At 68.3% G+C, this 40,782-nt stretch carries 39 protein-coding genes (1 of these 39 running past the window's edge); 9 read left to right on the top strand and 30 right to left on the bottom strand.

Annotated features, from left to right (window positions below; translation table 11 throughout):
• Positions 1-159, bottom strand: a 159-nt coding sequence (locus D3H34_RS34910) for an ESPR domain-containing protein (RefSeq protein ID WP_205736709.1), incomplete at its 3' end; no start/stop codon positions are given.
• Between the two features lie 186 nt (positions 160-345).
• On the opposite strand from D3H34_RS34910, the gene D3H34_RS10635 reads away from it, so the two are divergent.
• A complete protein-coding gene (locus D3H34_RS10635) occupies positions 346-936 on the top strand; it encodes a GbsR/MarR family transcriptional regulator (RefSeq protein WP_119553414.1) in 591 nt (196 codons plus the stop codon).
• Between the two features lie 46 nt (positions 937-982).
• Here D3H34_RS10635 and cydX read toward each other — a convergent pair whose 3' ends face one another.
• The 12 genes from cydX to D3H34_RS10575 form a co-directional block, all read right to left on the bottom strand.
• A complete protein-coding gene (gene cydX / locus D3H34_RS10630) occupies positions 983-1,132 on the bottom strand; it encodes a cytochrome bd-I oxidase subunit CydX (RefSeq protein WP_095744810.1) in 150 nt (49 codons plus the stop codon).
• Positions 1,133-1,150: 18 nt separating this feature from the next.
• The gene (cydB, locus tag D3H34_RS10625) at positions 1,151-2,305 is read right to left on the bottom strand and encodes a cytochrome d ubiquinol oxidase subunit II (RefSeq protein ID WP_119553413.1); all 1,155 of its coding nucleotides are present in this window, start codon (positions 2,303-2,305) and stop codon (positions 1,151-1,153) included.
• Positions 2,302-3,918, bottom strand: coding sequence for a cytochrome ubiquinol oxidase subunit I (locus D3H34_RS10620; protein WP_119553412.1), 1,617 nt, complete (start codon positions 3,916-3,918; stop codon positions 2,302-2,304). Before D3H34_RS10620 ends, cydB begins: the two co-directional genes overlap by 4 nt.
• Positions 3,919-3,983: 65 nt before the next feature.
• The gene (gene cydC, locus D3H34_RS10615) at positions 3,984-5,705 is read right to left on the bottom strand and encodes a thiol reductant ABC exporter subunit CydC (protein WP_119553411.1); all 1,722 of its coding nucleotides are present in this window, start codon (positions 5,703-5,705) and stop codon (positions 3,984-3,986) included.
• On the bottom strand, positions 5,702-7,399 hold the full coding sequence (cydD, locus tag D3H34_RS10610) for a thiol reductant ABC exporter subunit CydD (protein WP_119553410.1): 1,698 nt from the start codon (positions 7,397-7,399) through the stop codon (positions 5,702-5,704). Before cydD ends, cydC begins: the two co-directional genes overlap by 4 nt.
• A 156-nt stretch (positions 7,400-7,555) precedes the next feature.
• On the bottom strand, positions 7,556-8,656 hold the full coding sequence (locus D3H34_RS10605; protein WP_119553428.1) for an acyltransferase family protein: 1,101 nt from the start codon (positions 8,654-8,656) through the stop codon (positions 7,556-7,558).
• 74 nt (positions 8,657-8,730) lie between these two features.
• The gene (locus D3H34_RS10600; RefSeq protein WP_119553409.1) at positions 8,731-9,693 is read right to left on the bottom strand and encodes an NAD(P)H-dependent flavin oxidoreductase; all 963 of its coding nucleotides are present in this window, start codon (positions 9,691-9,693) and stop codon (positions 8,731-8,733) included.
• 91 nt (positions 9,694-9,784) lie between these two features.
• Positions 9,785-11,575 carry an acyl-CoA dehydrogenase gene (locus tag D3H34_RS10595; protein ID WP_119553408.1) on the bottom strand — a complete coding sequence of 597 codons (1,791 nt, stop codon included), beginning with the start codon at positions 11,573-11,575 and terminating at the stop codon, positions 9,785-9,787.
• 86 nt (positions 11,576-11,661) lie between these two features.
• The gene (locus tag D3H34_RS10590; protein WP_119553407.1) at positions 11,662-12,594 is read right to left on the bottom strand and encodes an electron transfer flavoprotein subunit alpha/FixB family protein; all 933 of its coding nucleotides are present in this window, start codon (positions 12,592-12,594) and stop codon (positions 11,662-11,664) included.
• A gap of 2 nt (positions 12,595-12,596) precedes the next feature.
• The gene (locus D3H34_RS10585; protein ID WP_119553406.1) at positions 12,597-13,346 is read right to left on the bottom strand and encodes an electron transfer flavoprotein subunit beta/FixA family protein; all 750 of its coding nucleotides are present in this window, start codon (positions 13,344-13,346) and stop codon (positions 12,597-12,599) included.
• 136 nt (positions 13,347-13,482) lie between these two features.
• On the bottom strand, positions 13,483-14,772 hold the full coding sequence (locus D3H34_RS10580) for a mechanosensitive ion channel family protein (protein ID WP_119553405.1): 1,290 nt from the start codon (positions 14,770-14,772) through the stop codon (positions 13,483-13,485).
• Between the two features lie 39 nt (positions 14,773-14,811).
• Entirely contained in the window at positions 14,812-15,765 is a 954-nt protein-coding gene (locus D3H34_RS10575; protein WP_119553404.1) for a histone deacetylase family protein, read from the bottom strand.
• Between the two features lie 89 nt (positions 15,766-15,854).
• Between D3H34_RS10575 and D3H34_RS10570 the strand changes: the two genes are divergently transcribed.
• The 5 genes from D3H34_RS10570 to D3H34_RS10550 all read left to right on the top strand — a co-directional run bounded on the left by D3H34_RS10570 (position 15,855) and on the right by D3H34_RS10550 (position 21,728).
• Positions 15,855-16,775, top strand: a complete 921-nt coding sequence (locus tag D3H34_RS10570) for an AAA family ATPase (RefSeq protein WP_119553403.1) — start codon at positions 15,855-15,857, stop codon at positions 16,773-16,775.
• A 139-nt stretch (positions 16,776-16,914) separates the two neighbouring features.
• Positions 16,915-17,889 carry a DUF58 domain-containing protein gene (locus D3H34_RS10565; RefSeq protein WP_119553402.1) on the top strand — a complete coding sequence of 325 codons (975 nt, stop codon included), beginning with the start codon at positions 16,915-16,917 and terminating at the stop codon, positions 17,887-17,889.
• 13 nt (positions 17,890-17,902) lie between these two features.
• Complete coding sequence (locus D3H34_RS10560) at positions 17,903-19,924, top strand: transglutaminase TgpA family protein (protein WP_119553401.1); 2,022 nt, start codon at positions 17,903-17,905, stop codon at positions 19,922-19,924.
• Positions 19,925-19,978: 54 nt separating this feature from the next.
• On the top strand, positions 19,979-21,085 hold the full coding sequence (mltB, locus tag D3H34_RS10555) for a lytic murein transglycosylase B (RefSeq protein ID WP_286185613.1): 1,107 nt from the start codon (positions 19,979-19,981) through the stop codon (positions 21,083-21,085).
• A gap of 22 nt (positions 21,086-21,107) precedes the next feature.
• The gene (locus D3H34_RS10550) at positions 21,108-21,728 is read left to right on the top strand and encodes an HD domain-containing protein (RefSeq protein ID WP_119553426.1); all 621 of its coding nucleotides are present in this window, start codon (positions 21,108-21,110) and stop codon (positions 21,726-21,728) included.
• Positions 21,729-21,737: 9 nt separating this feature from the next.
• Here the strand turns inward: D3H34_RS10550 and D3H34_RS10545 are convergent, their stop codons facing one another.
• The 16 genes from D3H34_RS10545 to glpD form a co-directional block, all read right to left on the bottom strand.
• Positions 21,738-22,241, bottom strand: a complete 504-nt coding sequence (locus D3H34_RS10545; RefSeq protein WP_119553400.1) for a hypothetical protein — start codon at positions 22,239-22,241, stop codon at positions 21,738-21,740.
• On the bottom strand, positions 22,238-23,317 hold the full coding sequence (locus D3H34_RS10540; RefSeq protein ID WP_119553399.1) for a beta-ketoacyl synthase N-terminal-like domain-containing protein: 1,080 nt from the start codon (positions 23,315-23,317) through the stop codon (positions 22,238-22,240). The genes D3H34_RS10545 and D3H34_RS10540 overlap by 4 nt, the downstream gene beginning before the upstream one ends.
• The gene (locus D3H34_RS10535) at positions 23,314-23,589 is read right to left on the bottom strand and encodes an acyl carrier protein (protein ID WP_119553398.1); all 276 of its coding nucleotides are present in this window, start codon (positions 23,587-23,589) and stop codon (positions 23,314-23,316) included. The genes D3H34_RS10540 and D3H34_RS10535 overlap by 4 nt, the downstream gene beginning before the upstream one ends.
• The gene (locus D3H34_RS10530) at positions 23,586-24,743 is read right to left on the bottom strand and encodes an ABC transporter permease (protein WP_119553397.1); all 1,158 of its coding nucleotides are present in this window, start codon (positions 24,741-24,743) and stop codon (positions 23,586-23,588) included. The genes D3H34_RS10535 and D3H34_RS10530 overlap by 4 nt, the downstream gene beginning before the upstream one ends.
• Positions 24,744-24,752: 9 nt before the next feature.
• Positions 24,753-25,661 (bottom strand): ABC transporter ATP-binding protein, encoded by a 909-nt coding sequence (locus D3H34_RS10525; protein WP_119553396.1) that lies wholly within the window; start codon positions 25,659-25,661, stop codon positions 24,753-24,755.
• Positions 25,661-26,641 (bottom strand): BtrH-related acyltransferase DarH, encoded by a 981-nt coding sequence (darH, locus tag D3H34_RS10520; RefSeq protein WP_119553395.1) that lies wholly within the window; start codon positions 26,639-26,641, stop codon positions 25,661-25,663. The genes D3H34_RS10525 and darH overlap by 1 nt, the downstream gene beginning before the upstream one ends.
• Entirely contained in the window at positions 26,638-27,033 is a 396-nt protein-coding gene (locus D3H34_RS10515) for a DarG family dialkylresorcinol biosynthesis protein (protein WP_119553394.1), read from the bottom strand. The genes darH and D3H34_RS10515 overlap by 4 nt, the downstream gene beginning before the upstream one ends.
• Before the next feature lie 2 nt (positions 27,034-27,035).
• Positions 27,036-28,172 (bottom strand): beta-ketoacyl-ACP synthase III, encoded by a 1,137-nt coding sequence (locus D3H34_RS10510; RefSeq protein WP_119553393.1) that lies wholly within the window; start codon positions 28,170-28,172, stop codon positions 27,036-27,038.
• Positions 28,162-29,178, bottom strand: a complete 1,017-nt coding sequence (locus D3H34_RS10505; protein WP_286185611.1) for a dialkylrecorsinol condensing enzyme — start codon at positions 29,176-29,178, stop codon at positions 28,162-28,164. The genes D3H34_RS10510 and D3H34_RS10505 overlap by 11 nt, the downstream gene beginning before the upstream one ends.
• Positions 29,179-29,348: 170 nt before the next feature.
• Positions 29,349-31,079 carry an ABC transporter substrate-binding protein gene (locus D3H34_RS10500; protein ID WP_119553392.1) on the bottom strand — a complete coding sequence of 577 codons (1,731 nt, stop codon included), beginning with the start codon at positions 31,077-31,079 and terminating at the stop codon, positions 29,349-29,351.
• A 90-nt stretch (positions 31,080-31,169) separates the two neighbouring features.
• Positions 31,170-31,478 (bottom strand): DUF2160 domain-containing protein, encoded by a 309-nt coding sequence (locus D3H34_RS10495; protein WP_119553391.1) that lies wholly within the window; start codon positions 31,476-31,478, stop codon positions 31,170-31,172.
• Between the two features lie 15 nt (positions 31,479-31,493).
• On the bottom strand, positions 31,494-32,306 hold the full coding sequence (locus tag D3H34_RS10490; RefSeq protein ID WP_062476734.1) for a carbohydrate ABC transporter permease: 813 nt from the start codon (positions 32,304-32,306) through the stop codon (positions 31,494-31,496).
• Complete coding sequence (locus D3H34_RS10485; protein ID WP_119553390.1) at positions 32,303-33,193, bottom strand: carbohydrate ABC transporter permease; 891 nt, start codon at positions 33,191-33,193, stop codon at positions 32,303-32,305. The genes D3H34_RS10490 and D3H34_RS10485 overlap by 4 nt, the downstream gene beginning before the upstream one ends.
• Positions 33,190-34,260 (bottom strand): ABC transporter ATP-binding protein, encoded by a 1,071-nt coding sequence (locus D3H34_RS10480; RefSeq protein WP_119553389.1) that lies wholly within the window; start codon positions 34,258-34,260, stop codon positions 33,190-33,192. The genes D3H34_RS10485 and D3H34_RS10480 overlap by 4 nt, the downstream gene beginning before the upstream one ends.
• Position 34,261: 1 nt before the next feature.
• Positions 34,262-35,335, bottom strand: coding sequence for an ABC transporter ATP-binding protein (locus D3H34_RS10475; protein ID WP_119553388.1), 1,074 nt, complete (start codon positions 35,333-35,335; stop codon positions 34,262-34,264).
• A gap of 61 nt (positions 35,336-35,396) precedes the next feature.
• Positions 35,397-37,061 carry a glycerol-3-phosphate dehydrogenase gene (glpD, locus tag D3H34_RS10470; protein ID WP_119553387.1) on the bottom strand — a complete coding sequence of 555 codons (1,665 nt, stop codon included), beginning with the start codon at positions 37,059-37,061 and terminating at the stop codon, positions 35,397-35,399.
• Between the two features lie 122 nt (positions 37,062-37,183).
• Here glpD and D3H34_RS10465 point away from each other — a divergent pair, with 122 nt between their 5' ends.
• Together D3H34_RS10465 and glpK are read left to right on the top strand one after the other, a co-directional pair.
• Positions 37,184-37,954, top strand: a complete 771-nt coding sequence (locus tag D3H34_RS10465) for a DeoR/GlpR family DNA-binding transcription regulator (RefSeq protein WP_119553386.1) — start codon at positions 37,184-37,186, stop codon at positions 37,952-37,954.
• 18 nt (positions 37,955-37,972) lie between these two features.
• A complete protein-coding gene (gene glpK, locus D3H34_RS10460; RefSeq protein ID WP_119553385.1) occupies positions 37,973-39,469 on the top strand; it encodes a glycerol kinase GlpK in 1,497 nt (498 codons plus the stop codon).
• A 120-nt stretch (positions 39,470-39,589) separates the two neighbouring features.
• Here glpK and D3H34_RS10455 read toward each other — a convergent pair whose 3' ends face one another.
• Positions 39,590-40,054 (bottom strand): SH3 domain-containing protein, encoded by a 465-nt coding sequence (locus D3H34_RS10455; protein WP_119553384.1) that lies wholly within the window; start codon positions 40,052-40,054, stop codon positions 39,590-39,592.
• Positions 40,055-40,264: 210 nt separating this feature from the next.
• Between D3H34_RS10455 and D3H34_RS10450 the strand changes: the two genes are divergently transcribed.
• Positions 40,265-40,782, top strand: the start of a protein-coding gene (locus D3H34_RS10450; protein ID WP_167481172.1) for a phosphoethanolamine transferase. It continues 1,141 nt past the right edge of the window; only the first 518 of its 1,659 coding nucleotides appear in the window; it begins with the start codon at positions 40,265-40,267; its stop codon lies beyond the right edge, outside the window.

The following is a 40,782-nucleotide window of genomic DNA, read 5'->3' as shown; positions in this document are numbered from 1 at the left end:
AGCCAGCACGGCAGCGCCGCTCACAGTCAAACCCGCTGCCAGGAGGACCGTACGCACCGTCGAGCCCGCACCCGACTTGCCCGAAGCCCGCGCGGTTTCAGGTGCGGCCACCCAGGCCCCCAACGACGAGTTCCAGAGGCTGCGATGTGCTTTGTTCATGGGGAGAAAACCTTGAAAAGAGAGGCCGGATGCACCAGAAATGGGCAAATAGTCAGGAAACGTTTATTTTGTAAATAAATTGTTTCAATCTCATCACCAGAACTGGTTATTCGTGCGGGGATCTCCGCCTTGCTGGCTTTTCGGAAACTTCCGTACGTCCAGCAATCCGGCGCGACAATCCGCCGCATGGCCACCTCCTCCGACCTCCCTCCCCTCAACCGCCAGTTCGTCGCCCACTTCGGTGAAATGGGCAGCAAATGGGGCATCAACCGCACCGTCGGGCAGATCTACGCGCTGATCTTTTTGTCCGAGCGCGCGCTCAATGCCGACGAGATCGCCGAGATGCTGGAGTTCTCGCGCTCCAACGTGAGCATGGGCCTGAAGGAATTGCAGGCTTGGCGCCTTGTGCACCTGCGCCACCACGCGGGCGACCGGCGCGAGTACTTCGAGGCGCCGAAGGATGTGTGGGAAATCTTCCGCGTGCTGGCCGAGGAGCGCCGCCGCCGCGAGATCGAGCCCACGCTCTCGATGCTGCGCAACGCGCTGCTCGAGTCACCCACCAGCGATGCCGAGCGCCACGCGCAGGCCCGCATGCGCGAGATGCACGACCTGATCGACCGGCTGATGAAGTGGTTCGACGACGTGCAGCGCCTGGCGCCCGAGACTGCGATGCAGCTCATGGGCATGGGCGCGACGGTGACGAAGGTGCTGACGCTGAAAGACCGCCTCACGGGCGGTGCGTCCAAGAAAAGCAAAAGCCCCGCGGGCGAAGACTGATCCGCGCCGCGAGGCCGAGGGGGCATCGGTTTAAGGGGCTACACCCTTAAAGCCGCTCCTGCCCTTGCGGGGCCTCCGGTGTTCCGAGCTTTTCCTTGCGGATGGCCTCGTCGTCCATCAGCTCGTACCACATGGCGTTGAGCACGGCGAAGGCGGCTGCCAGCGGCAGGCCGAGGATCCAGGCGAAGTACCACATATCTTTTTCCTTCCCGGTTCAGTAGGCGTGTCCGCTCTCGTCGCGGATGGCTTGTTCGTCGACCTTGCCCCACAGCACGTGGTAGACCCAGGTGGTGTAGGCCACGATGATCGGAATGAAGAAGGCCGTGACCACCAGCATGATGAACAGCGTCAGGTGGCTCGACGACGAATCCCACACCGTGAGACTGGCGCGCGGATCGATCGACGAAGGCAGGATGAACGGGAACATCGAGGCTCCCACGCTCAGGATGACGCCGGCGATGCCCAGCGCCGCCGTGAGCAGCGCGAGCACCGGCCGACGCAGCACCAGCCCGAGCAGCGCGCCCAGCGTGCCGACGAAGCCTGCCGCCGGCGCGGCCATGGTCCAGGGGTGCGCCGTGTAGTTGCCCATCCAGGCACCAGCGTGCAGTTCGACGGTCTTCAGCATCGGGTTCGACGGGCCCACCGTGTCGACCACGCTGCTGATGCGGAAGCCCCCGATGCCCATCGCCAGCCACACGCCGGCCAGTGCATAGAACACGAGCGTGAGCACCGCCGCGACCATGCCGTAGCTGCGCGCGCGCTCGGCCACCGGGCCTTCTGTCTTGAGCAGCAGCCACGCTGCGCCGTGCATCACCAGCATCGCCACCGACACCAGCCCGCACAGGATGGCGAAGGGGTTCAGCAGGCCGAAGAAGCTGCCGTCGTAGAAGATGTGCATGTCGGCGTTGAAGCGGAACGGCACGCCCTGCAGCACGTTGCCCACGGCCACGCCGCTGATCAGCGCGGGCACGAAGCCGCTGAAGAACAGCACGCCGTCCCAGCGCGCACGCCACCGCGGGTCTTCGCGCTTGCTGCGGAACTTGAAGGCCACCGGCCGCAGGATCAGCGCCGACAGGATCACGAACATCGCCAGGTAAAAGCCCGAGAACGACACGGCGTACAGCTGCGGCCATGCCGCGAACACGGCGCCGCCGCCCAGGATCAGCCAGACCTGGTTGCCTTCCCACACCGGGCCCACGCTGTTGATGACCACGCGCCGCTCGATGTCGGTGCGCGCCGCGAACGGCAGCAGCATGCCGGCGCCGAGGTCGAAGCCGTCGGTCACCGCGAAGCCGACCAGCAGCACGCCGATCAGCAGCCACCAGATGAAGCGCAGGGTGTCGTAGTCGAGGAGTGTGTGGAGGATCATGCGGCGCTCCCGGTCGAGGAAGAGGAAGGCACGGCGGCGCGCGCCGGCGGGATGTGCGAGCGGCTGTCGCCTTCGGAGGGCGCGTGCTCCGCCTCGGGCCCCTTGCGGATGGTCTTGAGCATCAGCTTCACCTCGATGATGAGCAGCGTGGTGTAGATGGCGATGAAGCCCGCGAGCGTGATCAGCAGCGTCTTCACCCCGAGGTTCGACACGGCCACCGCCGTCGGCAGCACGCCTTCGATCACCCAGGGCTGGCGGCCGAACTCCGCCACCATCCAGCCGGACTCGATGGCGATCCACGGCAACGGAATCGCCCACACCGCGACCTTGAGCAACCAGCGGTGGCGGTCGAGCGCGCGGCGCGCCGACAGCACGAAGAAGGTGCCGGTCAGCAGGATCAGCAGCATGCCGATGCCCACCATCACGCGGAACAGCCAGAACAGCGGCGCCACCTGCGGCACGGTGTCCCATGCGGCCTTGGCGATCTGCTCGTCGGTGGCCTGGCGCGGATCGTCCACGTAGCGCTTGAGCAGCAGCGCATAGCCCATGTTGATGCCGTTCTCTTCGAAGTCGCCGCGCACGCCCTGCGTGACCTTGTCGGTGCCGCCGGCCTCGCGGATCTTCTGCAGCGCGTCGTAGGCCTTGATGCCTTCGCGGATGCGGGCCTCGGCGCGCTTCACGAGTTCGTCGATGCCGGGCATCACGGTGTTGAGCGAGCGCGTGCCGATGAGGCCCATCACCGCCGGGATGTGGATCGCGTAGTGTGTTTCGCGCGCCTGCTGGTCGGGGAAGCCGATCACGGTGAAGGCGGCGGGCGCGGGCTGCGTCTCCCACATGCCTTCGATGGCGGCCAGCTTCATCTTCTGGTGTTCGCCCGAGAGATAACCGCTCTCGTCGCCGAGCACCGCCACCGACAGCGCAGCGGCCAGGCCGAACGACGCCGCCACGGTCATCGAGCGCTTGGCCAGCTCGATGTGACGGCCCTTGAGCAGGTACCAGGCCGACACACCGAGCACGAACACCGCCGCGCACACATAGCCGGCCGACACGGTGTGCACGAACTTGGCCTGTGCCACCGGATTGGTCAGCACGGCTGCGAAGTCGGTCACCTCCATGCGCATGGTCGCCGGGTTGAATGCGGCGCCCACGGGGTTCTGCATCCAGCCGTTGGCAATGAGAATCCACAGCGCCGAGAAGTTGGAGCCGATGGCCACGGCCCAGGTGGCGATCAGGTGGCCCACCTTCGAGAGCTTGTCCCAGCCGAAGAAGAACAGGCCGACGAAGGTCGCTTCCATGAAGAAGGCCATGAGCCCTTCGATGGCCAGCGGCGCGCCGAAGATGTCGCCGACGTAGTGGCTGTAGTAGCTCCAGTTCATGCCGAACTGGAACTCCATCACGATGCCGGTGGCCACGCCCATCGCGAAGTTGATACCGAACAGCACACCCCAGAACTTGGTCATGTCGCGCCAGATGACGCGCCCGGTCATCACGTAGACCGTCTCCATGATGGCAAGGATGATCGACAGTCCGAGCGTCAACGGCACGAACAGGAAGTGATACAGCGCCGTGACGGCAAACTGCAGGCGCGAGAGCGCGACGATGTCAAGGTCCATAGGGGCTTCCTTTGTGTGTTCTCTGTTCGGTCGTTGCTCGGTCGGTCAATCGATCAATTCATCTGTCAATCGGGGCGCAGGCCGCGCAGCGCTGCCTCGAACGCGCCAGCGTCGGTACTGCGACGCAGGTCGGCGACGATGCGGCCCTGCGCCATGCACACGAGACGATCGGCCAGCGCGGCTTCGCGGCGCAGGTGCGTGGCAATCAGCAGCGTGCGCGAGCCGGCTTGTTGCGCGAGGCGCTGCAGCACGTCGTGCGCGGTGGCAGCGTCGAGCGCTTCGGTCGGTTCGTCGAGCAGCCACAGCGGCACCGGACGCAGCAGCAACCGCGCGAGCGCGAGCCGGCGCGACTGTCCGCCCGAGAGGCCGAGGCCGCCTTCGCCAAGTTGCGTGTCGAGACCGGTGGCCAGCGCGCGCACGTCGGCGTCGAGGCCGGCGGCGTGCAGCACAGCCCACAGGCGCTCGTCGCTCGCCTGCGGATCAGCCAGGCGCAGGTTGTCCCGCAGGCTGTCCTGGAAAAGTTCGGTGCGCTGGGTCAGCAGGCAGGCGGCTTGTGCCTGCGCCTGACCGGCGCGCGGCGTGAGGTCGCCGGCGATCACGGAGAGCAGCGTGGACTTGCCCGCGCCGCTGGCGCCGACCAAGGCGACGCGCTCACCGGCCTTCAGATGCAGCGATACCCCGCTGAGCACTTCGACGGGGCTGCCCGGGTGCATGACGGTGAGCTGGTCGACCTGCACCGCCGACGTATGGGCTGCTCGGGACGGCCGCGTGCCCTCTTCTTCCACCGCCGGATCCAGGCGCGGCGCCAGCCGGCGCACCGCCAGCCAGGTGCGTCCCGCATCGAGTGCGCCGCGCCGCAGTGCTGCGAACGGCTCGGTGGCAGTCAGCGCAATCAGCAAGGCGAGCGCAGCCCCGGGCGCGCCGATGACGCCCTCGGCTACGAGCGCGCCGACAGCCAGCAACACGCCAACTAGCGTCAGGGTCCCAGCGCTGCCGTACGCGAAACCGGCAGCGGCTTCGAGCTTGTTCAGCGCGAGGTCGGCTTGCGCAAGGTGCGCGTCGGCATTCATCAGTGCCGCACGCTGGGCATCGAGGCGGCCAGCCATGGCAAGGTCAGCCTGGCCTGCGACCAGATCGACGGCCCGCGCGCGCAGCGCCTCGACGGCATGGGCGCGTTGCCGCGCCGGCTGCCGCGCACGCCGCGCGATGACAAACGCCAGCCCCCAGCCAATGGCGCAGAGCCAGAGCGCGATCGCCACGCCCATCCCCACGTGCATGAACCCAAGCACCACGCCGGCCAGCAGCGCAGCGCCCAACGCCGCGGCAGCAGGCACGAAAAGGCGCAGGTAGAGCGACTCGAGCGCATCGATGTCGGCCGTGAGACGGAACAGCAGCCGCGCCGGCCGCATCAGCAAATCGCGCGCGGCCTCGGGTCGCGCCCAGCCGCGGAACAACCGCACGCGCAACTCGGCCAGCACGGCGAAGGTGGCGTCGTGCGTGACGAGCCGTTCGCCGTAGCGCGAAGCCGTGCGTCCGAGCGCCAGCAGGCGGATGCCGGCCGACGGCATGAAGACATCGAAGGTGAAAGCCGTGGCCGCATGCTGGCCGGCCAGCGCCGTCGCGGTGATGAACCAGCCCGACAGGCCCAGCAACGCCATGCCCGCGAGCACCGTCACGGCGGCCAGCAGGCAGCCCAGCAGCAGCGCGCGCGGCTGGGTCGCGAGGAAAGGCCGCAGCACGAGGCGAAGGTCGCGCCAGCGAGGCGAGCGGTGTGCGTTGCGGCTCATGCGGCCTTCTCCACCGGCGCCTCGGTGCCGAGGCTCACGGAGCGGTCCATGCGGGCGGCCAGCACCGGATCGTGGGTCGAGACGATCAAGGTCCGGCCGCGCGCGAGCCCCATCAGCGCGTCGGCCACGCGCGCAGCGGTGACGGTGTCCAGGTGCGCCGTGGGTTCGTCGGCCAGGATCAGGTCGGCATGCGGATGCACCGCGACGCGCGCCAGCGCCAGCCGCACTGCCTCGCCGCCCGAAAGGCCGCTGCCGCCCTCGCCCAGCGCGGTGCCGGGATGGGCCTGCGCCACATCGTCGAGCGCCGCGAAACGCATCGCCTCGGCGACCTCGGGGGCGCCGATGTCGGTGCGGCCCAGCGCCACGTTGGCTTCGACCGAACCGGCGAAGACGTGGGGCTTCTGCCCCATCCATGCCATGCGCTGGCGCAGCGCGGTGGCCGTGTGCTCGGTGAGCGGCACGCCGCCGATGGCGATCTCGCCGCGCGTGGCCGGCATCAGCCCTGCGAGCAGCGAGAGCAGCGCGGTCTTGCCCGCACCGCTGGGGCCTGTCAGCGCGACATGCTCGCCGGCGCCGATGCGCAGCTCGTACCCGTCGAAGAGCGCCGTCGACTCGCCCGGCCAGGAGAAATGCAGCCCGTGAACCGTTACGGCAGGCGCGGCGCCCGCGCCGGCGGCACCCGTGGCCGCGCGCGTGACGGCGGCACCCGCACCGGGCAACGGCAGCGCGCCGCGTTGCAGATCGTCGAGCGCCTGCAGCGCCGCCTCACCCGCCGCGCGGTCATGCCAGACCGCCGACAGTTCGCGCAGCGGCTCGAAGAACGCCGGCGCCAACAACAACACGAACAGGCCCTCGCCCAGGCTCAGTTGCTGGCCCCACGCGCCGAACCCGAGCGAGCCCAGCAGATGGAAGCCGACGTAGACCGCCACCAGCGCCACGCCCAGCGCGGAGAACAGCTCCAGCACCGCAGACGACAGGAACGCAATGCGCAACACCGCCATCGTGCGCTGGCGCAGCGACTGCGCGGAGGCGCCGAGCCGGCCGGCCGTGGCGTCGATCGCGTCGAGCGCGCGGAGGGTAGCAAGGCCGCGCAGGCGATCGAGCAGGAAGGCGTTCATGCCGCCCATCTCGACCATCTGCGCCTCGCTGGCCGCCTTGGCGCGCCAACCGACGATGGCCATGAAGATCGGGATCAGCGGCGCCGCCACCAGCAGCACGAGCGCCGCGGCCCACGAGAACCAGGCCACCGCCGCGAGAAGAAACAGCGGCACCACCGTCGCGCGCCAGCGTGCAGGCTGGTAACGCACGAGGTATGGCACCAGCGCCTCGGCCTGCTCGGCGAGCACGCTGGCCGCGAGGCCGGAAGGCGCACGTTCGCGGTCCAGCGGCGAACCACCCGCCAGTGCCATCGCGGTCTGCGCGCGCAACGCCGTCAGCTGAGCCCGTGCACGGCCGAAGGTGCGGCGCACGCCCCAGGCCTCGCAGCCTGCACGCAGCAGGCCAAGCAACAGGATGCCCACAGCCGGCCACAGCACGGCCGCCATGCCTCCGCCGCCTGCCAGCCCCTGGACCGCCATCGCCAGCAAGGCGGCCTGCGGCAACCACACGAGCGCCGCGACACCTTGCACCACGCCGCCGATATCGGGCGACGTGAAAGCCTTCAACGGTGATCGTGGCGGCGATGGTTCTGTCATTCCTTGATTTTGTGTATTTTCAGTATTTACTGAAAGATTCACAATCATACACATCATGGGCAGTTCGCGCAGACTGCCCGCTCTGAAGCCCGAAGGCAACAGGTTTGCAAAGGAATGGGGATGAAAAGGTCCGCACCCGAGCGGGTGCGGAGCGCTTCAGTGCGACACGATGAGGCCGCTGACCAGCAATGCGGCAAAAAGTGTGCAAACGCCGCGCCACGAGGCCGGCCGGGCTTCGACCCCGCGATACAGCAGCATCGCTGCACCCACTGACAGGCCGAAGGTCGCCACCATGCAGAGCAGATCGACCCAGGGCTCGTGCGGTCCCAGGCCCGCCACCAGCGCGTTCACGGCGAGCAGCACCGGGAAATGGATCAGGAACAGCGAATACGAAATACGCCCCAGCCGCTGCAACGGCACGGCCACCGAAGGCCAGTTCGCAGGCGACAGCCACTGCCGGCGCTGCGCCACCGCGATCAGCAGCGCGGTCACCAGCGCGATGGCGATGCGGCTGCGCCAGTCGATGACGAGCGCGCCCACCCCCACCAGCGCCAGCAGCGCGATGGCGGCGTTCCAGGTGCTGGCGCGCGTGGCACGGCCGATCCAGAACACCAGCATGCCGAGCCCGTAGGCGCCGAAGAAATAGAACGCCGTCTCGTCCAGCCGCGCCTGCCGGTTGAACAGCGCGAGCGACGCCACGGCTACGACGAACACCAGCCCCACCGGCGCCCAACGCGCAGCCGGGGCCAGGGCCGACTGCCGCAACACAGCAGGCAGCCCGACCAGCGCCAGCGCCAGCGCGAACAGCTGGAAGTCGATGGCCACGTACCAGACGCCAGTCGACAGCGACTCGTAGTTCAGCAGATCCTGCAGCAGCAGGCCGTGCGCCAGCAGTTGACCCAGGCTCGGCGTGGCCGGCACCACCTCTTCACCGAGCCACGGCCGCACCACGTCGGCCACCAGCACGCACACCGTGAGCGCCGCGAGGTACGGCATGACCAGCCGGGCGTAGCGCTGCAGGATGCGCGACATGGGCCGGTCCACGCGCAGCACGCCATCGGGCGCGAGGCTCGCCGTCGCAAGAAAACCGGCGATCACGAGGAACACCTGCACCGCGAGCCGGCCGTCGTCCGCCAGCCAGCCGAAGAAGTCGGGCGCGAGCACCTGCGCGCCGGCCGGCATCGGTCCGTAGCGCGCGAGGTGGTGCCCGACGATCAGCGCACAGGCCAGGCCCTTAACCACGTCGAGCAGCGGCATGCGTCCTTGCCGCGCGGGCACGCTCGCCCCGCCGCCGCTGGCCGCGACGGTCGATACGGGTGCGTGCGAACCGTTCAAAGTGCCAATCGCTGTCGTGCTTCCTGGTATTCGCGCTTGAGCTTCTCGATGAAGTCGGCCGCGCTCGCCACTTCGGTGATCGCGCCGATGCCCTGGCCCGAGCCCCAGATGTCTTTCCAGGCCTTGGCCTTGCTGCCTTCACCGCCGCCGAAGTTCATGGTCGTCACGTCGCCTTCGGGCAGGTTGGCCGGGTCCATGCCGGCCTTGACGATGCTGGGCGCCAGGTAGTTGCCATGCACACCGGTGAACAGGCTCGAATAGACGATGTCGTCCGAGTTGCCGTCCACGATGGCCTGCTTGTATTCGTCGCTCGCACGCGCCTCTTCGGTCGCGATGAAGGCGGTGCCGATGTAGGCGAAGTCCGCGCCCATGGCCTGCGCCGCGAGCACCGCGCCGCCGGACGCAATGGAACCCGACAGCGCGATCGGGCCGTCGAACCACTGGCGGATTTCCTGCACCAGCGCGAACGGGCTCTTCACGCCGGCATGGCCGCCGGCGCCAGCCGCCACGGCGATGATGCCGTCGGCGCCCTTCTCGATCGCCTTCTGCGCGAAATTGTTGTTGATGATGTCGTGCAGCGTCACGCCACCGTAGCTGTGCACCGCGTCGTTCACGTCGGTGCGCGCGCCCAGCGAGGTGATCACGATCGGCACCTTGTACTTCACGACCATCTCCATGTCGTGCTCGAGTCGGTCATTGCTCTTGTGCACGATCTGGTTGATGGCGAACGGCGCGGCCGGCTTGTCCGGGTTGACCTTGTTGTAAGCCGCCAGTTCTTCCGTGATCTCGATCAGCCACTCTTCCAGCTGCGCGGCCGGGCGAGCGTTGAGTGCCGGCATCGAGCCGACCACGCCGGCCTTGCATTGCGCGATCACGAGCTTCGGGTTGCTGATGATGAACAGCGGCGAGCCGATGATCGGCAGCGGCAGGTTCGCGAGGACAGAAGGCAGCTTGGACATGTCGTCTCCGGAAATGGACTCGGTTTGGGTTCGGTCTTATAAGGGGGAGGAGCCGCTGGCGCCCGTCAGATGGGCGACAGCGGCAGGTGCGTCAGAACGCTTCGAGCGCCAGCGCCGTGACGCTCTCGGCGCCGTCGACGATGCTGTCGCGGATGCCCGGCACCTTGTTCAGGATGTGCTCGGCGTAGAAGCGCGCGGTGGCGATCTTGGCCTGCATGAAGGCCACGTCAACGTTATGCGAGGCTTGGTCCTGCGCCACGATCAGCGAACGCGCGAGCTGCCAGCCGGCCACGAGATTGCCCGCGAGCATCAGGTACGGCACGCTGCCCGAGAACACGGCATTGGGCGAGGCCTTGGTCTGGCCGGCGACGAAGTCGACCACGTCGATGAAGGCCAGGCGTGCGGCCTTCAGACGCTTGAGCACGGCGGCCGCGGCGGCGCTGTCGCTCTTGGCGAGCTCGGCCTCGGTCTTCTCGATCTGCGCCGCGACAGCCTTGGCGGTCTGGCCGCCGTCGCGCGCGGTCTTGCGGCCCACGAGGTCGTTGGCCTGGATCGCGGTCGTGCCTTCGTAGATCGTGAGGATCTTCGCGTCGCGGTAGTACTGCGCCGCGCCGGTCTCCTCGATGAAGCCCATGCCGCCATGCACCTGCACGCCCAGCGAGGTCACTTCGAGGCTCATCTCGGTGCTGTAGCCCTTCACGAGCGGCACCATGAATTCATAGAAGGCCTGGTTCTGCTTGCGCGCGTCGGCATCGGGATGGTGGTGCGCGGCGTCGTAGGCGGCAGCGGCCACCGAGGCCATCGCGCGGCAGCCCTCGGTGTAGGCGCGCATGGTCATCAGCATGCGCTTCACATCCGGATGATGAATGATCGGCGCGCTGGCGTTGATCGAGCCATCGACCGGGCGGCTCTGCACACGGTCTTTCGCGTAGGCCACGGCGTGCTGGTAAGCGCGCTCGGCAATCGCGATGCCCTGCATGCCCACGGCGTAGCGGGCCGAGTTCATCATGATGAACATGTACTCGAGGCCGCGGTTCTCCTGGCCGACGAGGTAGCCGATGGCGCCGCCGTGGTCGCCGTACTGCAGCACAGCGGTCGGCGAGGCCTTGATGCCCATCTTGTGCTCGATGCTCACGCAGTGCACGTCATTGCGCGCGCCCAGCGAACCGTCGGCGTTGACCATGAACTTCGGCACCACGAACAGGCTGATGCCCTTCACACCTTCGGGCGCACCGGCCACGCGGGCCAGCACGAGATGGACGATGTTCTCGGCCATGTCGTGCTCACCATAGGTGATGAATATCTTGGTGCCGAACACCTTGTAGGTGCCGTCGGGCTGCGGCTCGGCGCGGCTGCGCACCATGGCCAGGTCGCTGCCGGCCTGCGGCTCGGTGAGGTTCATCGTGCCGGTCCACTGGCCGCTCACGAGCCTCTCGAGGTAGACGGCCTTGAGCTCGTCGGAGCCGGCGGTGAGCAGCGCCTCGATGGCGCCGTCGCTCAGCAGCGGGCACAGCGCGAAGCTCATGTTGGCCGAGTTGAGCATCTCGCCGCACGCCGCGCCGATGGTCTTGGGCAGGCCCTGGCCGCCGAAGTCCGCCGGATGCTGCAGGCCCTGCCAGCCACCCGACACGTACTGCGCGAAGGCGTCCTTGAAGCCCGGCGAGGTGGTGACCTCGCCGCCCTTGAACGACGAGGGATCGCGGTCGCCCGTGACGTTCAGCGGTGCGATCACGTCCTGATTGAAGCGCGCGCACTCTTCGAGCACGGCTTGCGCGGTTTCGAGACCGGCGTCTTCAAAGCCGGGCAGCTTGGCGATCTCGCCGATGTTGGCCAGGTGCTCGATATCGAACAGCATGTCCTTGAGGGGGGCGGTGTAGCTCATGTCTTCTCTCCAGGGGCCGCGGCGGATGCGGCAGATGTAAAAAAGGCATCGCGAACGATGCCTTCTGGCTCAATGCGCTGAAGCGATCAGAGCGCCTTCACGAGTTCCGGCACAGCCGTGAACAGGTCGGCCACGAGGCCGTAGTCGGCCACCGAGAAGATCGGTGCTTCTTCGTCCTTGTTGATCGCGACGATGACCTTCGAGTCCTTCATGCCGGCCAAGTGCTGGATCGCGCCCGAGATGCCTGCTGCGATGTACAGCTGCGGCGCCACGATCTTGCCCGTCTGGCCCACTTGCCAGTCGTTCGGCGCGTAGCCCGCGTCCACTGCGGCGCGGCTGGCGCCCAGGCCGGCGTTGAGCTTGTCGGCCAGCGGCGTCATCACTTCGGTGAACTTCTCGGCGCTGCCCAGCGCACGGCCACCCGAGACGATGATCTTGGCGGCCGTCAGTTCGGGACGGTCGCTCTTCGTGACTTCACGGCCCACGAAGCTGCTCTTGCCGCTGTCGGCCACGCCGGCTGCGGTTTCAACGGCGGCGCTGCCACCGGTGGCGGCTGCGGCGTCGAAGCCGGTCGTGCGCACGGTGATCACCTTGGTGGCATCGGTGCTCTGCACGGTGGCAATCGCGTTGCCGGCGTAGATCGGGCGCTCGAAGGTGTCCGGGCTGTCGACCTTGGTGATGTCGGAGATCTGCGCCACGTCCAGCTTGGCGGCCACGCGCGGGGCGACGTTCTTGCCGTTGGCAGTCGAGGGGAACAGGATGTGGCTGTAGTTGCCGGCGATCGCCAACACTTGGGCGGCGACGTTCTCGGCGAGGTTCTCAGCCAGCGAGGCGCTGTCGGCAGCGATCACCTTGGACACGCCGGCGATCTGCGCGGCGGCCTTGGCAGCCTCTGCTGCATTGGCACCGGCCACGAGCACGTGGACGTCGCCACCGCAAGCCAGCGCTGCGGTCACGGTGTTGAGGGTGGCCGGCTTGATGCTGGCGTGGTCGTGTTCGGCAATAACAAGTGCGGTCATGTTCAGATCACCTTCGCTTCGTTCTTCAGTTTGTCCACCAGCGTTGCAACGTCGGGCACCTTGATGCCAGCACCGCGCTTGGGCGGTTCTGCGACCTTCAGGGTCTTCAGGCGCGGCGCGACGTCCACGCCCAGCTCGTCGGGCTTGACCGTGTCCAGCTGCTTCTTCTTGGCCTTCATGATGTTGGGCAGCGTCACGTAGCGCGGCTCGTTCAGGCGCAGGTCGGTCGTGATGACTGCGGGCAGCGTGAGCGTCAGCGTTTCCATGCCGCCGTCGACTTCACGGGCCACGGTGACCTTGTCGGCCGCCAGGTCGACCTTCGAGGCGAAGGTGGCTTGGGGCAGGTCGGCCAGTGCGGCCAGCATCTGGCCGGTCTGGTTGGCGTCGTCGTCGATGGCTTGCTTGCCCAGGATGACCAGCTGGGGCTGTTCCTTGTCGACCAGGGCCTTGAGCAGCTTGGCCACGGCCAGGGGCTGCAGTTCGGCGTCGGTCTCGACGAGGATGCCGCGATCGGCACCGATGGCCATCGCGGTGCGCAGGGTTTCCTGGCACTTGGCATCACCGCACGACACCGCGATCACTTCCGTGACCACGCCCTTTTCCTTCAGGCGAACCGCTTCTTCGACAGCGATTTCGTCGAAGGGGTTCATGCTCATCTTGACGTTGGCAATGTCCACCCCGGTGCCGTCGCTCTTGACGCGCACCTTCACGTTGTAATCGACGACCCGTTTGACAGGCACAAGAACCTTCATTGACTTGACTCCATTGGATTGCAAAAAGGGGGGCTTCGAGAGCAGCCGGCCATTTTAGGACGCCGGCCTTGGCTGCTTCTCCATTCTTCCTGTCGGCCTTGCAGGTCGAAAAAAGAACGATCGTGCTTTTCCGTGATTATAAAACAGCAGGCGGCGTTGCGGCCACGCCCGCCGGCAAAGATTCCACTCGCAGCACCCGCTGCGGATAGGGAATGTCAATGCGGGCGGCGCGCAGGCCCTCGAGGATGGCGATGTTGATGGCGGAGCGCACGTTGTCCTTGCCCTTGTCAGGGTCGGCGACCCAGAAGTTCAGGATGAATTCCAGCCCATCGGGCGCGAAGGTGACGAGGTAGGCCACGGGCGCCGGGTCGGTCATGACGCGCGGCTGGGCCGTGGCGGCACCGCACAGGATCGACTGCACCTGCGCCACGTCGCTCTCGTAGCCGACCACGATGCTGGTCGTGATGTTGAATTTGCGGTCGGCCAGCGAGAGGTTTTCCACCCGGCCGGTGATGAGCGATTCGTTCGGCACGATGGCCTCGCGCCCGTTGCCCGCGCGGATGAGCGTGTAGCGCGTCTTGATGTCGGTGATGCGGCCCTCGAAGGTGTCGACCTTCACGTTGTCGCCGATGCGGATCGAACGCTCCAGCAGGATCACGAAGCCGCTCACATAGTTGGCCGCCAGCTTCTGCAGGCCGAAGCCCAGACCCACGCCGAGCGCGCCGCCCAGCACCGACAGCGCCGTGAGGTCGACCCCCACCGCCGACAGTGCGAACAGCAGGCCGATCAGCAGCAGGAAGGCGCGCACCGCGTTCGACGCCACCTTGCGCATCGACAGGTCGCTCACCGCCTCGCGCAGGATGCGCTTCTCGATGGTGCTGGAAATCCACAGCGCGACCATCAGCACCAGTCCGGCCGAGAGCGCGCCCTGGATGATGGTCTGCAGGCTCACGCGGGTCTTGCCGAAGGCCAGTGTGATGTCGTCGAGCTCGGCCAGCACCGGCGGCAGCAGGCCGACGATCCACAGCACGGCGGCGATCCACGCCCCCCATGAGATCGTGCGCTCGATCAGCCGCACCAGGCTGGAGGTCGGGAACACGGCTCGCAGCACCCGCGCGAACAGCCGGATGACCGCCAGCGACAGGAAGACCGGCACGGCGATGCGTAGCACCAGCACCACGGGCAGGAGCTCGAGCGCCGCGCGGCGCGCCAGGTCGGTGAACACCAGCGCGAGCAGCGGGAACAGCAGCCCGTCGAAGATGCGCTCGCCGAACCAGATGGAGTCCTTGGGCTGGTCGCGCCCGAACCATTTGCACACGGCCCACGCCACGGCCACGCAGGCCACGAGCACGGCCAGCTCGATGCCCAGGCCGCGCGCGTCGACCTGGTTCAGGCGTTGGAGGAAGTCGTTGAAATTGAAATTCATCAATGAAGGAAACAGGGCGCCGCGTGGACGCCCGCTGGGTTACAGGTCCGCCAGCACCCGGATGTGGGCTTCCACGCTGCGCGCCAAGGCATCCAGGTGATAGCCGCCCTCGAGCAGCGAGACGATGCGCCCGCGCGCATGGCGCTTGGCGACATCGCGCACGCGGCCGGTGATCCAGGCGAAGTCGTTTTCGTTGAGGCCGAGCTGGCCCAGCTCGTCCTCGCGGTGGGCGTCGAACCCGGCGCTGATGAAGACCATCTGCGGCTTGAAGGCCTCGAGCCGCGGCATCCAGATCGCCTCGACCAGCTCGCGCACGTCCATGCCCTTGGTGTAGGCAGGGATCGGCAGGTTGAGCATGTTCGAGGCCGGGTGCTCGGTGCCGCTGTACGGATAGAAGGGATGCTGGAAGAACCCGACCATCAGCACGCGCGGGTCGTTCGACAAAATGTTCTCGGTGCCGTTGCCGTGGTGCACGTCGAAATCGACGATGGCCACGCGGTCCAGGCCATGCGCCTCGATGGCATGCCGCGCGGCAATGGCCACGTTGTTGAAGAAGCAGAAGCCCATGGCCTGCTCGCGGCAGGCATGGTGGCCCGGCGGGCGCACCGGGCAGAAGGCGTTCTCGACCTCCCCGGCCATCACGGCATCGGTCGCGGCGACGGCGGCGCCCGCGGCGCGGCGCGCGGCCAGCAGGGTGAAGCGGGTGAGCACGGTGTCGGGGTCGACCTGGGCATGGTCGGGGCCACCGGCGGGTGCGTCGGCCACGAGGCGCTGCTGCAGCTCCTCCAGGTGTTCGACATGCGCGTGGCTGTGGGCCCGGGTGATCTGCTCCAGCGTGGCCAGGGGAACCTCGCCCCGCGCCAGCGCGTCGCCGACGCCGGTCAGGAGCAACCGGTCTTCGATGGCATCCAGCCGCTCGGGGCATTCGGGATGCCCGTTGCCCATGTCGTGCTTCCAGAAGTCGCGATGCGTGAAGTAGCCTGTCTTGCCCATCTCTCGCCGTGTCTCGTGTCGTCGCGTCTAGACCTCACGCGGCATGGGGCCGCAAGGTCTTACGGTATCGTTTGCATATGGATACAAATATGGACGTTGCTGCGAAGCTAGCCAGTTTGCTGAATCAGCTTAACACGGTGATTGTTGGCAAAGATGCGCAAGTGCGCGATTGCGTGGCCTGCCTGCTGGCGGGCGGGCACCTGCTGATCGAGGACGTGCCGGGGGTCGGCAAGACCACCCTGGCTCATGCGCTCTCGCACACTTTCGGGTTGCAGTTCTCGCGCGTGCAGTTCACGGCCGACCTGATGCCGGGCGACCTGTCGGGCGTGGCGATCTACGACCGGGGCCAGCAGGCCTTCGTGTTCCACCCCGGGCCGATCTTTGCGCAGGTGCTGCTGGCCGACGAGATCAACCGCGCCAGCCCCAAGACCCAGAGCGCGCTGCTCGAGGCGATGGAAGAAAAGCAGGTCACGGTCGAAGGCGAGACCCGCCCCCTGCCCTCGCCCTTCTTCGTGATCGCCACGCAGAACCCGCAGGACCAGCTCGGCACCTTTGCGCTGCCCGAGTCTCAGCTCGACCGGTTCCTGATGCGCATCTCGCTCGGCTACCCCGACCGCGCCGCCGAGCGCCAACTGCTCGCGGGCGCCGACCGCCGAGAGATGCTCGCCGGCCTGCCCGCCCTGCTGACCGCCGGCGAACTCACCGCCTTGCAGCAGCGCGTGCAGCAAGTGCATGCGGCCGAGCCGCTGCTGAACTACCTGCAGGACCTGATCGCCGCGACCCGCTCGGGCCGCTGGTTCCTGCAGGGCCTGTCGCCGCGCGCGGGCATCGCCGTGCTGCGCGCCGCCAAGGCGCAGGCGCTGCTGGCCAACCGGAACTACGTGGCGCCCGACGACGTGCAGGCCGTGCTGCCGCAGACGATCGCGCACCGTCTCACACCCGTGGGCGACGCCGGCCGCGGCGCCGTCGAGCAAGTTCGCGCCATGATCGCCGCGGTGCCCCTGCCGTAGACATGAACCACCCCCAGGCTTCGCGCACTTCGTGTCGCTTCTCCTCCCCCCTTGCAGGGGGCAACACCTGCGGCCCGGCAAAGCCGGTTCCGCGGTGTTCGGCGCTTCACCCCTGCGGGGATTTCCACCGCCCGGCCCGATGATCACGACGCTGCGCTCGCGCATCGACGGCTGGTTCCTCTCGCGCCGGCCACCGTCGGACACGCTCGAACTCACCCAGCGCAACGTCTACATCGTGCCGACGCGCGCCGGCTGGACGCTGGCGGCGACCTTGCTGGTGCTGCTGGTGGCGTCGATCAACTACCAGCTCAACCTGGGCTACCTGCTGACCTTCCTGCTGGCGGGCAGCGTCGCGGTGGGCATGCATGTGTGCCACGCCACGCTGCGCGGGCTGGCGCTGCGCATGGTGCCGCCCGAGGCGCAGTTCGCGGGCGCCGCCGCGGTGTTCCGCGTGGTGCTGCACAACACGCGGCGCAGCGTGCGCTACGGCATCGGCATGGCGGTGCGCGGCAGCGGCCAGTGGGCCTGGACCGACGTGCCGGCCGAAGGCACGGCCACTGTGGAGATCGCGTTCCAGCCCGAGCGGCGCGGCCTGCACCCGGTGCCGCCGCTGACCGCCGAGACCCGCTTTCCGCTCGGCACCTTCCGCGTCTGGACGGTCTGGCGGCCAGCTGCGCAGATGCTCGTGTACCCGACGCCTGAAGCCCACCCGCCGCCGCTGCCGCCGGGCGAACCGCTCTCGGGCCCCGCCGCCGCGTCCGCCGCGATGCGGGCGCAGAACGCCGGCGAGTACGACGGCGTGCGCGCCTACCGCCGCGGCGACCCCTTGAAGCTCGTGGTCTGGAAGAAGGCGGCGCGCGCGCAGGCCAACGGCTCCGAAGACCTGGTGAGCCGCGACACGCAACACACGCAGCGCGAAGAACTCTGGCTCGACGCGCACGCGGCCGCGCTGCCCGACACCGAGGCCCGCCTGTCGCGCCTGTGCGCCTGGGTGCTGATGGCCGACCGGCTCGGCGTGGACTACGGCATCCGCGTCGCCGGACGCACGGTGAGCCCGTCACAGGGCGAAGCCCACCGGCGCGCCTGCCTCGAGGCGCTGGCGCTGTGCGCATGAACGAGGTCGCCACATGAACCGGGTCGTACGCGAACTCACCGCGCTGCCGAGGGATGCACGGGACACGCTGTTCCTGCTGTGCGTCATCGGCCTCATCCTGCTGCCGCAAATCGACAACCTGCCCTGGTGGTGTTCGGCCATCACCGCCATGGTGCTGCTGTGGCGCGCCTCGCTGGCGGTGCAGGCACGCCCGCTGCCCGGCAAGTGGTGGCGCATCGCACTGCTGGCGCTGGCACTGGTCGGCACCTTCGCCAGCCACCGCACGCTGCTGGGCCGCGACGCGGGCGTCACGCTGGTCGTCTGCCTGCTGGCGCTCAAGACACTGGAGCTGCGCGCGCGACGCGATGCCTTCGTCGTCTTCTTCCTGGGCTTCTTCGCGATGCTCACGAACTTCTTCTACTCGCAGTCGCTGGTCACCGCCTTCATCATGCTGCTGGCGCTGCTGGGCCTGCTGACGGCGCTGGTCAACGCCCACATGCCGGTGGGCCGGCCGCCGCTGATGCAGGCCGCGCGCACCGCCGGCTGGATGGCGCTGGCGGGCGCGCCGGTGATGCTGGCGCTGTTCCTGCTCTTCCCGCGCTTCGCGCCGCTGTGGGGCACGCCCAGCGACGCCATGGCCGGGCGCAGCGGCCTGTCGAACACGATGCGGGTCGGCACCATCGCCGAACTGGCGCTCGACGAGAGCATCGCCGCGCGCATCAAGTTCGACGGCAACCGCGCGCCACCGCAAAGCCAGCTCTATTTCCGCGGCCCCGTGCTCGCGCAGTTCGACGGCCGCGAATGGACGGCGCTGCCGACCTGGGCGCGCAGCGGGCAAGCAGTGGCCAACCTGCGCACCCGCGGCGAGCCCGTGCGCTACGAGGTCACACTGGAAGCCAGCCAGCGCCCGTGGCTGCTCACGCTCGACGCCACACCGCGCGCGCCCGAGGTGCCCGGCTACGAGGTCACCGGAACGCCCGACCTGCAATGGTTCGTGAACCGGCCGATCAACGACCTCGTGCGCTATCGCGCAGAAAGCCACCCGCAGTTCGAAAGCGGCCCGCTCACGCGCACAGGCGGTCGGCTCCAGCCCTACCTGGCGCTGCCGCCCGGCAGCAACCCGCGCACCGCGGCGCTCGCCGCCCAGATGCGCGCCGACCCCGCGCTGGCCGGCGCCGATGCCCGGGCCTTCGTGCAGGCCGCGCTGCAGCGCCTGCGCACCGGTGGCTACACCTACACGCTGGAGCCCGGCGTGTACGGCAACGAGACCGCCGACGAGTTCTGGTTCGACCGCAAGGAGGGCTTCTGCGAGCACATCGCCTCGGCCTTCGTGGTGCTGATGCGCAACCTGCAGATCCCCGCGCGCATCGTCACCGGCTACCAGGGCGGCGAGCTCAACAACGTCGACAACTACTGGGTGGTGCGCCAGAGCGACGCTCACGCCTGGACCGAGGTCTGGCAGGAAGGCGCGGGCTGGGTGCGCGTCGACCCGACCGGCTCGGTCGCGCCGGGCCGCATCGGGCAGTTCCAGCGCCTGACGCCGCAACCCGGCCTGCTGGCAGGCGCCATCGGCGTCATGAGCCCGACGCTGGTGCAGAACCTGCGCGCCGCCTGGGAGGCTGTGAACAACGGCTGGAACCAGTGGGTGCTCAACTACACGCAGAGCCGCCAGCTCGACCTGCTCAAGACCATCGGCTTCAACGCCCCGAGCCTGGAAGACCTGGCCTACGTGCTGCTGTACCTGCTGGTGGCCGCGAGCTTGGCCGGCGCCGGCTGGACGCTGTGGGAGCGCAGCCAGCACGATCCGTGGCTGCGCCTGCTGGGCCGGGCCCGTGCGCGACTGGCAAAGGCCGGCCTGCCGCTGTCCGAGGCGGTGCCGCCCCGGCAGATGGCCCAGGCGGCCGACGCCCGCTTCGGACCCGCCGCGCAGGCGGTGCGCGACTGGCTGCTGAAGCTCGAAGCCCAGAGATACTCCCCCGCCACGCCCACTTCTCTCGGCGCGCTGCGCGCGGAGTTCCGCCGGCTGCCCTGGCCTCCCACACCGCCACGCGGCTGAAACCACATGTGTCGCCCGAAAGTGCGCGTGCGCACGGGCGGCACAATCGTGCCCATGTCACACGCCTTCCCCACGTCCATGCGCGCCGCAGCGGCCGCCACCGCCCTCCTCGCCGCTGGCATCGCCTGGCCCACGGGCGCCCTGGCCCAGAAGCCCCAGGCCAACGGCCGCGCCGCAGCCGTCACGCCGGTGCGTGGCAGCGTTCCCTACGCCACGCGCGATGACGCGATGCAGTTCGCCGACGACGTCGCGCGGCGCCGCAACCTCGACCGCGACTGGGTGCGCGCCACCATCGGCGCCGCACGCTTCCTGCCCAACGTGCCGCGCCTGATGCTGCCGGGCCCGGTCGGCACCGTGAAGAACTGGCAGACCTACCGCAGCCGCTTCATCGACCCGGTGCGCATCGCAGCCGGCGTGCGCTTCTGGCGCGCCAACGCCGACACGCTCGCGCGCGCCGAGGCCACCTACGGCGTACCGCCGGAAATCATCGTCGGCATCGTCGGCGTGGAAACCATCTACGGCCGCAACATGGGCAACTTCCGCGTGATCGATGCGCTGGCCACGCTGTCCTTCGACTTCCCGCAAGGCCACCCACGCGCCGCCGAACGCATCGCCTTCTTCCGCGGCGAACTCGAGAGCTTCCTGAGCACCGAAAGCCGCACCGCGGAAGACCCGCTGGTGCCCGTGGGCAGCTACGCCGGCGCCATGGGCATGCCGCAGTTCATGCCCAGCAGCATCGCCAAGTACGCGGTCGACTTCGACGGCGACGGCCGCATCGACCTCGTGAACAACCCGGTGGACGTGATCGGTTCGGTCGCGAGCTACTTCAAGGCCTTCGGCTGGACGCCGGGCATGCCGTCGATCTACCCCGTGCATTTCGAGGAAGCCCGCCTCAAGAAGGCGCTGCTGCTGGCGCCCGACATCCTGCCGACCTTCAGTGCCGACAGCTTCGTCGCCGCGGGCGCCGTGCCCGAAGGCGAAGGCCTGAAGCACAAGGGCCTGCTCGCGCTCATCGAGCTGCAGAACGGCTTCGACGCGCCGCCGACCTATGTCGCCGGCACGCGCAACTTCTACGTGATCACGCGCTACAACTGGAGCAGCTACTACGCGATGTCGGTGCTCGACCTCGGCCAGGAGGTCAAGGCCGCGATGGAGCAATAGCCGCGTGGCCGCCGTGACCGCCATGCCGCCGCAGGCACTGCACGCGAACTGGACCGCCGCCTGGCACGCGCTGGGCGTGACAGCACCCGACGATGCGCTGCGGCTGGAGCTGCAGCGTCGCTACAGCGAGCCGCAGCGCCACTACCACACGATGCAGCACCTGGGCGAATGCCTTGCCTGGTTCGACCAGGAGCAGGCCCTGGCCGAGCGCCCCGGCGAAGTGGCGCTGGCGCTGTGGTTCCACGACGCCATCTACGACGTGCATGCGCACGACAACGAGGCACGCAGCGCCGACTGGGCGCGGCAGGCTCTGCAGGCCGCCGGCGTGAACGACGCGGCGGCCGACCGCGTCCACGCGCTCGTCATGGCGACGCGCCACGACGCCGTGCCCGAAGGGCGCGACGCCGAGCTGCTGATCGACATCGACCTGTCGATCCTCGGCGCCGAACGCGCGCGCTTCGACGAGTACGAGCGCCAGGTGCACCTGGAATACGGCTTCGTCGCCGAGGAAATCCGCCTGCCGCGTCGGCGCGCCATCCTCCAGCGCTTTCTCGATCGCCCCGCGATCTACGCCACGCCGCGCATGCACGCGCTGCTCGAAGCCCGGGCGCGCGAGAACCTTCAGTGGTCGATCGCGGGCTGAGCTTTCAGTTCAGGCCGGCACCAGCCGCCACCATTCGGAGCGCGGCGGCACATCGCCGAAAGTCTCCTCCACCACACCGAACAACAGACCGTCGCGCCCCGCGCCGAGCTGCGACAGCGCCAGCGGCCGCGCGAGATCGCGGCACAGCATGAAGCTCGCATCGCCCTGCCAGTCAAGGCAGCGGCCGACCTCGGCCAGCATCAGCGCAGGCTGGCTCTGCATGAAGGTGAAGGGCATCGGCAATCCGGCATCGAGCTGCGCCAGACCCGCGCGCGTGGCCTCCCACGCGCCGCGCTGGCTGGTCACGCGCAGGCGCGCGCCGGCAGGCAATGCGGCCTCTCCGGCAGCGTCGAGACAGGTGCGCGCGCCGTACATCGCCAGCTCGGTCCACAGGCCGACCCGGCGCGGCCGACGGCCCAGCCGGGTCGCCAGCGCGTCGCGCCAGTCGTCTGGCGGCGGATGCGCCACGACGTGCGCGATGGTGCGCCAGGCAGGTGCGGATGCGGCGGTCATGCGGCGCTGCAATCCTTGAGCACCAGCGATGCATGCCCGCCACCAAAGCCCACCACGTTGAGCAAGATGTGGCGCAGCCGCGCCGGCGGCCCGTCGCTCAGCGCGATGCCGAGCGTCTCGTCCAGCGCATAGCCGACCGACGGCCAGGCGCCGCCTTCGATGCAGCCGACCAGCAACGCCAGTTCCGCCGCTCCGGCCGCGCCGAGCGTGTGGCCGATCGCCGACTTGAGCGACACCAGCGGTGGCAGCGGCCCGAACACCTGCCGCAGCGCCTCGACCTCGATCGCGTCGTTGACCGGGCTGCCCGCCGCCTGCACCTTGATGAGGTCGATGTCCGCAGGCTGCAGGCCGCTGCGCGCCAGCGTGTCGCGGCACATCGCCCGCACCGCGCTCGCCTCGGTGCCCGAGGGGTTGCGGCCATCGACCACGTTCGCTCCGCCCATCAACGCCCAGCGCGCAGGCGCAGCGCCCAGCCGCAGCGCCGCCACGGCCTCGCCGAGCACCAGCCCCTGGCGCCCCGCGCCGAAGGGCCGTGCGCTGTCGGGCGCCAGCAGCTGCATCGCGCCGAAGCCGGCCACGGTGAAGCGGTTGTCGAGCTCGGCGCCGATCACCAGCGCCTCGCGGGCCTCGCCGGCGCGCACCATGTCGGCCGCCGCCAGCATCGCGTTGAGCGCGGAGGTGCAGGCGGTCGAGACGGTGAAGACCGGGCCCTGCCAGTCGAGTGCGGCGGCGGCGATGTCGGCAAAGTCCTGCAGGTCGCCGCTCAGCCGCGCGTCGTGCTGCGCATGTTCCATCGCCCCGATGTCGAGCGACGACGAGGCCACGAACAGCGGCCCTTGCCGGTCCAGCCCGTCGCCGGTCTGCGCGACCACGCGGCGCACGGTGTGCTGCACACGCTGCGCCCAGTCGCCGGGCGGCACCGGCAGCGTGTAGACGGGCCATTGCATGCCGTCGGCCACCGTCACCGGTGTGGGTGGCACGCCACCGCGCCGCAACGCGGCGAGTGCGGACGGCACATCGTCGCCGAGCACGCAGGCCAGGCCCATGCCGGCCAGGTACACGGGACGCAGGCTCATGCCTTGCCCGCTTGCGCCAGGTGCTCCGCCAGATGCGCGATCGACGTCATCGCGCGGCGCGTCTCCTTGCTGTCGGGCATGCGCACATTGAAGTGCTGCTGAATCGCCATCGACACCTGCAGCGCGTCGAGCGAGTCGAGGTCGAGCCGCGCTTCAGGGCCGAACAGCGGCTCGTCGTCGCCGAGGCCGCCGGGGGGCGCGTCCTTCTCGACGGATTCCAGCACAAGGGCCTTGAGGCGGGCGATGAATTCAGGAGATACGGTGCTCGTCACGGTGCGCGCCTGCGAAACAGAAAGACAGCCACAAGGAACATGAGGGCCGCGAACGCCACCAGCCGGCCGACCTGCGGCAGCACCTCGGCCACGCCGCCGCCGCGCAGCAGCACGGTGAGCAACGCTTCGAGCCCCCAGTTCATGGGAGAAATTTCGACCATGCGCTGCATGAAGCCCGGCATGACGAACTTGGGCACCATGATGCCGCCCGCCGCCGCCATCAGCACATTCACCATCGGCCCGAGCGTGGCGGCCTGCGCATGGCTCTTCACGAGGCAGGCCACGGCGAGCGACAGGCTCACCGCCGCCAGGCTCACGGCCGCGAGCGACAGCAGCAGACCGCCCCAATGGATGCCCGAGAGCGACAGCGCATCGCCGCCGATCATCGGCATGAACCAGATGCCCGCCGCCAGCATCAGCAGCGCCTGCAGCGCGTTCACGCCGAGGTAAGGCAAGGCCTTGGACGCCAGCAGCATCGAGCGCGACACGCCCAGGCTCTGCAGCCGCCCGAGCGCACCCGAGCCGCGCTCCTGCACGAACAGGCTGGACAGCGAGGCGACCACGAAGAACATGCCGAACACCAGCCAGGCCGGCACGTTCTGCTGCACCGACGTGGGCCGCGGGCCGGCGGTGGCGAAGCGTTCGGCCTGCACCATCGCCTGGATCGATGCATCGGGCGCAGGGCTGGCCGTGCCGGGCACCGCCAGCGCGAGCCGCGCCTTGAGTTCGCCCGACGCACCGATCAGCTCGGCACGCAGCGCATTGAACAGGTTGGCGTCGATGCCTGGCTCGGCCAGCAGCTGGATGTAGGCGCGGGTCGAGAGCGCGGCCGATTCCAGTTCGTCGGACAGCCCTGGCTCCAGCACGATCACGTACTTGAGCGTGCCGCTGCGCAACCGCTGCTGCCAGTCGGTGCCCAGCGGCTGCGGTGCGCCGTGGCTGCGTTGCCAGATCTGCAGCAGCCATTTGGCGGGCGTTCCGCTGTCGCGCACGTCGACCGCGTAGCTCAGCTCGGCCAGCGGCGGACGGTAGATGTCCTTCAGCGTGAGCGACATCAGCACGATGAAGACCATCGGCATCACGAACAGCACGGCCAGCCCGTGCATGTCGCGCACGAGGGCCAGCAGTTCTTTCTTGATGAGCGCGAAGAGCATGGCGTTCGATCAGTCCCGAAGCGAACGGTGCGTGAGCGCCATGAAGAGCTGCTCGAGGTCATGCCGGCCGAACTCGACTTGGCGCACCTCGATGCCTTCGGCTTCGAGCGCTGCCAGCACCGGCCCGGGGCCGCTGCCGGCGTTCAGGTGGATGCGCCAGTGCGCCGCGCCCTGCTCCACCGTGCCGAAGCGCGAGAGCATCTGCGCGTCGAGCCCGTCGGCGGCCAGGGTCAGCAGCATCGCGCTTTGCGACAGCAGCGCGTCGAGCGGCCCTTCGCGCAGCACGCGGCCCTGGTCGAGGATGGCCACGCGGTCGGCGATGGCCTCGATCTCTTCCATGTAGTGCGAGGCGTAGATCACCGCAGCGCCGGCCTGCGCGAGGCTCTTGATGGCGTCGAGGATGAAGGCGCGCGATTGCGGATCGACGCCGACGGTCGGTTCGTCGAACAGCATCAGCTCGGGTTCGGGCAGCAAGGCGATCGCGAGATTGAGCCGTCGCTTGAGGCCGCCCGAGAGCCGCTCGGCACGCACGCCCGCGAACTGTTCGAGCTGCGCGAACTGCGTGCAGGCTTCGATGCGCGCCCTCTTGCGCGCCCCCGAAAGACCGCCGGCCGCTGCGAAGCAGGCCAGGTTCTCGGCCACGGTGAGCATCGGATAGAAGGCCTGGTCCTGCGGCGCCACGGCGATGCGCGTGGGCGCCTTGGCGCGCACCTGCTGCAGCGGCTGGCCGTCGATGCGGATGTCGCCCGACTGCACCGCGAGCGCACCCGACAGGTGCGAGATCAGCGTGGTCTTGCCGGCGCCGTTGGGCCCCAGCAGGCCGAGCACGCAGCCACGCGGCACTGCGAGCGACACGTCCGACAGCGCGGCCTTGTCGGCATGTGGGTAGCGGTAGCCGAGCTGACGAAGCTCGAGCATCAGGCGACAGCGGCCTTGAGGTCGCGGAAGAAGGTTTCTTCTTGCTGCGCCTGCTCGCGCAGCTTGCCGGCGAGCGCGACCGGATCGACCGGCTCGCGTCCCTTGACCATGCGCGCCGCCTTGAGCGCGAAGGCACGCCAGCCATCGCCGATGGCGATCAGGCGTTCGGCCATCTGCGTCAGCTGCGGCTTGTCGAGCAGCTGCGCCGCCTCCTGCAGGAAGCCCGCGTAGATGAAGCGAAAGCCCGCCCCGCCCGTGCCGATTTCCTCCTGCATGCGCACGAGGTGACCGATGAAGTCGACGCTGCGCGGATCATTGGGCGACAGCTTCTGCATGCGCTTGGCCAGCGTGTGCATGCCGCGCACGCCGACGATCGGAATGGGCGCGAGCATGTTGCGCACGGTCTTGCGGATGGCCTTGGTCACCGAGGCGGCGTCGACCGCCTTGCGCTCGATGGCCTGCGGGTAGTACATGAGCCCCTTGGGCGCCAGCACGCCCTTGGCGAAACGCGCGCGCGAAAGGTCTTCGCTCGCGCAGCGCACGGGCTCCTCGAACACCGGGTCGCTGATCAGGTAATCGTCGCCGTCCTTGCCGTAGACCAGCAGGTTGTGCGCGTTGAAGTGAAAGCGCATGTTCGGCGGAAAGTACGGCAGCCAGTAGACCGAGGTCTGCAGCCCCACCAGCTGGCCGTCGGCCAGCAGCGCGTCGAGCCGCTGCTGCCCTGCTTGCGGACTGCGGAAGGTCTCGAAGCGAAAGCGCGCGGCCATCGGCGCCAAGAGGCCCTTGATGATGGCCTTGGGCGGCATGCGGTACGAGATGAGCGGCAGGCCCGACAGCTTGATGAACGGCAGGTAGGCGAACGACAGCGCCGACGACAACCCCAGCGCCATCGCCTCGCTCATCGGCGCGCCGTGATGACGCATGAGGCTGGAGATGACGCCGCTTTCGCAGTGCGCCGCCTGTTGGTGTTGGAAGTTCACGGCAGGCCTTGCAGGGTGGAAACGGGCAACCCCAGCGCCTGGCCGTAGCGGGCGAGCTGGGCCGGCGACAGCGCGGCGAAATGGCGTGGCTGCAGGTGGCGGCGCACACGCCACTGCCAGAAGCCGCTGGTCTGCGAGAGCAGCGCCACGTCCATGCGGCGCTCGTACATCCAGTATTCGAGCGGCGAAGCCAGCCCGGCCTTCACGCGCGCCCTGGCCTCCTGTGCCTGCTCGATGAGCACATCGACCGCGTGGCTGGTGACGATCTCCTCCGCCTCCCAGCCCTTGGACGTGGTGGTGACGACGCGGCCCTGCGCATCGCGGGCGTACATCAGCTTGGAGTGGCCCGCGAGGGTCGCGTTGCCTTCCTGAGGAACGGCGTCCAGGTCCATGGCTACACAGCCTCCAGGTAGATGAAGCCGCTGGAGAAGCGGCCGCTTTCGGGCACGAACATCAGGAGCTTCTGACCGGGCTTGATGCGCCCCGAACGGAACAGCTCGTCGAGCATGATGTACGGCGAGGCCGAGCCGGTGTTGCCCTTGCTGGCCAGGTTGCTGAACCAGCGCTCGCGCGGAATCGGCAGGCCCAGCGACGCCAGGCTTGCGGCCACGGGCTCGACGAAATAGTGGGACGACAGGTGCGGCAGGAACCAGTCGATGTCGTCCGTCTTCAGCCCGCGCCGTTCGATGATGGCCGCCAGCGGCTCGGTCAGCGTGGCGCGCACGATGTTGTCGTTGAGCAGGCGCACGTCCTGCTTGACCGCGAAGGTCGAGTCGCGCTGCCAGTCGGCCGGCGAGGTGCGGGCCCAGCCGTCGAGGCCGCCTTCGGCATTCTTGTCGGCGCCGGCATACATGCACACCGGCAGCTCGTGCGCCGCCGACGACAGCTCGATCCATTCGACGCGCAGCGACAGCGGCCCGCGCGCTTCGCGCTCCAGCAGCACCGCGCCGGCGCCGTCGGACAGCATCCAGCGCAGGAAGTCTTTCTCGAAGGCGATCTCGGGGCGCGCCTCGAGCGCCTCGAGCTTGTGCTCCAGCTCGGCTTCGAAGTTGATGCCGCGCATCACGGCCGATGCCAGCTCGGAGCCCGTGGCGACCGCGCGGCGGGCATCGCCCGAGCGCACCGAGAGCCACGCATGCTTGAGCGCCGCCGCGCCGGCCAGGCAGATGCCGGCGCAGGCCACCACCTCCAGGCGCGGCCAGCCCAGTTCGCCGTGCACCATCACCGCGTGGTTGGGCATGAGCTGGTCGGGCAGCGAGGTGCCGGTGGCCAGGCAGTCGACCGGGCCGATGTCGTCGCCCAGCGCGCGGATGGCCGAGGCGGTGAGCTGCGCATTGGTCATGGCCAGTTGGCCGGTGGCGCGGTCGATGGCGTAGTGGCGCGACTGGATGCCGTTGCTGCGCAGGATGAGGCGTCGCGCACGCGACACCTTGCCGCCGATGCGACCCAGCACTTCTTCGATGTCTTCGTTGCTGACCGGAGAAAAAGGCAGGAAGGCAGCGGTGCGGGTCAGGAAAACATCAGTCGTCATAGAGAGGCAGGCGGTCCGTGGCAGAGCCCGACGGGCGCTCGAATTGGGCTGTCATTTTAGTCAGCCACCCTCGGAACAAAGGCCGCAGCAGCGCCTGCAAGGTCAGGCTCACCGGCACGACCGTGACGATCAGCGCCAGAAGAAACAACACGTACAGCAACAGCAGCGGCTTGCGCGCCGCCGCGCCCGGACCGCCGGCCGCCATGATGAGCTTGCCCCAGAGGTAGAAGCTGCGCGTGCCGGCCTTCTCGCTGACCAGCAACCGAGCGTCGGCCCGCACCGCACCCAGCCCGGCCAGCAAGGGCGCATCGCCGCGCTCGCGGTCTTCATGCAACGCGTCGCGCAGGGCCCGGCCGAAGCGGACGCAGCCGCGAATCTGTGCTTCGCTCAGGCCCGCATCGGGCATGCCCCAGAAGCCGCGCTTGCGGCCCCAGATGAGCCAGGCCGGCGTGGTGAAGAAGGTGGCGAGCGTGGGGCCGGGGTCGGTCAGCACCACGTTGTCGATCAGGCGCGCGCCGGTGGCGGCGAGCAGGCCCTTGAGCTTTTCGTGGGCCAGCAGCCACATGTTGCGGCAGGCAATGACCGTGACCACGGGTTTTCCCTTGAGCAGCCGTGCCGCCACCGGGTGCTGCAGGAAGGCCGCGACCGGCTGCGCAGGCGCCAGGAACCAGATCTGGTACGGCAGGATGACAAGGTCGAAGTCTTCGTCGCCCGTGAGCGTCAACGGCGCCAGCGGGCCCGGCTTCATGTGGGCCGACTCCGGGAAGGCGTCGAAGAAGGTCAGGAAGGGCCAGGGAAAGGGAAAGGCCTGCAGCGGCCGCAGCGTCTCCACATGCAGCTCGATGCCCGGGTCGGCTGCCAGCGGGGCGGCGATCTGCCCGGCCACGCGGTCGAGCTGCCCGGTCTGCGAGTACTGGATCAGCAGCACGCGCTTCGCACGCGTGTTCGGGCTGACGGAGGGACTGACGGACGGGCTGGCGGTGGGGCTGAAAGAACTTGGATTCACTGGCGGGGCGTGGCGGGGGCCGTCGAATGTAAGCGAAGCTTTTCAAAGGTGCATCTGCCATAGGTCATGACGTCGCGCGAATCCGACGAACCACCTCGCCAGAACGCGAAAAAGGGCCGCACCTTGCGGCACGGCCCTCGTCGGCATCACCTGCCATGCGCGCTGCGCGATCAGCGCACCTTGCCGGCCTTCCAGGCGCTCAGCAGCTTGTTGTAGTCGATGGTCTCGCCCTTGGGCTTCTCGTTGGCCAGCTTCTTCCACGGTGCGTGCTGGTCGCTGAGCCACTTGTTCGGGTCGCCCTTGGCGTTGAGCTTGGGCGCGCAATGGGCCATGCCGGCGCGCTGCAGGCGGGCCATCACGTTGTCCATCTCGTCGGCCAGGTTGTCCATGGCCTTCTGCGGGGTCTTCTCGCCCGTGACGGCCTCGGCCACGTTCTTCCACCACAGCTGCGCCAGCTTGGGGTAGTCGGGCACGTTGGTGCCGGTGGGCGTCCACGCCACGCGGGCCGGGCTGCGGTAGAACTCGACCAGGCCGCCCAGCTTGGGCGCCATGTCGGTCATGGCCTTGCTCTGGATGTCCGATTCGCGGATCGGCGTCAGGCCGACGATGGTCTTCTTGAGCGACACCGACTTCGAGGTCACGAACTGGGCGTAAAGCCAGGCGGCGGCCGTCTTGTTGGCGTCATGGCCATTGAAGAACGACCACGAACCCACGTCCTGGTAGCCGTTCTGCATGCCCTGCTTCCAGTACGGACCGTTCGGGCCGGGCGCCATGCGCCACTTGGGCGTGCCGTCCTCGTTCACCACGGGCAGGCCCTTCTTGGTCATGTCGGCGGTGAAGGCCGTGTACCAGAAGATCTGCTGGGCGATCTGGCCCTGCGCCGGCACCGGGCCGGCTTCGCCGAAGGTCATGCCCATGGCTTCCTTGGGCGCGTACTTCTTCATCCAGTCGATGTACTTGGTGAGCGCGTACACGGCGGCCGGCGAGTTGGTCGCACCGCCGCGCGACACGGCCGCACCCACGGGCGTGCACTTGTCGTCGGCCACGCGGATGCCCCACTCGTCGATCGGCATGCCGTTCGGGTTGCCGATGTCGGCGGTGCCGGCCATCGAGAGCCATGCGTCGGTGAAGCGCCAGCCCAGCGACGGGTCCTTCTTGCCGTAGTCCATGTGGCCGTAGATCGGCTTGCCGTCGATGGTCTTCACGTCGACGCTGAAGAACTCGGCGATGTCTTCGTAGGCGCTCCAGTTCAGCGGCACGCCCAGGTCGTAGCCGTACTTGGCCTTGAACTTGTCCTTCAGGTCCTTGCGGTCGAACAGGTCGGCGCGGAACCAGTACAGGTTGGCGAACTGCTGGTCGGGCAGCTGGTAGAGCTTGCCGTCGGGCGCGGTGGTGAACTTGGTGCCGATGAAGTCCTTGATGTCGAGCCCGGGGTTGGTGTACTCCTTGCCTGCACCGGCCATGTAGTCGGTGAGGTTCATCATCTTGCCGTAGCGGTAGTGCGTGCCGATCAGGTCGGAGTCGGAAATCCAGCCGTCGTAGATCGACTTGCCCGACTGCATCGAGGTCTGCAGCTTCTCGACCACGTCGCCTTCCTGGATCAGGTCGTGCTTCACCTTGATGCCGGTGATTTCCTCGAAGGCCTTGGCCAGCGTCTTCGATTCGTATTCATGCGTGGTGATGGTCTCCGACACCACCGAGATTTCCTTGACGCCCTTGGCCTGCAGCTTCTTGGCTGCGTCGATGAACCACTTCATCTCGGCGGCCTGCTGGTCCTTGCTCAGGGTCGACGGCTGGAACTCGCTGTCGATCCATTTCTTGGCCTCGGGCTCTGCGGCCCATGCGCCGTGCGCGGCGACCATCGCCGCCGCCATTGCCAATGCCGTGTAGCGCATCTTCATGAATGTGTCTCCTCGGTTGTGCTTCCCCGGTTTTCTCATCGCGGCTCCGGGGAGGCGGAGAGCCGGACGCGTTGGTGGAATCTGTGGAACCTAGCCCTTGCGCATGACCAGGGCGAGAAGCAGCATCGACAGCACGAAGCCGATCCAGATCGAGGGCTCGGCTTCCAGGCTCAGCCACTCCTGGAACTTGCCGGCCAGGCCGACGAAGATCAGGTTCACGTACGCGGCAGACAGCAGGCCGATGAACAGCCGGTCGCCACGCGTGGTGGCAATGGGGAGCCAGCCGCGCCGCATGGTGGTGGGCGACTTGATCTCCCACACGGTCATGCCGACCAGCATGAGCGCGATGCAGGTGAAGAAAACGGCCACGGGGGTGGTCCAGACCATCCAGTCGAACATGTCGCCTGTCTCCTCTTAAACACGCCCCATCGCGAAACCCTTCGCGATGTAGTGACGCACAAACCAGATCACGATCGCGCCCGGCACGATGGTGAGCACACCCGCTGCCGCCAGCGTTGCCCAGTCCATGCCCGAAGCGCTCACCGTGCGCGTCATCGTCGCAACGATGGGCTTGGCATTCACGCTCGTGAGCGTGCGCGCCAGCAGCAGCTCGACCCAGCTGAACATGAAGCAGAAGAACGCCGCCACGCCCACGCCGGCCTTGATGAGCGGCAGGAAGATCGTGAGGAAGAAGCGCGGGAACGAATAGCCGTCGATGTACGCCGTCTCGTCGATCTCGCGCGGAATGCCGCTCATGAAGCCTTCCAGAATCCACACCGCCAGCGGTACGTTGAAGAGCAGGTGCGCCAGCGCCACGCCCAGGTGCGTGTCCATGAGGCCCACGGTGCTGTACAGCTGGAAGAACGGCAGCAGGAACACCGCGGGCGGCGTCATGCGATTGGTCAGCAGCCAGAAGAACACGTGCTTGTCGCCCAGGAAGCTGTAGCGCGAGAACGCATACGCTGCCGGCAGCGCCACGGTGAGCGAGATCACCGTGTTGATCGCCACGTAGATCAGGCTGTTGATGTAGCCCGAGTACCACGACTCGTCGGTGAAGATGCGCGCGTAGTTGGCCCAGGTGAGCTGCTGCGGGAAGAACGAGAAGCTCGACAGGATCTCCTCGTTCGTCTTGAAGCTCATGTTGACCATCCAATAGATGGGCAACAGCGCGAACAGGATGTACAGCAGCAGGAAGATGCTGCGCTTGTGAAAGCGTTTCTCGTTCATTGTTCTTTCTCCACTTCCTGCGTACCGACCCGTTGCATCCAGTTGTAGAGCACGAAGCAGAACAGCAGGATGATCAGGAAATAGATCAGCGAGAACGCCGCCGCCGGCCCGAGGTCGAACTGCCCCACGGCCTTCTGCGTGAGGTACTGGCTCAGGAAGGTGGTCGCATTGCCCGGCCCGCCGCCCGTGAGCACGAAGGGCTCGGTGTAGATCATGAAGCTGTCCATGAAGCGCAGCAGCACCGCGATCATCAGCACGCCGCGCATCTTGGGCAGCTGGATGTAGCGGAACACGGCGAACTTGCTGGCACCGTCGATGCGCGCGGCCTGGTAGTAGGCATCGGGAATCGAGCGCAGGCCGGCGTAGCACAGCAGCGCCACCAGCGGCGTCCAGTGCCACACATCCATCACCAGCACCGTGAGCCAGGCGTCGGTCGCACTGCCGGTGTAGTTGTATTCGATGCCCATGACCTGCAGCGCGTGGCCCAGCAGGCCGATGTCGGCGCGGCCGTAAATCTGCCAGATGGTGCCCACCACGTTCCATGGAATGAGCAGCGACAGCGCCACCACCACCAGCACCGCCGACGACTTCCAGCCCGTGGCCGGCATGGACAGCGCGAGCGCGATGCCCAGCGGAATCTCCACCAGCAGAACCGACAGCGAGAAGCCCAGCTGGCGCCACAGCGCCTGGTGCAGCTCGTCATCACGCATCACGGCGGCGAACCATTCGGTGCCGACGAACACGCGCCGCTCGGGCGAGATGATGTCCTGCACCGAGTAGTTGACCACCGTCATCAGCGGCACGATGGCCGAGAAGGCCACGCAGATGAGCACGGGCAGCACGAGCCACCAGGCTTTCTGATTGATCGGTTTGTTCGTCGGATTCATGCCACCAGTTCCTCGTCCTTGTAGTAGCAGGTGTGCGTATCGAGCACCCGCAGCCACACCGTGTCGCCCACCGCCGGCGCCTGTTCGTCCGAGTGCATGCGCACCTTGACCACGCCGCCGTCGACCTCCGCGCTCAGCATCGCGTGCGTGCCGACGTCCTGCACCTGCTTCACCACCGCCGGCACGGCACCGGGCGCCCCCGCGTTCGACAGGCGCAGGTACTCGGGCCGGATGCCGATCTTCAGTGCGCCGGGCGGCAGCTCGCGCGTCGGCACCAGCGGCGTGCCCGCCACTTCGAGCGCGCCGTTGGCGCTGTGGGCCGACAGGAAGTTCATGCCCGGCGAGCCGATGAAGTGGCCCACGAAGGTGTGCGCGGGCCGCTCGAACAGCGCCTCGGCGCTGCCCACCTGCACCGCCTTGCCGCGCGTCATGACCACCACCTCTTCGGCGAAGGTCAGCGCCTCGACCTGGTCGTGCGTGACGTAGATCAGCGTGAGCTTGAGCTCGCGGTGAATCTGCTTGAGCTTGCGCCGCAGCTGCCACTTCAGGTGCGGGTCGATCACGGTGAGCGGCTCGTCGAACAGCACCGCCGACACGTCGCTGCGCACGAGGCCTCGGCCCAGCGAGATCTTCTGCTTGGCATCGGCCGCCAGGCCCGAGGCACGCTGGTTGAGCTGGCTGCTCATGTCGAGCATTTCGGCGATCTCGCCGACGCGCTTCTTGATCTGGTCTTCGGGCACCTTGCGGTTGCGCAGCGGGAACGCGAGGTTCTCGGCCACGGTCATGGTGTCGTAGATCACCGGGAACTGGAACACCTGCGCGATGTTGCGTTCCTGCGGCGTGGCGCGCGTCATGTCGCGCCCGTCGAAGCTCACCGTGCCCTGCGAAGGCACCAGCAGGCCCGAGATGATGTTGAGCATGGTCGTCTTGCCGCAGCCCGAAGGGCCGAGCAAGGCATACGCGCCGCCGTCACGGAAGCTCATCTTGAGCGGCAGCAGCGCGTAGTCGCTGTCCTTCGTCGGGTTGGGACGGTAGGCGTGGGCCAGGTCGAGATCGATGCGTGCCATCTCAAGCTCCTTTGCGCCACGCGGGCGCCAGCGCCAGCTTCTCGCCGGCATCGAACACATAGGCCTGCGACGCGCTGAAGTACAGCGTGATCGAGGCGCCCAGCTCGAAGCGGTGCACGCCGGTGAGCTGCGCCACCAGTTCGCCCACCGCCGTCTCGACGTGCACGAAGGTGTCGGAGCCCGAGATCTCGGCCAGCTCCACCTTGCCGGGCAAGGCGATGTCGCCCTCCCCCGCATTGACGTTCAGCGCACTCGCGCGCAGGCCCACGGTGACCGCACCCGACACGTTCTCGGGCAAGGCCAGCGCCAATGCCGGGCCACCCGCGAGTTGCACACGGCCGGCGCTGGCCGTGCCGGCCAGCAGGTTCATCGGCGGATCGCTGAAGGCGCGCGCCACGCGCAGCGACTGCGGCGCATGGAACACCTCGGCCGTGGGGCCGTACTGCAGCAGTTCGCCCGCGTCCATCACGGCGGTGTAGCCGCCCAGCAGCAGCGCTTCGCCAGGCTCGGTGGTGGCGTAGATGACGGTCGAGTCGCCCGTGGCGAAGAGCTGCGTGAGTTCTTCGCGCAGGCCTTCGCGCAGCTTGTAGTCGAGGTTGACCAGCGGCTCGTCGAGCAGCATCAGCGGCGCATTCTTGGCGAGCGCGCGCGCCAGCGCCACGCGCTGCTGCTGGCCGCCCGACAGTTCCTGCGGGTAGCGGTCGAGGAACATGCCGATGTGCAACTTGTCGGCCAGCGCCTTCACCCGCGCATCGATGTTCGATTCGCCGCGCAGCTTCAGCGGCGAGGCGATGTTGTCGGCCACCTTGAGCGACGGGTAGTTGATGAACTGCTGATAGACCATCGCGACATTGCGCTCGCGCACCGGCGTGCCGGTGACGTCCGTGCCGTCCACGAGCACACGGCCCGTGCTCGGCGTGTCGAGCCCGGCCATCAGGCGCATCAGGCTGGTCTTGCCGGCCTGCGTGGCGCCGAGCAGCACGGTCACCGCGCCGCTTTTCGGCGCGATGCTCTGCTCGTAGAGCCAGGTCTGCGCGCCGACCTTCTTGGTGACGCGCTCCAGTGTCAGTTGCATGGGCCCTCTCTTTTCCTGTTGTTCTGTCGCTGGCTTGCCGCGGTTTGCTGCAAAAGGGGCTTCAGTCCTGGCGGGCGTTCGCCTGCAGCCAGATCGCGACCTGTTCGCGCTCCGCCGGTGTGTAGTGCAGGCCGAGCTTGGTGCGCCGCCAGAGCACGTCGTCCGAGCTCACGGCCCATTCGCGCGCCTGCAGGAAGCGCAGTTCGCGCTCGTACAGGCCGGGCGCCACCTCGGCGCCCATGTCGGCCAGCGACTGCGCCTCGCCGACCAGTTCGGCCACGCGCGCGCCGTAGCCGCGCGAGAGGCGGCGTGCGAGTGCGGCGTCGAGCCAGGGGTACTTCGTCTGCACGGCGGCCACGAAGCGCTCGAAGTCTTCGTCGGGGCGCTTGGGCGCGCCGATCCAGGCCGACAGGTCGCCGCCGGCCAGGAAGGCGCCGTCGGTCCAGGCCGGGCGCTGCGCGCCCGACTGGCCCAGCATGCGGCCCACCTCGTCGGCCGCGTCCTCGGCCAGCTTGCGGAAGGTGGTGATCTTTCCGCCCCACACCGACAGCAGCGGCGCGGCGGTGGTGTTCGATTCGAGCAGGTAGTCGCGCGTGACGGCCGAGGGGTCGCCCGAGGCGTCGTCCAGCAGCGGACGCACGCCCGAGTAGGTCCAGACCACGTCGGCGGGCACGATGGCCTTGTCGAAGTAGCGGCTGGCCTGGGTGCAGAGGTAGTCGATTTCTTCCTGCGCGATGCGCGCGGCGCCGGGGTCGTCGCCGCTGATCTCGATGTCTGTGGTGCCGATCAGCGTGAACGCGCCCTGGTAGGGAATGGCGAAGATGATCCGCTTGTCGGGGTTCTGGAAGATGTAGGCGTGGTCGTGGTCGAACAGGCGCGGCACGATGATGTGACTGCCCTTCACGAGCCGCAGGCTCTTGGTGGCCAGCGCCTCGCCGCGCGCCGAATGGGCCACGCCGCGCAGGAAGGACTCGGCCCACGGGCCGGCCGCGTTCACCACGGCGCGCGCGCGCACGGTGCGGTGCGCGCCGTCGGGACCTTCGAGCGTTGCGACCCAGCCATCGGTGCCGCGCTGCGCATGGATGCAGCGCGTGCGCGTGAGCACCTCGGCGCCCTTCGAACGCGCATCGATGGCGTTGAGCACCACCAGCCGCGCGTCGTCGACCCAGCCGTCCGAATACACGAAGCCGCGCTTGTACTGCGGCTTGAGCGGCGCGCCGGCCGCGTGCTGGCGCAGATCGACGCCGCGCGACGGCGGCAGCACCTCGCGCCTGGCCAGGTGGTCGTACATGAACAGGCCGATGCGGATCATCCAGGCCGGGCGCATCGAGGGGTCGTGCGGCATCACGAAGCGCAGCGGCCACATGATGTGCGGCGCGCTCTTGAGCAGCACTTCGCGCTCCTGCAGCGCCTTGCGCACCAGCGAGAACTCGTAGTACTCCAGGTAGCGCAGCCCGCCGTGGATCAGCTTGGTGGAAGAAGAAGAGGTGTGCGAGGCCAGGTCGTCCTTCTCGCACAGGACCACGCGCCAGCCCCGGCCGGCCAGGTCGCGCGCAATGCCGCAGCCATTGATGCCGCCGCCGACGATCAGCACATCGCAATCGGTGGTGGCCGGCGCGGCCGCTGGAGAGGTGGTTTCGCTCACAGGTTGGGGGTCCGTTGTTTCGTGACTTTTTTCGTGACTTTTGCCAACAAAGGCCGAGATTGTATTTTCGAGTTTTTTCATTTGGATTCCTTTTGGCGCGATTTTCCTCCGAGTTTTCCCTTACTCGGCTTCGTTTTCTTTCGTTTTAAAGTGACGCGCCCTGTACCCTCGACCCCAGTCTTTCCGCTTTCCACGACGCCCCTGTGAACTCCAACCCGCGCCAGATCAACCTCCTGGACACCGTGCGCGCGCGCGGCTCCGTCACCGTCGAACAACTCGCGGACATGCTGGGCGTGACGCTGCAGACCGTGCGCCGCGACGTGCAGCGGCTGGCCGACGCGGGGTTGCTGACGCGCTTTCACGGCGGCGTGCGCGTGCCCAGTTCCACCACCGAGAACATCGGCTACCAGCAGCGCGAAACGCTCAACGCCGACGGCAAGGCGCGCATCGCCCGCCGCGTGGCCGAGCTGGTGCCCAACGACTGCTCGCTGATCCTGAACATCGGCACCACCACCGAGGCCATCGCCAAGGCGCTGATGCGCCACACGGGCCTGCGCGTGATCACCAACAACCTGAACGTGGCGACCATCCTGAGCGGCAACACGGCCTGCGAGGTGATCGTGGCCGGCGGCTCGGTGCGCCCGCGCGACCGCGCCGTGGTGGGCGAGGCCACCATCGACTTCATCCGCCAGTTCAAGGTCGACATCGCGCTCATCGGCGTGTCGAGCATCGAGGCCGACGGCTCGCTGCGCGACTTCGACCTGCGCGAGGTGAAGGTCGCGCAGACCATCATTGCCCAGGCGCGCGAGGTGTGGCTGGCGGCCGATGCGAGCAAGTTCAACCGGCCGGCGATGATCGAGCTGGGCACGCTGTCGCAGATCGACCGGCTCATCACCGACGCCCCGCCACCGCCGCCTTTCCCCGAGCTGCTGCATGCGGCACGGGTACGGCTCGAGATCGCGCGCGACAACTGAGAAGAAACACCGACCGAAATGACCACCTACCTGCTCGCCCTCGACCAGGGCACCTCCAGCTCGCGCAGCATCGTGTTCGACCGCGAAGGCCGCATCGTCGCCATCGCACAGAAAGAGCTCACGCAGATCTACCCGCAGCCGGGCTGGGTCGAGCACGACCCGATGGAAATCTGGCGCAGCCAGCTCGCCACCGCGCGCGAAGTGCTCGCCAAGGCGAAGCTGCAGGCCACCGACATCCACGCCATCGGCATCACCAACCAGCGCGAGACCACCGTGCTGTGGAACCGCAAGACAGGCCAGCCGGTGCACCACGCCATCGTCTGGCAGGACCGCCGCGCCGAACCGCTGTGCGCGCAGCTGCGAGAGCAGGGGCTGAGCGACACCATCCGCGAAAAGACCGGTCTGGTGATCGATGCGTACTTCTCGGGCACCAAGCTGCGCTGGCTGCTGGACCACGTGCCCGGCGCCCGCGCGCAGGCCGAACGTGGCGAGCTGGCCTTCGGCACCGTCGACAGCTGGCTCATGTGGCAGCTCACCGGCGGCAAGGTGCACGTGACCGACGTGAGCAACGCCTCGCGCACCATGCTCTTCAACGTGCGCCGCAACGAGTGGGACGCCGACCTGCTGAAGGCACTCGATATTCCCGCCTCGCTGATGCCGAAGGTGCAGCCGTCGAGTTCGCACTTCGCCGACACCGATGCTGCGCTGCTCGGCCACACGCTGCCCATCGGCGGCGTGGCCGGCGACCAGCAGAGCGCCCTCTTCGGCCAGGCCTGCTTCGAGGCCGGCATGGCCAAGAACACCTACGGCACCGGCTGCTTCCTGCTCATGCACACGGGCGCCGCCTTCCAGCCGTCGCAGAACGGGCTGCTCGTGACCAGCGCCGCGCAGACCGATGCCACCCCGCAGTACGCCATGGAAGGCAGCGTGTTCGTCGGCGGCGCCGTGGTGCAGTGGCTGCGCGACGGCCTCAAGGCCATCAAGGGCAGCGCCGAGGTGCAGTCACTGGCCGAGAGCGTGCCCGACGCGGGCGGCGTGATGATGGTGCCGGCCTTCACCGGCCTGGGCGCGCCCTACTGGGATGCGGATGCACGCGGCACGATCACCGGCCTCACGCGCGGCACCACGGTCGCGCACATCGCGCGCGCCGCGCTCGAGAGCATCGCCTACCAGAGCGCCGCGCTGCTGCAGGCCATGAGCCGCGACGCCGTGGCTGCCGGCGGCAAGCCCGTGGCCGAGCTGCGTGTGGACGGCGGCGCGAGCGTGAATGACCTGCTGATGCAGTTCCAGGCCGACCTGCTGGGCATTCCGGTGGTGCGGCCCGAAGTGGTCGAGACCACCGCGCTGGGCGCGGCCTACCTGGCGGGGCTGTCGACCGGCGTCTACACCGACGCGCGCCAGCTCTCGAAGCTGTGGAAAGTCGATCGCCGTTTCATGCCGACCATGGGCCGCGCGCAGGCTGAAGAGTCGATGGCGCGCTGGGAGCGTGCAGTGCGCCAAGCGACAGCAAATTGAAGCTCACCCCCAGGCTTCGCGCACTTCGTGTCGCTTCTCCTACCCCCCACCGGGGGCGACACCAGCGGCCCTGCGAAGCCGGTTCCGCGGTGTCTCGCGAACAAGCCGACTGACGCGGGCTTACCAGCCCCAGACCTGGCGCTTGGGCACCCAGCCGGTGGCGCCGCCTTCGTGGCGCACCTTGACCCAGTCGCCACGGCGCTCGAGGGTGCGCAGCACGTCGCCGTACACGGCCTTCTTCACGACCGGGCTGCGCGCGCCGGGTGCGCGGCGCAGTTGAGCGGTCTTGGCCTTCACCACGTGGTGCGGCGTCTTGTTCGTCATCGAACGGTAGACCCAGGCCTTGTCGTTCTCGAAGTCGGTGACCCGCAGCCATTCGCCCTTGCGGCCGATCACGCGCAGCGGGTAGCCCCGACTGACCGTCCAGTGCGCTTCGGCGCGCTGGGTGGGGCCGGTGCGCATGTTCAGCGTCTTGACCGCGACACTGACCATCTGCGGCTGCGCGGCAAAGGCGGACGGCAGCACCATCCACGAGAAGAAGAATGCGAGCAGGAGCGCGGGCAGTCGGCGGCTGAATCGGGCCATGGGGCGAAGGTTCCTTTCGAAGAGACACAAGAGGTCCGGCAATGCCGGGCGAAGCCCCTCTGGGACCCTGAGCGCGAATAAGTTCCGCGGGGATATCCCTGAGGCGAGCCTCTTGCGGCCTTCAAAGACCCCGCGAGGGTCGGGACACTGAACGCGTTGCCGCAAGGTGCGGGGCAGAATTCGGCCGCTTTCGACTCCCCCACGCCGCGCTTGACACATCCCCACACCGACGCCCCGCGTCACCACTCCAGCGCCCTGCTGGCCTTCGGCGTGGTCAGCGCCACGCTGCTGGCGCTGATCGCCTTGGGGCACGACGGCCGCCGCATCGCCCAGCTCGCGGTGCTCGCCGCGCCGCCCGTGCTCTGGCTGCTGTGGCCGTTGCACAGCGCGCGCCTGCGGCGCTGGCGCACGGCGCTCGTGTGGCTCTGGGTGATGGGCTTCGGCCTCGACGCCGTGGTGCGCGCCTACCTGCTCGACACCTACCAGGCCGCGCCCGACAGCGCCATGGTGCTGGGCGCGGCGGCCAACACCAACGCACGCGAAAGCGCCGAATACCTCCGCATGCACTGGCGCTCCGCGGTGGTCTGGTCGGCCGCGCTCGCAGCGGCGGGCGTGCTGGCAGGCCTGTTCGCACGGCGCGGTGCCGCGGCCGTGGCATCGGCGGCGCCGCGTGCGCGGCGGCCGTTCTGGGCGCGGTCGCTGCTGCTCCTGATCCTGCTGGCCGCCTG

It is taken from the genome of Acidovorax cavernicola (assembly GCF_003581445.1).
The sequence above is the reverse complement of the archived record's forward strand: the minus strand, read 5'-3'. Positions and strand labels throughout refer to the sequence as shown.

Bases quoted from the DNA above. Each gene is read 5' to 3' on its own strand.
- D3H34_RS10635 (WP_119553414.1), top strand. From the start codon at position 346: ATGGCCACCTCCTCCGACCTCCCTCCCCTCAACCGCCAGTTCGTCGCC.
- cydX (WP_095744810.1), bottom strand. From the start codon at position 1,132: ATGTGGTACTTCGCCTGGATCCTCGGCCTGCCGCTGGCAGCCGCCTTC.
- cydB (WP_119553413.1), bottom strand. From the start codon at position 2,305: ATGATCCTCCACACACTCCTCGACTACGACACCCTGCGCTTCATCTGG.
- D3H34_RS10620 (WP_119553412.1), bottom strand. From the start codon at position 3,918: ATGGACCTTGACATCGTCGCGCTCTCGCGCCTGCAGTTTGCCGTCACG.
- cydC (WP_119553411.1), bottom strand. From the start codon at position 5,705: ATGAGCCGCAACGCACACCGCTCGCCTCGCTGGCGCGACCTTCGCCTC.
- cydD (WP_119553410.1), bottom strand. From the start codon at position 7,399: ATGACAGAACCATCGCCGCCACGATCACCGTTGAAGGCTTTCACGTCG.
- D3H34_RS10605 (WP_119553428.1), bottom strand. From the start codon at position 8,656: ATGCCGCTGCTCGACGTGGTTAAGGGCCTGGCCTGTGCGCTGATCGTC.
- D3H34_RS10600 (WP_119553409.1), bottom strand. From the start codon at position 9,693: ATGTCCAAGCTGCCTTCTGTCCTCGCGAACCTGCCGCTGCCGATCATC.
- D3H34_RS10595 (WP_119553408.1), bottom strand. From the start codon at position 11,575: ATGAGCTACACCGCCCCCCTCAAGGACATGCTGTTCGATATCGAGCAC.
- D3H34_RS10590 (WP_119553407.1), bottom strand. From the start codon at position 12,594: ATGACCGCACTTGTTATTGCCGAACACGACCACGCCAGCATCAAGCCG.
- D3H34_RS10585 (WP_119553406.1), bottom strand. From the start codon at position 13,346: ATGAAGGTTCTTGTGCCTGTCAAACGGGTCGTCGATTACAACGTGAAG.
- D3H34_RS10580 (WP_119553405.1), bottom strand. From the start codon at position 14,772: ATGAATTTCAATTTCAACGACTTCCTCCAACGCCTGAACCAGGTCGAC.
- D3H34_RS10575 (WP_119553404.1), bottom strand. From the start codon at position 15,765: ATGGGCAAGACAGGCTACTTCACGCATCGCGACTTCTGGAAGCACGAC.
- D3H34_RS10570 (WP_119553403.1), top strand. From the start codon at position 15,855: ATGGACGTTGCTGCGAAGCTAGCCAGTTTGCTGAATCAGCTTAACACG.
- D3H34_RS10565 (WP_119553402.1), top strand. From the start codon at position 16,915: ATGATCACGACGCTGCGCTCGCGCATCGACGGCTGGTTCCTCTCGCGC.
- D3H34_RS10560 (WP_119553401.1), top strand. From the start codon at position 17,903: ATGAACCGGGTCGTACGCGAACTCACCGCGCTGCCGAGGGATGCACGG.
- mltB (WP_286185613.1), top strand. From the start codon at position 19,979: ATGTCACACGCCTTCCCCACGTCCATGCGCGCCGCAGCGGCCGCCACC.
- D3H34_RS10550 (WP_119553426.1), top strand. From the start codon at position 21,108: ATGCCGCCGCAGGCACTGCACGCGAACTGGACCGCCGCCTGGCACGCG.
- D3H34_RS10545 (WP_119553400.1), bottom strand. From the start codon at position 22,241: ATGACCGCCGCATCCGCACCTGCCTGGCGCACCATCGCGCACGTCGTG.
- D3H34_RS10540 (WP_119553399.1), bottom strand. From the start codon at position 23,317: ATGAGCCTGCGTCCCGTGTACCTGGCCGGCATGGGCCTGGCCTGCGTG.
- D3H34_RS10530 (WP_119553397.1), bottom strand. From the start codon at position 24,743: ATGCTCTTCGCGCTCATCAAGAAAGAACTGCTGGCCCTCGTGCGCGAC.
- D3H34_RS10525 (WP_119553396.1), bottom strand. From the start codon at position 25,661: ATGCTCGAGCTTCGTCAGCTCGGCTACCGCTACCCACATGCCGACAAG.
- D3H34_RS10515 (WP_119553394.1), bottom strand. From the start codon at position 27,033: ATGGACCTGGACGCCGTTCCTCAGGAAGGCAACGCGACCCTCGCGGGC.
- D3H34_RS10510 (WP_119553393.1), bottom strand. From the start codon at position 28,172: ATGACGACTGATGTTTTCCTGACCCGCACCGCTGCCTTCCTGCCTTTT.
- D3H34_RS10500 (WP_119553392.1), bottom strand. From the start codon at position 31,079: ATGAAGATGCGCTACACGGCATTGGCAATGGCGGCGGCGATGGTCGCC.
- D3H34_RS10495 (WP_119553391.1), bottom strand. From the start codon at position 31,478: ATGTTCGACTGGATGGTCTGGACCACCCCCGTGGCCGTTTTCTTCACC.
- D3H34_RS10490 (WP_062476734.1), bottom strand. From the start codon at position 32,306: ATGAACGAGAAACGCTTTCACAAGCGCAGCATCTTCCTGCTGCTGTAC.
- D3H34_RS10485 (WP_119553390.1), bottom strand. From the start codon at position 33,193: ATGAATCCGACGAACAAACCGATCAATCAGAAAGCCTGGTGGCTCGTG.
- D3H34_RS10480 (WP_119553389.1), bottom strand. From the start codon at position 34,260: ATGGCACGCATCGATCTCGACCTGGCCCACGCCTACCGTCCCAACCCG.
- D3H34_RS10475 (WP_119553388.1), bottom strand. From the start codon at position 35,335: ATGCAACTGACACTGGAGCGCGTCACCAAGAAGGTCGGCGCGCAGACC.
- glpD (WP_119553387.1), bottom strand. From the start codon at position 37,061: ATGAAAAAACTCGAAAATACAATCTCGGCCTTTGTTGGCAAAAGTCAC.
- glpK (WP_119553385.1), top strand. From the start codon at position 37,973: ATGACCACCTACCTGCTCGCCCTCGACCAGGGCACCTCCAGCTCGCGC.
- D3H34_RS10455 (WP_119553384.1), bottom strand. From the start codon at position 40,054: ATGGCCCGATTCAGCCGCCGACTGCCCGCGCTCCTGCTCGCATTCTTC.